Annotated in this window: 53 protein-coding genes, 2 tRNA genes and 1 riboswitch (2 of these 56 running past the window's edge); of the genes, 29 read left to right on the top strand and 26 right to left on the bottom strand. The window is 65.3% G+C overall.

Going from position 1 to position 55,564, the window contains the following annotated elements:
• The 3 genes from hflK to EDE12_RS13765 form a co-directional block, all read right to left on the bottom strand.
• Positions 1–720 carry the 5' portion of an FtsH protease activity modulator HflK gene (gene hflK / locus EDE12_RS13775; protein WP_024879638.1) on the bottom strand. 402 nt of this gene lie to the left of the window's left edge, so 720 of the gene's 1,122 nt are visible here — the first part of the coding sequence; it begins with the start codon at positions 718–720; its stop codon lies beyond the left edge, outside the window.
• Between the two features lie 144 nt (positions 721–864).
• On the bottom strand, positions 865–1,584 hold the full coding sequence (locus EDE12_RS13770) for a FecR family protein (protein WP_024879639.1): 720 nt from the start codon (positions 1,582–1,584) through the stop codon (positions 865–867).
• Between the two features lie 131 nt (positions 1,585–1,715).
• Positions 1,716–1,809 (bottom strand) — tRNA-Ser (locus EDE12_RS13765).
• A gap of 352 nt (positions 1,810–2,161) precedes the next feature.
• Between EDE12_RS13765 and EDE12_RS13760 the strand changes: the two genes are divergently transcribed.
• Complete coding sequence (locus EDE12_RS13760) at positions 2,162–3,013, top strand: outer membrane beta-barrel protein (RefSeq protein ID WP_026598435.1); 852 nt, start codon at positions 2,162–2,164, stop codon at positions 3,011–3,013.
• Between the two features lie 250 nt (positions 3,014–3,263).
• On the opposite strand, the gene EDE12_RS13755 is transcribed toward EDE12_RS13760, so the two are convergent.
• Both EDE12_RS13755 and EDE12_RS13750 read right to left on the bottom strand, forming a co-directional pair.
• Complete coding sequence (locus tag EDE12_RS13755; RefSeq protein ID WP_026598436.1) at positions 3,264–4,517, bottom strand: glycosyltransferase family 1 protein; 1,254 nt, start codon at positions 4,515–4,517, stop codon at positions 3,264–3,266.
• A gap of 24 nt (positions 4,518–4,541) precedes the next feature.
• Positions 4,542–6,443, bottom strand: a complete 1,902-nt coding sequence (locus EDE12_RS13750; RefSeq protein WP_026598437.1) for a glycosyltransferase family 2 protein — start codon at positions 6,441–6,443, stop codon at positions 4,542–4,544.
• A 209-nt stretch (positions 6,444–6,652) separates the two neighbouring features.
• On the opposite strand from EDE12_RS13750, the gene EDE12_RS13745 reads away from it, so the two are divergent.
• Positions 6,653–9,268, top strand: coding sequence for a plasma-membrane proton-efflux P-type ATPase (locus EDE12_RS13745; RefSeq protein WP_026598438.1), 2,616 nt, complete (start codon positions 6,653–6,655; stop codon positions 9,266–9,268).
• 13 nt (positions 9,269–9,281) lie between these two features.
• The gene (locus EDE12_RS13740; RefSeq protein WP_024879644.1) at positions 9,282–10,145 is read left to right on the top strand and encodes a polyphosphate kinase 2 family protein; all 864 of its coding nucleotides are present in this window, start codon (positions 9,282–9,284) and stop codon (positions 10,143–10,145) included.
• A gap of 18 nt (positions 10,146–10,163) precedes the next feature.
• On the opposite strand, the gene EDE12_RS13735 is transcribed toward EDE12_RS13740, so the two are convergent.
• The gene (locus tag EDE12_RS13735) at positions 10,164–10,442 is read right to left on the bottom strand and encodes a hypothetical protein (RefSeq protein ID WP_024879645.1); all 279 of its coding nucleotides are present in this window, start codon (positions 10,440–10,442) and stop codon (positions 10,164–10,166) included.
• Positions 10,443–10,557: 115 nt separating this feature from the next.
• Positions 10,558–11,238, bottom strand: coding sequence for a hypothetical protein (locus tag EDE12_RS13730; protein ID WP_026598439.1), 681 nt, complete (start codon positions 11,236–11,238; stop codon positions 10,558–10,560).
• 348 nt (positions 11,239–11,586) lie between these two features.
• On the opposite strand from EDE12_RS13730, the gene EDE12_RS13725 reads away from it, so the two are divergent.
• Complete coding sequence (locus EDE12_RS13725) at positions 11,587–11,826, top strand: hypothetical protein (protein WP_018265882.1); 240 nt, start codon at positions 11,587–11,589, stop codon at positions 11,824–11,826.
• Positions 11,827–11,871: 45 nt separating this feature from the next.
• Here EDE12_RS13725 and EDE12_RS13720 read toward each other — a convergent pair.
• Positions 11,872–11,947: transfer RNA gene (locus EDE12_RS13720), tRNA-Ala, on the bottom strand.
• Positions 11,948–12,184: 237 nt separating this feature from the next.
• On the opposite strand from EDE12_RS13720, the gene EDE12_RS13715 reads away from it, so the two are divergent.
• Genes EDE12_RS13715 through EDE12_RS13705 form a run of 3 tightly spaced genes read left to right on the top strand, consistent with a single transcriptional unit; the run spans position 12,185 to position 13,862 of the window.
• Positions 12,185–12,475 (top strand): YggT family protein, encoded by a 291-nt coding sequence (locus EDE12_RS13715; protein WP_024879659.1) that lies wholly within the window; start codon positions 12,185–12,187, stop codon positions 12,473–12,475.
• A gap of 1 nt (position 12,476) precedes the next feature.
• Positions 12,477–12,806: a DUF167 family protein gene (locus EDE12_RS13710; protein WP_026598440.1), complete on the top strand. Its 330-nt coding sequence runs from the start codon at positions 12,477–12,479 to the stop codon at positions 12,804–12,806.
• A gap of 3 nt (positions 12,807–12,809) precedes the next feature.
• A complete protein-coding gene (locus EDE12_RS13705) occupies positions 12,810–13,862 on the top strand; it encodes a MaoC family dehydratase (RefSeq protein ID WP_026598441.1) in 1,053 nt (350 codons plus the stop codon).
• A gap of 72 nt (positions 13,863–13,934) precedes the next feature.
• Here EDE12_RS13705 and EDE12_RS13700 read toward each other — a convergent pair whose 3' ends face one another.
• Positions 13,935–14,135 (bottom strand): CsbD family protein, encoded by a 201-nt coding sequence (locus EDE12_RS13700; protein WP_024879662.1) that lies wholly within the window; start codon positions 14,133–14,135, stop codon positions 13,935–13,937.
• Between the two features lie 147 nt (positions 14,136–14,282).
• Here EDE12_RS13700 and EDE12_RS13695 point away from each other — a divergent pair, with 147 nt between their 5' ends.
• The 9 genes from EDE12_RS13695 (at position 14,283) to EDE12_RS13655 (ending at position 24,447) form a co-directional block, all read left to right on the top strand.
• Positions 14,283–15,782 carry a peptidase S10 gene (locus EDE12_RS13695; protein WP_026598442.1) on the top strand — a complete coding sequence of 500 codons (1,500 nt, stop codon included), beginning with the start codon at positions 14,283–14,285 and terminating at the stop codon, positions 15,780–15,782.
• Positions 15,783–16,160: 378 nt separating this feature from the next.
• On the top strand, positions 16,161–18,665 hold the full coding sequence (locus tag EDE12_RS13690) for a TonB-dependent receptor (protein ID WP_134188124.1): 2,505 nt from the start codon (positions 16,161–16,163) through the stop codon (positions 18,663–18,665).
• Between the two features lie 94 nt (positions 18,666–18,759).
• A complete protein-coding gene (locus EDE12_RS13685) occupies positions 18,760–19,443 on the top strand; it encodes a Fe2+-dependent dioxygenase (RefSeq protein WP_026598443.1) in 684 nt (227 codons plus the stop codon).
• Positions 19,444–19,453: 10 nt separating this feature from the next.
• On the top strand, positions 19,454–20,137 hold the full coding sequence (locus EDE12_RS13680) for a Fe2+-dependent dioxygenase (RefSeq protein ID WP_026598444.1): 684 nt from the start codon (positions 19,454–19,456) through the stop codon (positions 20,135–20,137).
• Positions 20,134–20,928 carry a tonB-system energizer ExbB gene (gene exbB, locus EDE12_RS13675; RefSeq protein WP_084768628.1) on the top strand — a complete coding sequence of 265 codons (795 nt, stop codon included), beginning with the start codon at positions 20,134–20,136 and terminating at the stop codon, positions 20,926–20,928. Before EDE12_RS13680 ends, exbB begins: the two co-directional genes overlap by 4 nt.
• Before the next feature lie 5 nt (positions 20,929–20,933).
• Entirely contained in the window at positions 20,934–21,380 is a 447-nt protein-coding gene (exbD, locus tag EDE12_RS13670; RefSeq protein WP_051592437.1) for a TonB system transport protein ExbD, read from the top strand.
• Positions 21,377–22,168 (top strand): TonB family protein, encoded by a 792-nt coding sequence (locus EDE12_RS13665; RefSeq protein ID WP_026598446.1) that lies wholly within the window; start codon positions 21,377–21,379, stop codon positions 22,166–22,168. The genes exbD and EDE12_RS13665 overlap by 4 nt, the downstream gene beginning before the upstream one ends.
• Before the next feature lie 62 nt (positions 22,169–22,230).
• Positions 22,231–23,673 carry an amino acid permease gene (locus EDE12_RS13660; RefSeq protein ID WP_026598447.1) on the top strand — a complete coding sequence of 481 codons (1,443 nt, stop codon included), beginning with the start codon at positions 22,231–22,233 and terminating at the stop codon, positions 23,671–23,673.
• Between the two features lie 93 nt (positions 23,674–23,766).
• Positions 23,767–24,447 (top strand): sensor histidine kinase, encoded by a 681-nt coding sequence (locus tag EDE12_RS13655; protein WP_026598448.1) that lies wholly within the window; start codon positions 23,767–23,769, stop codon positions 24,445–24,447.
• 92 nt (positions 24,448–24,539) lie between these two features.
• Here the strand turns inward: EDE12_RS13655 and EDE12_RS13650 are convergent, their stop codons facing one another.
• Genes EDE12_RS13650 through EDE12_RS13630 form a run of 5 tightly spaced genes read right to left on the bottom strand, consistent with a single transcriptional unit; the run spans position 24,540 to position 30,277 of the window.
• A complete protein-coding gene (locus EDE12_RS13650; protein ID WP_026598449.1) occupies positions 24,540–26,990 on the bottom strand; it encodes a glycoside hydrolase family 2 protein in 2,451 nt (816 codons plus the stop codon).
• A 5-nt stretch (positions 26,991–26,995) separates the two neighbouring features.
• Positions 26,996–28,003, bottom strand: coding sequence for a DUF1839 family protein (locus EDE12_RS13645; protein WP_026598450.1), 1,008 nt, complete (start codon positions 28,001–28,003; stop codon positions 26,996–26,998).
• Positions 27,963–28,874 (bottom strand): amino acid--[acyl-carrier-protein] ligase, encoded by a 912-nt coding sequence (locus EDE12_RS13640; protein ID WP_024879674.1) that lies wholly within the window; start codon positions 28,872–28,874, stop codon positions 27,963–27,965. Before EDE12_RS13640 ends, EDE12_RS13645 begins: the two co-directional genes overlap by 41 nt.
• Positions 28,875–28,877: 3 nt before the next feature.
• Positions 28,878–30,035, bottom strand: coding sequence for an acyl-CoA dehydrogenase family protein (locus EDE12_RS13635; protein ID WP_026598451.1), 1,158 nt, complete (start codon positions 30,033–30,035; stop codon positions 28,878–28,880).
• Positions 30,035–30,277, bottom strand: a complete 243-nt coding sequence (locus EDE12_RS13630) for an acyl carrier protein (RefSeq protein ID WP_024879676.1) — start codon at positions 30,275–30,277, stop codon at positions 30,035–30,037. Before EDE12_RS13630 ends, EDE12_RS13635 begins: the two co-directional genes overlap by 1 nt.
• A 451-nt stretch (positions 30,278–30,728) precedes the next feature.
• On the opposite strand from EDE12_RS13630, the gene EDE12_RS13625 reads away from it, so the two are divergent.
• Positions 30,729–32,840 (top strand): GumC family protein, encoded by a 2,112-nt coding sequence (locus EDE12_RS13625; protein WP_026598452.1) that lies wholly within the window; start codon positions 30,729–30,731, stop codon positions 32,838–32,840.
• 118 nt (positions 32,841–32,958) lie between these two features.
• Here the strand turns inward: EDE12_RS13625 and EDE12_RS13620 are convergent, their stop codons facing one another.
• Entirely contained in the window at positions 32,959–34,089 is a 1,131-nt protein-coding gene (locus EDE12_RS13620; RefSeq protein ID WP_134188123.1) for a glycosyltransferase, read from the bottom strand.
• 78 nt (positions 34,090–34,167) lie between these two features.
• Positions 34,168–35,250 carry a polyamine ABC transporter substrate-binding protein gene (locus EDE12_RS13615; protein ID WP_051592440.1) on the bottom strand — a complete coding sequence of 361 codons (1,083 nt, stop codon included), beginning with the start codon at positions 35,248–35,250 and terminating at the stop codon, positions 34,168–34,170.
• Between the two features lie 111 nt (positions 35,251–35,361).
• Here EDE12_RS13615 and EDE12_RS13610 point away from each other — a divergent pair, with 111 nt between their 5' ends.
• Complete coding sequence (locus EDE12_RS13610; RefSeq protein ID WP_026598454.1) at positions 35,362–35,817, top strand: MmcB family DNA repair protein; 456 nt, start codon at positions 35,362–35,364, stop codon at positions 35,815–35,817.
• A 30-nt stretch (positions 35,818–35,847) separates the two neighbouring features.
• Here EDE12_RS13610 and EDE12_RS13605 read toward each other — a convergent pair whose 3' ends face one another.
• From EDE12_RS13605 to yajC, 7 genes are all read right to left on the bottom strand, one after another.
• Complete coding sequence (locus EDE12_RS13605) at positions 35,848–36,447, bottom strand: ActR/PrrA/RegA family redox response regulator transcription factor (RefSeq protein ID WP_026598455.1); 600 nt, start codon at positions 36,445–36,447, stop codon at positions 35,848–35,850.
• Positions 36,448–36,484: 37 nt separating this feature from the next.
• A complete protein-coding gene (locus EDE12_RS13600; protein WP_026598456.1) occupies positions 36,485–37,864 on the bottom strand; it encodes an ActS/PrrB/RegB family redox-sensitive histidine kinase in 1,380 nt (459 codons plus the stop codon).
• Between the two features lie 97 nt (positions 37,865–37,961).
• Positions 37,962–38,840, bottom strand: a complete 879-nt coding sequence (locus EDE12_RS13595) for a squalene/phytoene synthase family protein (RefSeq protein WP_026598457.1) — start codon at positions 38,838–38,840, stop codon at positions 37,962–37,964.
• 17 nt (positions 38,841–38,857) lie between these two features.
• Entirely contained in the window at positions 38,858–39,238 is a 381-nt protein-coding gene (locus EDE12_RS13590) for an MTH938/NDUFAF3 family protein (RefSeq protein WP_026598458.1), read from the bottom strand.
• Positions 39,238–40,212, bottom strand: coding sequence for a protein translocase subunit SecF (gene secF, locus EDE12_RS13585; protein WP_024879685.1), 975 nt, complete (start codon positions 40,210–40,212; stop codon positions 39,238–39,240). Before secF ends, EDE12_RS13590 begins: the two co-directional genes overlap by 1 nt.
• An 11-nt stretch (positions 40,213–40,223) precedes the next feature.
• The gene (gene secD / locus EDE12_RS13580; RefSeq protein ID WP_026598459.1) at positions 40,224–41,813 is read right to left on the bottom strand and encodes a protein translocase subunit SecD; all 1,590 of its coding nucleotides are present in this window, start codon (positions 41,811–41,813) and stop codon (positions 40,224–40,226) included.
• Between the two features lie 88 nt (positions 41,814–41,901).
• Complete coding sequence (gene yajC / locus EDE12_RS13575) at positions 41,902–42,192, bottom strand: preprotein translocase subunit YajC (RefSeq protein ID WP_036290817.1); 291 nt, start codon at positions 42,190–42,192, stop codon at positions 41,902–41,904.
• 434 nt (positions 42,193–42,626) lie between these two features.
• On the opposite strand from yajC, the gene EDE12_RS13570 reads away from it, so the two are divergent.
• On the top strand, positions 42,627–43,031 hold the full coding sequence (locus EDE12_RS13570; RefSeq protein WP_198022760.1) for a hypothetical protein: 405 nt from the start codon (positions 42,627–42,629) through the stop codon (positions 43,029–43,031).
• 27 nt (positions 43,032–43,058) lie between these two features.
• Here EDE12_RS13570 and argE read toward each other — a convergent pair whose 3' ends face one another.
• Together argE and apaG are read right to left on the bottom strand one after the other, a co-directional pair.
• Positions 43,059–44,231 carry an acetylornithine deacetylase gene (gene argE, locus EDE12_RS13565; protein ID WP_026598460.1) on the bottom strand — a complete coding sequence of 391 codons (1,173 nt, stop codon included), beginning with the start codon at positions 44,229–44,231 and terminating at the stop codon, positions 43,059–43,061.
• Between the two features lie 9 nt (positions 44,232–44,240).
• A complete protein-coding gene (gene apaG / locus EDE12_RS13560; protein ID WP_024879690.1) occupies positions 44,241–44,633 on the bottom strand; it encodes a Co2+/Mg2+ efflux protein ApaG in 393 nt (130 codons plus the stop codon).
• A 250-nt stretch (positions 44,634–44,883) separates the two neighbouring features.
• Between apaG and EDE12_RS13555 the strand changes: the two genes are divergently transcribed.
• From EDE12_RS13555 to EDE12_RS13540, 4 genes are all read left to right on the top strand, one after another.
• Complete coding sequence (locus EDE12_RS13555) at positions 44,884–45,222, top strand: hypothetical protein (RefSeq protein WP_024879691.1); 339 nt, start codon at positions 44,884–44,886, stop codon at positions 45,220–45,222.
• 189 nt (positions 45,223–45,411) lie between these two features.
• Positions 45,412–47,862, top strand: a complete 2,451-nt coding sequence (locus EDE12_RS13550; protein ID WP_051465511.1) for a TonB-dependent receptor — start codon at positions 45,412–45,414, stop codon at positions 47,860–47,862.
• 149 nt (positions 47,863–48,011) lie between these two features.
• On the top strand, positions 48,012–48,407 hold the full coding sequence (locus EDE12_RS13545; RefSeq protein WP_051592441.1) for a hypothetical protein: 396 nt from the start codon (positions 48,012–48,014) through the stop codon (positions 48,405–48,407).
• A 94-nt stretch (positions 48,408–48,501) separates the two neighbouring features.
• Positions 48,502–48,738, top strand: a complete 237-nt coding sequence (locus EDE12_RS13540; RefSeq protein WP_134188122.1) for a hypothetical protein — start codon at positions 48,502–48,504, stop codon at positions 48,736–48,738.
• 6 nt (positions 48,739–48,744) lie between these two features.
• Here EDE12_RS13540 and EDE12_RS13535 read toward each other — a convergent pair whose 3' ends face one another.
• Complete coding sequence (locus tag EDE12_RS13535) at positions 48,745–49,938, bottom strand: O-succinylhomoserine sulfhydrylase (protein WP_026598462.1); 1,194 nt, start codon at positions 49,936–49,938, stop codon at positions 48,745–48,747.
• A 53-nt stretch (positions 49,939–49,991) separates the two neighbouring features.
• Positions 49,992–50,070: riboswitch (SAM riboswitch) on the bottom strand.
• Between the two features lie 158 nt (positions 50,071–50,228).
• Between EDE12_RS13535 and EDE12_RS13530 the strand changes: the two genes are divergently transcribed.
• The 6 genes from EDE12_RS13530 to EDE12_RS13505 all read left to right on the top strand — a co-directional run.
• Positions 50,229–51,332, top strand: coding sequence for a 2'-deoxycytidine 5'-triphosphate deaminase (locus tag EDE12_RS13530; RefSeq protein WP_026598463.1), 1,104 nt, complete (start codon positions 50,229–50,231; stop codon positions 51,330–51,332).
• A gap of 161 nt (positions 51,333–51,493) precedes the next feature.
• The gene (locus tag EDE12_RS13525; RefSeq protein ID WP_026598464.1) at positions 51,494–52,630 is read left to right on the top strand and encodes a 4Fe-4S dicluster domain-containing protein; all 1,137 of its coding nucleotides are present in this window, start codon (positions 51,494–51,496) and stop codon (positions 52,628–52,630) included.
• On the top strand, positions 52,627–53,091 hold the full coding sequence (locus tag EDE12_RS13520) for a cyclic nucleotide-binding domain-containing protein (protein WP_198022761.1): 465 nt from the start codon (positions 52,627–52,629) through the stop codon (positions 53,089–53,091). The genes EDE12_RS13525 and EDE12_RS13520 overlap by 4 nt, the downstream gene beginning before the upstream one ends.
• Positions 53,075–53,926 carry an FAD/NAD(P)-binding protein gene (locus EDE12_RS13515; RefSeq protein ID WP_051592442.1) on the top strand — a complete coding sequence of 284 codons (852 nt, stop codon included), beginning with the start codon at positions 53,075–53,077 and terminating at the stop codon, positions 53,924–53,926. Before EDE12_RS13520 ends, EDE12_RS13515 begins: the two co-directional genes overlap by 17 nt.
• A 2-nt stretch (positions 53,927–53,928) precedes the next feature.
• The gene (locus EDE12_RS13510; protein WP_026598466.1) at positions 53,929–54,723 is read left to right on the top strand and encodes an oxidoreductase; all 795 of its coding nucleotides are present in this window, start codon (positions 53,929–53,931) and stop codon (positions 54,721–54,723) included.
• On the top strand, positions 54,713–55,564 hold the 5' portion of the coding sequence (locus tag EDE12_RS13505) for a Ni/Fe hydrogenase subunit alpha (protein ID WP_026598467.1). The gene runs 441 nt beyond the window's last position; only the first 852 of its 1,293 coding nucleotides appear in the window; the start codon lies at positions 54,713–54,715; its stop codon lies beyond the right edge, outside the window. Before EDE12_RS13510 ends, EDE12_RS13505 begins: the two co-directional genes overlap by 11 nt.

The following is a 55,564-nucleotide window of genomic DNA, read 5'->3' as shown; positions in this document are numbered from 1 at the left end:
CACCTGCAACACCAGAACGCCGCTGTGATAATCGTCCAGCACCTTCTGCATCAGCTGCTGGCTGGCCGGCTCGATGAGCTTGCGGTCGGCGGTCAGAATCTTCTGAATCTGCGACTGGCCGACGATCTCGCGCATCGCGCTCTCGGCGATCGCCTTCACCGTCGCCGGCGGATTGGCGACATTGAAGGCGAAATCCTCCGGATGGGCCGGGTCGATCTGCCAGAAGACGCGGAATTTGACGTCGGCGATATTCTCGTCGCCGGTGAGCATGAGGCTCTCTTCCGGCGCCTCGGGCGCCAGCGGGCCGCGGCGCGAGGCGGCCGGCTGCTCGCGAAAGCCGATGTCCACGGCGTTGCGGTCGGTGACGGCGAGCTTGATCACCGTCCCGATCGGCGAGGGGAGGTTGTAGTTGAGGCCGGCCTGCGTCTTGCCGCGATATTTGCCGAAGATCAGATTGAGCCCGACCTCATTCGGCCCGACCGTGTAGAAGCCGCTGGCGAGCCAGGCGAGCACAGTCAGCAGAGCGAGAATTGCGATTCCGCGTCCGCCGAGGCCGGACGGCAGCATCTGGCGCAGGCCGTCCTGGCCGCGGCGCAGCAGCTCCTCGAGATCGGGCGGAGAGCCGCCGCCGGGCGGACCGCCGCTCCCCCAGGGGCCTTGGCCCCAAGGGCCATTGTCGTTCGGCTTGCGAGGGCCGCCGCCTTGACTGCTCCAGGGCATATCGTCTCTTTTTGAAAAGGGTCGCGCGCCCGAGGGCGGAACGCCGCTGATTTATAGGCGTTGCCGGGCGCATCGGCAATGAGCCGCCCGCCGCCGCCCCACGAAAAAAGTCCGCATCCTTTAAAAGGCGCGGACGAGAAATGATCAGTTCGGGCTGACGAGAGGGTGTCCGACGCCCCCGCCGCCGCCCGAGGCGAGGCCGCCGGCCCCAGGATAGAAGACCGGCCCGGCGCGATAGGTCCGCGCGGCGCGCTGGCCGGCGCCGCCACAGCTGTCGTCGAAGCTCCAATCTTCGCGGCCGAGCGGCTGCGGCGGAGTGACGAAATCGCCGGTGACGGTGACGAAGGTGCAGGCGGAGGCGAGCGTCCGGCACAGACCGCCGAGAATCGAGCAGACCTCGACGGCGCCGTCGTAGAGAACCACATCGGTGCGGCCGAAGACGACGCGGACGCCGAAAGCGGTGCCGCGCACGCCGATCGTCGCATTGGGCGTGCGCACGACATAGTCCTTGTGCCCGGCCGGCGCGCTGACGAAGCGGAAAACGCCCTTGGCGGCGTTGAAGGTCACGCCATTCTCGCCGGAATAGACGAAATTATCGAGCTTGACGCGGGAGGAGGGGCCGAGCTGCAGATCGGTGCGGTCCTGGAAGACGAATTTTCCGCGACTCTCGGTTCCTGTCAGCAGAACCTCCTGCGCGAAAATCTCGTCGCCGACGGCGAGCTTGGCGGCGGCGCGCTCGGCGATCTCGCCGCGCACGTCCTTCTCGATGGTGGCGGCCGAGCCGATCGCCGGCTCCGCCATCGCGGGCGAGGCGGGGGACGCGAGCGCGGCCGAAACCGCGAGCGCCGCGGAAAGTCTACGCATGGGCGGTCCAACCTGTGATTCGAAAAGCAATGGCGCGCCTATGGGCCGCAATCGGGCCAATCTAGCCCCAGCGCGAAGCGGAGCGCAACCGTCGGCGGGATAGGATGCGGGGGACGAGGGCGCCGAGGCGCTGGCGGAGACGGAGGGATTCGAACCCTCGATAGGGCTTTACAACCCTATAACGGTTTAGCAAACCGCCGCCTTCAGCCTCTCGGCCACGTCTCCGCAGGCGCTCGATGCGCTGACGCCGAAGCTTCCGAATCTCGGCGCTCCGGCGAACGCGAGTTGAGATATGCCAAAGCGGCAAATTATTGGCAAGCGCGGTGTTGCTCGGGAATTATTTTTGTAAGACGGCCCGCACTGTTGCGCAATTGACACAGGCTTCGACAAAATCCCCGAATTGGACCTCCAACGGCTCCGCCTTTGTTGACGACTATCGTAATGATCCGTAGCTATTCACCACAGACGGCGCACCTCTGGTGGCCGGTTGTCGCGGTCGGCGATCGATCGTTGGGCGCCCTGGGGGGCTCCGGCGGCGGCGGATCGAAGACCCATAAATCTAACTGAGGGCCGTATGATGAAAAAGTCTTTGCTCGCCGCCACCGCGCTCGCGCTGGTCGTTTCCGCGGGCTCGGCGTTGGCTGCCGACCTGCCGTCGAAGAAGGCCGCGCCCTTGCTGCCGCCCCCCCCGCCGCCGGCGGCTCTGTGGACCGGCTTCTACGTCGGCTTGAACGCCGGCTACACCTGGGATGAGAGCAGCTCGGTGACGGTGGCTTCCGGCTCGCTGGCCCCCTTCAACCCGATCGTCGGCATCGCCGGCTCGGGCGTGCTCGGCACGAGCGTCGACGGCTTCATCGGTGGTGGCCAGATCGGCTACAACTATCAGTTCGCTAACGCCTTCGTCGCCGGCATCGAGGCCGACATCCAGGGCGTCGCCGGCAGCAACACCAGCGTGTCCTCGGTTGCGGCTTTCGGCCCGCTGACCTCGACGATCAGCGCTTCGAAGTCGATCGACTACCTCGGCACCGTCCGCGGCCGTCTCGGCTATCTGGTCACCCCCTCGCTGCTCATCTACGGCACGGGCGGTCTCGCCTATGGCCAGACCAATCTGAGCAGCAGCGTCTTCCAGGCGGTCGGCGGCCTCGTCGGCACCTCGTCGAGCGCCTTCTCCGACACCCGCGTGGGCTGGACGGCCGGCGGCGGCGTCGAGTGGCTGTTCCTGCCGAAGTGGAGCGCCAAGGTCGAATATCTCTATTACGATCTCGGCACTGTCTCGACCTCGGGCGTGATCGGCTTCACGGGCATCGCCGCTCCGGTCGCCACCACCGCCTCCTCGGCTCGCTTCAACGGCCATGTCGTTCGCGCCGGCGTGAACTACCACTTCAACCTGTTCAGCCCGGCCGCTGCTCCGGTCGTCGCCAAATACTGATTTGGCGGTCGCCCGATAAGGGCGAGCGAATAGAAACGAAAAGCCCGGCGCATGCGCCGGGCTTTTTGCATTTCTCGGCGTCTATCGCCGTCACGATGCGGGGCGGTCGAATTTCTCGCCGGATGGCATGGCGGCTCGGGCGCTAGAGTGTTTTCGAGCGAAGCGGGAACCGGTTTGCGTGAAGAAAACACGATAAAACAACGAGATGTAGAGCCTTCTCGGTTCAATCTGAACCGGGAAGGCTCTAAGATCAGAGCCTGTCGAGAAAAGTTTCGATACTTTCGAAATAGCGCGTCCAATTCGGCGCCTCGAATCGGCGTGCGGCGTCTATGGCGGCGAGACGGCGGGGCGAATCCGCCGTGGAGAAGTCCTCGATCGCGCGCTTCCAGCCGAGCCCGTCTATGGGCGACAGAAACAGCGCGCGCTCCTGCGCGATCTCGTGAAACACGGGAATGTCGGAGACGATGGCCGGCGTTCCGAGCGAGAGCGTCTCGACCACCGGCAGGCCATAGCCCTCCGCGAAGCTCGGCATCAGCAAGGCGTTGGCGTTGGAAAGCAGACGTCGCAGCTGCGCCGCGGGCAGGCCGGTCGCCCAGCGCACGCAGGGGCGGATCGCCTCGCAGCGATTCAGCATGCCGACGATCTGCTCATTCTCCCAGCCGCGTCCGCCGACGAGGACGAGCTTGGGGGCCGGCTGCGGGCCAGCGGCCAGCGCGCGCCAGACATTGAGCAGCATCAGGTGATTCTTGCGCGGCTCCAGCGTGGAGAGGAGCACGAAGTAGTCGCGCCGGGCGAGCTCTTCGTCGCGTGCGGATTCCGTTATGTCCTCGAGCGTCGATGGCGGCGGCTCGGAATGGATCGGAACGCGCGTGGCGCTGCGCGCCATTTCGCGCTCGAGGCGCTCGGCGACGATTTCTGTTGTCGTCAGCAGCGCGTGGGCGTGACGCAGAATCGTATCGATTCGCCTGCGAAACAGCGCCTCATAGCCGCGCCGAAAGAATTCGGGCCGGTCGAGCGGCAGGAGATCATGCACGAAGAAGACGGCGCGCATGTCCGGCCGCCGCTCCAACCATCGAAACAGCAGGGGAAACTCGCAGGCGTGCTGCGCTATGTTCAAATAGAGCGCGCCGGGCGGCAGTGCGCGCGGCCTGTCATTGGCCAGACGCAGCGGCGCGCGCCAGAGAAATTGGCCGAGAGCGCTGCGCGACGCAGGGGCCGAGGCGAATGGCGCGGCCTCCTCGCCGAGCAGCCAGCCGCGGAGCCGCGTCCATTCCGCCGAATCGTCTGGCGCGGAGGCGGCTCCGACATCGGCGACGATTCGGGAGAGGCGGGACGGCGCGAGCGCATGCGGGCCGCGCGCGCCGTAATGCGCGCCGCAGGCAAGGCGTGGATGCGCGGCGAAATGGCGCGCGAAAGCGAGGTCGAGGCGTCCGATGCCGGCCGCGCCCGACGCCGTTCCGAGCGAGACGAGATGTGTCGCGTCATAGACGATCGGGCGCGTCATCTTCACTTCTTCGCGGCGCGCCGCTTACCAGAGCGCCGGATGGCGCGCATAGAGCGACATAGCGGGGTGATAATAGGGGTCATCGCGAATGACCTCGCGCCAGCGGTCGCGGAAATAGTCGCGCTCCTTCGCATAGACGCTCATCGGACGAAACCGTGCCGAGCCGCGTGACGCCGATTCATAATGTAGCAGCCGCGCGGCCGGCTCATAGAGCGACGTCCAGCCGCGCTCTGCGAGGCGCAGGCAGAGATCGGTGTCGTTGAACTCGATCGGCAGATTGATCTCGTCGAAACCGCCGACCGCGTCGAACTTGCGGCGCTCCACCGCCATGCAGGCGGCGGTGACGGCGGAGCACTCATGCGGGAGGCCGGCGCGGCCGAGCCATGAGGGCGCCTCCGGCGCGACCAGCGCGCCGAAATGGCCGGCCTCCTGGCCGAGCCCGATGGTGACGCCCGCATGCTGTATGCGGCCGTCGGGATAGAGCAGCAGCGCGCCGACGGCGCCCGTCTGCGGCGCCATGGCCCGGCGAGCCAGCGTCTCCAGCCAATCCGGGCTGACGACGACCGTGTCATTGTTGAGGAAGAGGACGACCTCGCCGCGCGAGGCGCGGACGGCGTCATTGTTGAGGCGCGCGAAGTTGAATGGCTCCGGGCGCGACAGCACGCGCACGCGTGGGTCTTTCTTCGCCTTGTCGAAAATGGCGAAGGTCTCCGGCTTGCGGCTGCCATTGTCGACGATGACGAGCTCGAAGGACGGATGCGTCGAGAGGCGCTGGATGCTTTCGACGCAAGGGCCGAGGAGATCGGCGCGGTCGCGCGTCAGCAATATGATGGAGACGCTCGGCGCCGGCTCTGCGGGCGCCGGCGCCGCGACGACCGGCGGCTCCGATTCTTCGTCGCGCGTGAGCAGCCAGCGGCGCAGATGCGCGATCTCCTCGCGGGCGAGGCGGAAGGGCGCTGCGCGCATCGCCGCATCGATCGATTCTGCGGCGAGCGTCGCGGCTGCATAGAAGACGCAGCGGCCGAAATAGGGGCGCGCCGTCGCCAGCGTCGGGCTCCAATCGGGCGCAAAGCGCGGGCGCAACCCGTGCGCTGTGCGCAGCAGCTCGTCGGCATAGATCAGCTTCGTCTGCGGAGCGCGCGCGATCTGCGCGGCGAGCGCGGCGAAGGCGTGATCGGCCAATTCATCGCCCGCGCGCAATTGCGCGACGAAATCCGCCTCCGCGAGAAGGGGAAGGAGCTCGGCCTCGCTGCGCGCGAGGCGTGCGGGTGACGGATAGGATTGCCGTTCGATAGAGGCGAGCGTGCGCGCCCATTGCTCTGGCGTCGCCTCCGCGCCGGAGAGGAGAATGGCGAAGCGCGGCTCGCTGCCCGGCGCGCCGCGCGGCGCGTCCAGGCCCGCGGGCTCGAAGGGACGGGCGCGGCGCGCGCGCCAATTCTCGAATGCGTCGAGCGGCTCGAAATTGCTCGCCCAATCGATCGCGCTCTCCGCCTCCGCTCGATAGCCGAAGAGCGTCGGCAGGAAATAGGACCAGAGCTTCGCGGGCTTGCGGCGCCAAACGCGGACGAGCGCCTCGACGAGGCCGACCGGCCGCACGCTCTCGATCGCGAAGCCGAAAGCGCCGGGCCTGTTGGTGGGGCTGATGAGAATCTCGCGCGCGCCACGGGGCAGGGCGCCGATCCAGACGCCCGCGCCGGCCACCGGGCCGGGGAGAATGCGATCGATGACGCGATCTTTCGTCACGAAGCGCAGCACCGGACGCACGGGATCGTCGAGCAGGCTCGCGCGAAAGACGATCTCGACGAAAGGACGCGCGCCGAAGTCGCCCTCCACGCGCAGCCAGGGCTCCTTCGAGAGCGAGAAGAAGCGGCCGTTCTCGATGGCGACGTCCTTTTCGGGAAGGAGCGCGATTGCCTGCTTCGTCAAATGCGATCCATTTCTCGATCTGCGGCCCCCGCCGGCGATCGTCCTCTTGGGCGAGGGGCGCCGGCTTGTCAATGTCATGGTGAATGGAGCGCCTCGGCGCGATTCATCATGAAGGGGAGACTATTTCCTGGCGCGCACGGCTCTATGTCAGCAGAGCGCTCGTCGTCGCGGGCGCGCCCTCGAGAGGCAATCCGAACAAGAGACACGCCATGTCGCTGACGACCAGGACGCGCCCGACGCATGCCGCAGATGTTCCGCCGGCGGCCGCGGATTACGGGAAAATGCCGTTGGATGAGGTCCTCACGCGGCTCGGCGTCGATCCGAAGCGCGGGCTTTCTCCAGAGGAGGCGCGCCGACGGCTGAAAGCCTATGGTCCCAATGCGCTCCCCGAGAAGCGAATTCCCTTGTGGCGCAAGGTCGTCGGCTATTTCGCGGGACCCATGGCCTATATGATCGAGGCGGCGGCGATCGTCTCCGCGCTGATCGGCCATTGGAATGATTTCGCCATTATTCTGGCTCTGCTGCTGTTCAATGCCGGGCTCGAGTTCTGGCAGGACCGCAAAGCCTCCAACGCATTGGCGGCGCTGAAGAAAGGCCTCGCGCCGGAGGCCACGGTGCTGCGCGACGGCGACTGGAGCGCCAAGCCCGCGGCCGAGCTGGCGCCCGGCGACATTGTGAAGATAAGGCTCGGCGTGGTCGTTCCCGCCGATCTGCGGCTCGTCGCCGGCGATTACGCCTCGATCGACCAGGCGGCGCTGACGGGCGAATCTCTGCCGATCGGCAAGAAGATCGGCGATGTGGCCTATTCCGGCAGCATAGTGAAGCAGGGCGAGATGATCGGCGTCGTCACGGCGACGGGCGGCAACACGTTTTTCGGCCGCACGGCCAGCCTCGTCGCCGGCGCGGGCGCCGTGAGCCATGCGCAAAAGGCCATGTTCGAGATCGGCGATTTTCTCATCGTCGTCGCCGTCGCGCTCGCGGTGGTGCTGGTTGCGGTAAAGGTCTATCGCGATCTCGTCGTCGCCGATGACTGGAGCATGAAGGACGCGCTCTCCATTCTGCAATTCGTGCTGGTGCTGATGGTCGCCTCCATTCCGGTGGCTATGCCGGCGGTGTTCTCGGTGACAATGGCGCTCGGCGCGCTCGCGCTTTCCAAGGAGAAGGCGATCGTCTCCAAGCTCTCGGCGATAGAGGAGATGGCGGGCGTCGATATTCTGTGCTCCGACAAGACCGGCACGCTCACCAAGAATCAGCTGACATTGAGCGAGCCCATCCTCTTCGATTCCAAAGATCCGCAGGATTGCATTCTCGCCGCCGCGCTCGCCTCCAAGCTCGAGGATCGCGACGCCATAGACACCGCCTGCATCGACGCGCTGAAGGACAAGGACGCCCTCAAAGCCTATTCGATGACGAAATTCACGCCCTTCGATCCGGTGAGCAAGCGCACGCAGGCGATGGTCACGGACGCGCGCGGCAAATCGATCATCGTCTCCAAAGGCGCGCCGCAGGCGATCGTCGATCTCGTCCATCCCGACGCCAGCGTGGCGCAGCGCGTGAAGAGCATCGTCGCCGAGCTCGCCGAGAAGGGCTCGCGCTCGCTGGCCGTGGCGCGATCGGAGGACGATGGCGCCAGCTTCCAGCTGCTCGGCGTCCTGCCCATGTTCGATCCGCCGCGCGCCGATTCCAAGGCGACGATCGCCGCCGCGCGCGCCAAGGGCGTGGTGGTGAAGATGGTGACGGGCGACGATACGGCGATCGCCATAGAGACGGCGCGCCAGCTCGGTCTCGGCGATCACATCGTCGCGGCCGCCGATATCTTCCCGAAAGATCTCGATCCCAATCATCTCTCCGTCGATGTCGTCGACGCGATCGAGCGGGCGGACGGCTTCGCGCGCGTGTTTCCCGAGCATAAATATGCGATCGTGAAGGCCTTGCAGCAGCGCGGCCATCTCGTCGCTATGACTGGCGACGGCGTCAATGACGCGCCGGCGCTGAAGCAGGCCGATTGCGGCATCGCCGTCTCCGGCGCCACTGACGCCGCCCGCGGCGCCGCGGCGCTGATTCTCACCGCGCCGGGCCTGTCCGTCATCTCCAGCGCTATAGACGAGGCGCGGCGCATCTTCGGACGCATAGAGAGCTACACCACCTATCGTGTCGCTCTGACCATCGACATCATGTTCGTTGTCGTGCTGTCGAGCGTGTTCCTCGGCTTCACGCCGCTCACCGCGGCGATGATCGTCGTCATGTCGCTGCTCGACGACGCGCCGATCATGACCATCGCCTATGACAACACGCCAGTGGAGCCGCGGCCCATACGCTGGCGCATGCCGCGGCTGCTCGCCATAGCGACCATGCTCGGCCTCGTCTGCGTCATCGAATCATTCGGCTTGTTGCTCATCGGCGTTCGGGCTCTGGCGCATGAGCCGCTTAAAGAGGCCATGCAGCTGTTCACGCCGCAGCAATTGCAGACGATGATGTTCCTGCAGCTGGTCGTCGGCGGCCATCTGCTGCTGCTGGTCGCGCGCACGCGGCGCTGGTTCTTCATGCCGCCGTTTCCGGCGTGGAAGCTTCTCTTCGCGATCGTGGCGACGCAGATTCTCGCCGCGGCCATGTGCTATTTCGGCTGGCTCGTGCCTCCGATCTCGCTGCGGCTCATCGGCATCGTCTGGGCCTATTGCATCGCCTTCATGTTCGTCCTCGGCCTAGTGCGCAAGATCGTGGCGCGCGTCGTGGACCATCGCATGAAACGGCAGGAGAAGAGCATCGCCACCGTCGAGCGGCCGCTCGCCGGCGGGCTCGCGCTCGCGGCCCAAAAGTCCAATTGAGAGGAAAGAGCCGATGGATTGGCGTGAGAAATATGGGGTCGAGCCGGGCGGAAAGCTCCGCCTCTCCAATTACGACCCCTCGGACACGGGCAAGCACAAGTCCCATGAGGAGGCGCTGCCCAAGATCAAGGACCATGTCGAGCGCATGGCCAAGCTGCAATATCTGCTCTACGCCGACGGCTCGCAGGCGCTGCTCATCGTGCTGCAGGGTCTGGACGCCGCCGGCAAGGACGGCACCATCCGCCATTTGTTCTCCGGCATGAATCCGCAAGGCGTTTCCGTCGCCTGCTTCAAGCAGCCGACGCCGATCGAGCACGAGCATGATTTTCTCTGGCGCATCCACGCCCATGCGCCGTCCAAGGGCGGCGTCGTCATCTTCAACCGCTCGCATTACGAGGATGTTCTCGTCGTGCGCGTTCACAAGCTCGTCCCGCGGGACGTCTGGTCGAAACGCTATGACGAGATCAACGAATTCGAGCATCTGCTGACGCGCGACGGCAATGTGAAGATTTTGAAGTTCTATCTGCACATCAGCCCGGAGGAGCAGCTCGCGCGCTTCAAGCAGCGGCTCGACGATCCGGCGCGCAATTGGAAGATCAGCGAGAGCGACTACACGGAGCGCGAATATTGGCCGCAATATGTGGAGGCCTATGAGGAGGCGCTGTCGCGCACCAGCACGAAGCAGGCGCCCTGGTTCGTGGTTCCGTCGAATCACAAATGGTTTCGCGATCTCGTCATCTCGCGCATCGTCGTCGACACGCTGGACGAGATGGGGCTGAAGCTGCCGCCGACGCGCGTCGATCTGACGCAGATCAAGAAAAAATATCACGCGGCCGTGGCCGATGTGAAAAACGGAACCTTCGGGAAGGGGAAATAGGGCCGAGGCGGCCGCGCCTCAGTCGGCCTTGCGCTGCGAGGCGCCGTCGCTCTCGTCGCGGCGGCGGAAGCGCAGCACTGCGCCGGGCGCGCGATTGCGGGCGCTGATGCGGCTGCGGCCCGTGCCGGTAAGCACATAGCGGCCGCGACTATCGTCCCAACGCATGAGATCGGCCGCTATGGCGCGCTGGCGCAGCGCCATGGTCATAGGATCCTGCACATGCGGCGGCGCTATGTCGCCATGCGCATCGACCTTCTTCAAGGCCTCGATCAGCGTGGTTTCTTGAGCGTCCGTCATCGCTCTCCGTATATGACGCCGATCGGCCCGAGGAGCAAGGATTTTGAGCGAATGGCGCAGGCGAAGGTTAGCGCCGTCTTGCCGGCTATCGTGCCGAAAGACGGCGCTGAGGGAGTCAGCGGGCGGCCTCGGGAAGGCGCCGTTTCCAGCGTTCGCCGGCGCGCAGCTCCTTATTCAGGACCCAGCGCAGCTGAATGGGGCGGCGGATGCGTCGGCCGTTCGTCTCGCTCTCCGCGGCGACCGGGATGGCGGAGACTGGAATGGCGATCGGCGCCTGCGGCTGCGCGACAATGGCTGTCGGCGTGGGCGTGGGAGCGCGCCGCGGCTTGGGCGCCGGAGCCGCTTCCACCGCCTTGCGCGGACGGCCGGGGCGAGCCCGCGCCGGGGCCGGGGCCAGCGCTTCGATCTCGGCCTCGATCTTCGGTTCGACGGCTTTCTTCACGCCGCGCGGGCGGCCGGGACCGCGGCGGACCGGCTCTTCCGGCTCGGGCTGCGGCGCGACGATCTCTATGAGGCTGGGAAGCACGCGGCCGGTCGTCGTCGCGCCGGGCGCGGCTTCCGCCGTCACGGGCTCGGCCTTCTTGCCGAAGACGAGATCGGCCGCCTTCATCGCGGCTTCATAGCTGTCGTCATGCTGCGCCTCGCGCTCCACGACTCGCGGCGCGAAGGTCGCGAGATCGAGAAAAGCGGGTTTGGACTCGGGCGCGGCTTCGTCGAGCGGGCCGAGGCGACCCGCCGCCGCCTTGGCGGAGCGAGATTTGAATTCCTTGACGAAAGGGCGGACGATGCGGCGCATGGGTCTCCGGCGTCGATGGGGGCGAAACGACTTCCGTCGGACGATTGTTCGTCCGAATCGGTCAGCCGGCTCCGAGTTTTCCCAGGATGAACGGAAATTCCGAACACGGGTAGAGTGGGCGAATACTTAGCCGATGTCGAGCGAAAATGCCGCCGCGGTAACAAATTTGTTACTCTACCGCACGCGACGATAGACGCCGCGCCGCATATCTCTACTTTTTCGTGCGAATCACTTCGCGGGCGCGGCTCCGCCCAGACGTCCACGCCGCAGCGCAACCAAATGTGGGATTGAAGTCGTCCGCAGCGCCGCTAATTGCAGTGCGATATACGCAAAATCGGGAGCCGTATCATGGAGTCCTGCGAACAGCCGCTGGCGTCGATGACATTCTGCGAGGCGGTGAGCTGCGTATGGGCGAAGGGTGAAACCGCGCTCAACTCGGTGCTGCAGACGCCCGCCACCGCGAGCATAGGCGATTGGGCGCTGACGCTGCTCGTCGGGCTCGTCCTGCTCAATCTCGTCATAATGCTGTTCAGGGCGGCTTTCCCACGTCGCCGTTTCGACGAGCGCGTCCCGACCTCTCGGGCGTGACGATCGAGGTCGTGGGTAGAGGCGAGCGGGCGGCCGAATTCGGCCTGGTGGAGCTGCGGGGAATCGAACCCCGGACCTCTGCAGTGCGATTGCAGCGCTCTCCCATCTGAGCTACAGCCCCGTTCCGAGGCGCTGGATACTTCGGCGCCTATCCGGCTGTCAATCCGCTCCGCGTCGAAATCGTTCCCCATTCCGAAATGGTCTTCGTCCGATGGCCGAGCCGGAGCTTTCCGCGCGGGGCGGGCTCGGGGCCGCGAAGCCGAGCGCGTCACGGCCGCGCCGGAGGCGCTCGGGGATTGCGGCGGCGGAGCAGGAAGGATAGAGAATTCTCACGAATTCGACCGTTGGAAGCGCAACGATGCAATATGCCGTGGCCAATCTTATCTTCACGATCATCGATCTCTATTGGTGGGTCGTCATCGCAATGGCGGTCATGTCCTGGCTCATCGCCTTTGATGTGGTGAACACCAGATCGCGCGTCGTCTACTCGCTGTGGAATGCGCTGAACGCGCTGACCGAGCCGGTGCTGCGGCCGATTCGCAGCGTGCTGCCGAGCTTGGGCGGAATGGACATCTCGCCCATCATCCTGCTGCTCGCGCTGCAATTCCTGCGCAATCTCGTCGCCGGCCAGCTCGGCGGCATCGGCTGACATGGCGGAGGCTGCGGCCTGGAGCGCGGAGGGCGACGGTGTCGCTCTCTGGGTTCGGCTGACGCCCAAGGGCGGCCGCGACGCTGTGGAAGGCGTCGAGCGTCTCGCCGACGGCCGGGCGGTGCTCAAGGCCAGGGTGCGGGCGCCGCCGGAGGATGGGCGCGCCAATGACGCGCTGGTCGAACTCGTCGCCGAGACGATCGGCGCGCCGCGCAGAACCGTGTCGATCGTCTCCGGTCACACGGCGCGGCTGAAAAAGCTCTTCATCGCGGGCGATCCCGCACGGCTCCTCGCAGCGCTGGAGAAAACCGGCGCGACAAAAAATGGTTGAGGCATGAGCAAGTCGAAGGTCGGAAATTTTTTCGAGGATTTCTCGCTGGGTCAGGTGATCCGCCACGCCACGCCGCGCACGGTGACGGTGGGCGACGTCGCGCTCTACACGGCGCTCTATCTGCCGCGCTTCGCCGTCCAATCCTCGGCGGCCTTCGCCCAGGCGATCGGCTATAGAGAAGCGCCGATCGACGATATTCTCGTTTTCCATTTCGTGCTCGGCAAGACCGTGCCGGACGTCTCGCTCAACGCCATCGCCAATCTCGGCTATGCGGATTTCAAATTTCTCGCGCCCGTCTATCCGGGCGACACGCTGACGGCGAGCTCCGAGGTCATCGGCCTCAAGGAGAACTCCAATAAGGAGACCGGCGTCGTCTATGTGCGCTCCACCGGCAAGAATCAGCGCGGCGAGACGGTGCTCGACTACGCTCGCTGGGTGATGGTGAAGAAGCGCGACAAGGACGCCCCCGTGGGGCCGGAAGTCGTGCCGACGCTGCCGAAATCCGTCGCCCCCGCCGATCTCGGCAAAGCCGTGCCGGCGATAAACGTCGCCGCCTATGACAAGGATTTGGCCGGCTCGCCCTATTTCTGGGGCGATTATGAAGTGGGCGAGAAGATCGACCATATCGACGGAATGACCGTGGAGGAGGCCGAGCATCAGATCGCGACGCGCCTCTACCAGAACAATTCCAAGGTCCATTTCAACCAATATTACGAGGCGCAGGGACGTTTCGGAAAGCGCATCATCTATGGCGGGCATGTGATCTCGCTCGCCCGCGCGCTCTCTTTCAACGGTCTTGAGAACGCCTTCCACATCGCCGCGGTGAATGGCGGGCGCCATGTCAATCCGCTGTTCGCCGGCGGCACCGTCTTCGCCTGGTCGGAAGTGCTGGACAAGGCCGAGATTCCCGGCCGCTCGGACATTGGCGCGCTGCGCCTGCGGCTCGTCGCCGCCAAGGACCACCCGCCGGCGGATTTCCCACTGACGACGGCCGAGGGCAAGCCGCATCCAGACGTACTACTCGACCTCGACTATTGGGCGGTTCTGCCGCGCTGACCAAAGCCGCGGCGGCCGGAGCACCGGCCGCCGCTTTGTCTCTCCCCTGGGAGCGCAGTGGAGAGGCGTCGCTCAGTGGAGCGTCTTCAGCCATTCATCCACGTCTTTTTGAACAGCTTCCTTGCTTTTCCCGTAGCGTTTCTGCAATTCGCCTTCGAATTGGTCGCGCTTGCCCTGGATTCTGGTCAGGTCGTCATCGGTCAAGTCGCCCCATTTCTCTTTGATCTTGCCCGTAGCCTGCTTCCAATTGCCTTGGATCTGGTTCCATTCCATCTTTCTTCTCCTCTGCTGGGGCGCGTCTATTTTGGAGCGCCGCAGGATCGGATGACAATTCTTGCCGATGGAGATGGTTCCATCGCCCTTCGCCGCGCTCGAGCGCGGCGCTATCTGTTCTCACATCGTGGAATGAAAGGTCGTGACATGATTTCCAAAGCCTGGATTGCGCTCGCGCTGGCTCTTTGTCTCGCCGGCTCCTCGAGCCTCGCCGCGCCGCCCGCGGCGCAGAAAAAGGAGAGCGAAGAGGCGGCGGATCCATCGCAAGGCCTTCCGACCGAGGTCACGACCACGCATTCCATGTCGATTCGCGGCGAGAAGCTGGCCTTCCTCTCCCGCGCCGGCGCGGTGCGACTGCGCGACGCCCAGAGCGGCGCGCCGCGCGTCGATGTGGCTTTCGTCTCCTATGAACGCTCCGACGTCGATGCGCTGGCTCGGCCCATCGCCTTCGTCTTCAATGGCGGGCCGGGCGCGGCTTCCGCCTGGCTCGGCCTCGGCGGCATCTCGCCCTGGCGCCTGTCGCTGGGGGCGGGGCCGCTGTCGCCCTCCGCGCCGCCCGTCGTCGTGGACAACGCCGAGAGCTGGCTACCCTTCGTCGATCTCGTCTTCATCGATCCGCCGGGCACGGGCTACAGCAAATTCCTCACCGATAATGAGGAGACGCGAAAGCATTTCCTCTCGGCGCAGGGCGACGCCGAGGCGCTCGCGGTCGTGGTGCGCAAATGGTTGGCGACGCATCGGCGCATCGCCTCGCCGAAGTTTCTGGTCGGCGAGAGCTATGGCGGCTTTCGCGCTGTCGAGCTCGCCCATGCGCTGCGCGAGCGCGAGAGCATCGGCGTCGAAGGGCTGGTGCTGATCTCGCCGGCGCTGGATTTCGCCTGGCTGGACAGCCCGCGCAATCTCCTGTCGCTGGCGGGCCGCCTGCCATCCTATGCGGCGGTGGCGCGCGACGCCAAGCAGCGCGCCGAGCTCGCCGATGTCGAGGCTTACGCCTCCGGCGAATTTCTCGTCGATCTGCTCAAAGGCCCGCGCGACAAGGAGGCGCTGGAGCGGCTCGACGCCAATGTCACGCGCTTCACCGGGCTCGAATCGCGGATCGTGACGGAGGAGGGCGGCCGCGTCGCGCTGAAGACCTTTCTGCGCGATCGTCTGCGCGCCTCGCATCTCGTCTCCAGCGCCTATGACGGCGCGGTGACGGGCTTCGATCCGCGGCCTTTCTCGCGCGAGAGCGATTGGTCCGATCCGGTGCTCGACGCGCTCGCCGCGCCGCTCGGCGCCGCTATGACGCGGGTGACGATCGAGAAGCTGCAATGGCCGATCGGCGACGCGCGCTATGAGATTCTCAATCACAAGGTCGCGCGCGATTGGGACTTCGGCCGCGGCGGCCGCGCCAATGCGGAGGCGGTCTCGACGCTGCGCGACGAGCTCGCGCTCGATGCGCGCTTGAAGGTGCTCGTGGCCCATGGGCTCGCCGATCTGGTGACGCCCTATTATGCGAGCAAGCTGCTCATTGATCAGCTGCCCGCCTTCGGCGAGCCGACGCGCGTGCGGCTCGTGACCGTGCCCGGCGGGCACATGTCCTATATCCGCGACGATTCCCGCCGTCTGCTGCGCGACGAGGCGCGCAAGACGATCGAAGGAAAATAAGCGCTTCCCGAGTTGGACAGGCGGCGCCGTGGCGCGCCGCCCAGAGCCTTTGTTCCACCGTGTTTTCTTCACGCGAACCGGTTCCCACGTCGCTCGAAAACACTCGAAGAGCGCGACAATAGGCTCGCTGCGCGCGAGAGCGGCGTGAGACGAGCGAGATAAACCCATCCAATTCCAAAATGGAAATATTCCAATCAGCGCCTTTCGAACAATGTTCGAAAGGCGACAGAGGATTTTGTCTCGAGCATTCCAAGAATAGCGTTCTTGCAAGATTTCCAAGCTACGCATCCTTCGATTGACCCTGCTCCTAGCTAAAAATACTCATAGTGGAAGACCTTACCGGCTTTGCCGGATATGATTCCACGGGGGCAGGACAGAATGAACAACATCAAAGCGCCGTTTTCACTGCGCAGCCTTCGGCGCGGCTCATCCGCATCGGTCGCGCGCATCGACGGCCCGTCCGTGAAAGTATTGGGGGCGGCGGCGCTGCTTGCGGCCGGCGTCGGAGTCGCGGCAGCGCAGGAGGCCACGCAGCCTCTGCCGGCGGTCCGTGTCGATGCTCCGAAGGAGAAGCCCAAGCCGGTCGTCCATGCGGCGCCCGCCGCGCATCACGCCGCCAAGCCGCGCCGCGCCGCGCATGCGCCGTCGCAGCAGCCCGCCGCCCCGCAGCCGGGCGCGCAAGGAGCCCAGAGCGCGCAGGCCGGGGCAGGGGGCGGCGCCGCGCCGGCCGACGCCAATCCCTACGCCGATCCCAAGGCCCCCTATAAGGCCGATCGCCTGTCCTCCAACAAATTCACGCAGCCGCTGCTCAACACGCCGCGCACCGTCACCGTCCTCACCAAGGAAGTGCTCGAGGACAAGAATGCGACCACGCTGAAGGAGATCGCGCGCAGCACGGCCGGCGTCACGCTGGGCTCGGGCGAGGGCGGCAACGCCTTCGGCGATCGCTTCTTCATTCGCGGCTTCGACGCCCGCAACGATATTTTCGTCGATGGCGTGCGTGATCCGGGCGTCAGCCTGCGCGAGAATTTCTATACCGAGCAGGTCGAGATATTGCGCGGTCCGGGCTCCAGCTTCGCCGGCCGCGGCACCGCTGGCGGCGCGCTCAACATCGTCACCAAGACGGCCAAGGAGCAGGACTTCTACGATATGAAGTTCACCGGCGGCCCGTCGGACAATTCCAAGCGCGTGCAGATCGACGTGAACAAGGCGATCAGCCCCATTCTCGCCGTGCGCCTCAACGGCCTGTTCCAGGACGCCAATGTCGCCGGGCGCAATTACGTCACCGACGACCGCAATGGCGTCTCGGGCTCCGTCGTCTTCAAGCCGATCGACAACTTCACGCTCACGGCGAATTACACCCATTCCTATCAGAACGGCCTGCCGGACTTCGGCATTCCCTATAATCGCATCACAAACAGGCCTTATGCGGAAGGCGTCACCTCGCGCAACACCTGGTATGGCCTGCTCAATCGCGACTTCCAGAAATATCGGCAGGATTTCGGCACCTTCACCGGCGAGTATCGCGTCAACGACGATCTGAAGATCACCAGCCGGCTGCGGCAGGAGCGATCCGTCATCGATTACATCGGCACGCTGACGCAGAGCGCCAGCTGGGCTGCTGGAACAGTGAACATTGGCGCGCAGAGCCGCTATCAAGTGACCAATGTCCTCGCGAACCAGACGGACATCAATTACAAATTCGCCACCGGCCCGGTGAAGCACGAGGTGGTGCTCGGCGCGGAATACAGCCGCGAAGGCGTGACGAGAACCAATTACACCAATCTCTCGTCGGAGCTGAACGGAGGCGCCGTCGGCGGCGCGCTGGTCTGCAATCTCTATCTGCCGTGCAACTCTCTGCCGTTTCTCAACACGCCGACGCGCAATCAGAATGTGACGCGCGTCGCCGTGGACACCAAGGCGGGCTATCTGATCGAGACGGCCAATTTCGATGACATCGTCATCGCCAACGCCGGCGTGCGCTTCGACGATTACACGATCACCAACCGCAACGAGGCCTATACGACCTTCGCGGCCAATCACACCAGCCTCGTCAATTACAATTTCGGCCTGGTGCTGAAGCCGCTGCCGGAAGTCAGCCTCTACGCCGCTTATGCGACCTCCGCCAATCCTGTCGGCGCGGAGCTCGACGGCGGCGCGGCCAATTACGGCGGTCTCACCACGGCCGTGCAGATCTTCCCGCCGCAGCGCAATTACGCCAAGGAAATCGGCTTGAAGTGGGAGCTGTTCGATCGCCATCTCCTCGCGACCGCGGCGCTGTTCCGCACCGATGTGAATGGCGCGCGCGAGGTGAACGGCTCGGTGACGACGGGCAACGCCGCCTATTACGTCCAGGGCGCGGATCTCGAGGTGGCCGGCAATATCACCGACAAATGGAGCGTGACCGGCGGCATCGTCATCATGGAGTCGAAGGTCACGCAATCGCAGATCGTCACCAATGTCGGCCTGCCGCTCGCCAATATCGCGCATGAATCCTTCAGCTTGCTGAGCAAATACGAGTTCGGCGACTTCTTCGGCCTCGAGGCGGATCGGCTCGAATTCGGCGGCCAGGCGGTTTATCGCTCGAAGATCTACGGCGGCAACAATATCATCGCCAATGGCGCGACGGCGGTGAATGGCACGACGGGGTGGCCCGCGCCGACGGCGGCCAATCCCTTCGTGAATGTGCCGACCGTGCTGCCCTCTTATTGGCGCTTCGACGCCTTCCTCGAGGGCAAGGTCACGGAGAATATCACGCTCAAGGTCTCGGTCATGAACCTCTTCGACCGCACCTATTATGACGCCTTCTATCAGACGGCGACGCCCTTCACCCAGGTGGCGCCGGGCCGCACCGTGCTGTTCGAGGCGCGCGCCAAGTTCTGAAGACAAATCGTCGCAGGCGCCGGCTCCCTTGGAAAAGTTTCAAACAAGGAGCCGGCGCCTTTTCATTGCGCCGCAAAAAATGGAATGTGCGGAAATGCTGATCTGCGTGCCGGACGTTCTGAGCAAGGAGACGGTCGCTCAATTCCGCAGCGTCATGGACGCGGCGGAATGGGAGGACGGCGCTTCCACCGCCGGCGCGCAGCCGCCCTCGGTGAAGAGCAATGAGCAGCTGCCGCCCAATGGCGAATTGTCGCGGCGCCTCGGCGAGCGCCTTCTGCAGGCGATCGTCTCGCATCCGGGCTTTGTCGCCGCGGCGATTCCGCTGCGCATCTATCCGCCCATGTTCAATCGCTATCGTGTCGGACATCGCTTCGGCGTGCATGTCGACAATGCCGTGCGCGGCGATGCTCTGACCGGCGTGCGCATTCGCGCCGATCTCGCGGTCACTGTCTTTCTCTCGGAGCCGGAGGAATATGACGGCGGCGAGCTGGTCGTCGACGACGCCTATGATTCTCATCAGGTCAAGCTTCCGGCGGGTGCGCTCGCCGTCTATCCGGCGAGCGATCTGCACATGATTTCGCCGGTCACGCGCGGAGCGCGCGTCGCCTCCTTCTTTTGGGTGCAGAGCATGATCCGCCAGGAGAGCGTGCGCGATGTGATCTATGATCTCGACGCGGCGATTCAGCAGCTCGCGCCGCGCCTCGGCGGAGATGACGAGGATGTGATGAAGCTCGGCGGCGTCTATCACAATCTCATACGCCATTGGAGCGAGGTATGAGGGTCGCGTCATGCTGATCTGCATACCCGATGTGCTCGATGCGCGGCAGGTCGCCTATTTTCGCGACGTGATGTCGCAGACCGTGTGGGAAGACGGCCGCACGACCGCCGGCTCGCAATCGAGCCTGGTGAAGAATAATTTGCAGCTGCCGCAAGACGGCGCCGCCGCCCGCGAATTGGGCGATCTCGTGCTCGATGCGCTCGCAGCCTGTCCGACTTTCGTCTCCGCCGCTCTGCCGCTGCGGATTTTCCCGCCGCTGTTCAATCGCTATGGCGCGGGCCATGATTTCGGGCTGCATGTCGACAACGCCATTCGCGGCGTGCCGCGCACTTCGGTGCGCATTCGCACCGATCTCTCCGTCACGCTTTTTCTCGCCGATCCCGACGAATACGACGGCGGCGAATTGGTCATCGAGGACCATTATGGCGCGCAGGAAGTGAAGCTGCCCGCTGGTCATCTGGTGCTCTATCCATCGACCAGCCTGCATCTCGTGCGAGAAGTGACGCGCGGCGAGCGCGTCGCATCCTTCTTCTGGCTTCAAAGCATGATTCGCGACAACGTGGTACGTTCGTTGCTTTTTGATTTGGACCAGACGATTCAAGGTCTCACGGAGCGGCTCGGCGCGGGCGATCCGGCCTGCGTCAAGCTGACAGGCGTCTATCACAATCTCATTCGCATATGGGCGGAAGCATGAAACGATCATATCAGACGCTAGCGATCGCGGCCTCGTCTCTCCTCCTCTCGACGTCTCTCTGTCTGGCCGAAGGGCGCGCGGACATCATCAATCGTCCGCATGATCTTTCTGTGTCGAGCATGTTCCTCAACGCCGACATCGTCGTGAAGATCGTCATGCTGGGCCTCGTCAGCGCCTCCATCGGCACATGGACGGTGCTCATCGCCAAGACGATCGAATTGCGGCGCGCGCGCGCGCGCATTCGCAGCTCGATCGAGCGTCTGCAGGAGGCGCGCGGTCTCGCGGAAGCGCGTCTCGCGCTCGGCTCCGCCGATCCTCTGGCGAGCGCGCTGATCGCCGAGGCGCTGCGCGAGTTCCGCCTCTCTTCCGATCTTTCCTCCGCCGGCGGATTGAAGGAGCGCGTCGCTTCGAGCTTCGCCGAGATCGAGCGCGCCGAGAGCCTTTCCATTCGTCGCGGCACGGGGCTGCTCGCTTCGGTCGGCTCCACCGGCCCCTTCATCGGCCTGTTCGGCACGGTGTGGGGCATTATGAACAGCTTCATCGGCATATCGAAAGCACAGACGACCAATCTCGCCGTCGTCGCGCCCGGCATCGCCGAGGCGTTGCTCGCCACCGCCATCGGCCTCATCGCCGCCATTCCGGCGGTGCTGATCTACAATCATCTCGCGCGGCAGACGAGCGCCTATCTCGAGCTCGTCTCCAATCTCTCCGGCGAGCTCCTGCGCATCGTCTCGCGTGATCTCGATCGCGGCGTCCAGCAGGCGCCCGCCGCTCTGCGCGCGGCGGAGTAACGCTCATGGCCGGCAATATCGGAGGATCGTCGCGCGGCGCGCTCGAAGAGACTCACGAGATCAATGTCACGCCCTTCATCGACGTGATGCTCGTGCTGCTGATCATCTTCATGGTGGCGGCGCCGCTCGCCACTGTCGATCTTCCCGTCGATCTGCCGGCCGCGAGCGCGGCGACGCATACGAAGCCCGACAAGCCGATCTATCTCACCATTCAGGCCGATCTCGCTTTGGCTCTGGGCGAGACGCCGGTGAAGCGCAATGATCTCATCGCCTCGCTGGATTCGCTCGCCGGCGGCGACAAGGACAAGCGCGTCTTCCTGCGCGCCGACACGGCGGTGCCCTATGGCGAGATGATGGCCATTCTCGAGCGCTTGCGCTCCGGCGGCTACGCCAAGATCTCGCTCGTCGCACTCGACGGGGGCGGGGCGGCGACGGGCGGAGTCACGAAATGAGCATCGCCGCCGATCTCGACACGGGCCGGAACAATCGCATCTGGACCGGCGCGGCGCTGGCCGCGCTGGCCGCGCATCTTCTGGCGCTCGCCGCTATTTTCGTCGTCTTCGAGATCGAGACGGACGACGACGCCAGCGGCGCCCCGGCGATCGAGATCGGCCTCGCGCCGGCAGCGCCTCATGTCGAGGATTCGCCCGACGCTCCCCCCGGCCCGCAGGCCGATGAAGCCGCCGCCGCCGCGCCGGCCGTCGCCGCCTCGCAGACCAAGGAAAACGACGATCCCAAAATCTCGCGCGTCGAGGCCGAGGACGCGGATTACACCACCGCCGAAAAGCATGAGAAGCCGGTCGAGGATCCAACCAAACGTCAGGCGACGCCGGTGATCTCGGCCGAGTCCGCGGCTTCCGAGGCGGCCGCGCCGCCCAAGACCGACGCGCTCGCCGAGGCGCCGCGCGCCGTCGCTCCCGTCCAAGGCGCCGATAAGGTCGCGCGTGCGGCCAAGCTCACCTGGCTGAAGGCGCTGATGGCGCATCTCAACCGCGCCAAGCGCTATCCGAGCGGGGCGGGGCGGCGCGCCGGCGAGGTCGCCGTCGCCTTCACGCTCGATCGGCTCGGCCATGTGGTGAGCGCCAGCGTCAGGCGCTCCGCTGGCGACAGCGTTTTCGACGACGCCGCTCTCGCCATGATGAAACGCGCCGATCCCGTGCCGCCGCCGCCTCCCGCAGTGGCGGATGAGGGCCTCACCTTCGAGGTGCCGGTTCAGTTTCGCGCGGCGGATAAGCACTGACGGCGTCCGCCGCTTCGGCGGACATGCTAGACTTCGGGAGAGACCCCAACCGAAGGGACGGCATGACCGAGAGACGCTTTTCCCTGCATGACCTCTTACGCGTGAAGCCGCTGGAGACGCTCGCGGCGGAGTCCGGCAGGCCGAGCGAGCTGCGCCGCGTGCTGGGCCTTTGGCAGCTCACCAGCATCGGTCTCGGCGGCCTGATCGGCGTCGGCATTTTCGTCCTGACCGGCGTGGTGGCGGCGACGCAGGCCGGGCCTGCGGTCTCGCTCTCCTTCCTCATCGCCGGCGTCGCCAGCGCGGCGGCGGCGCTCTGCTACGCCGAATTCGCCGGAATGATTCCGGCGGCGGGCAGCGCCTATACTTACGCCTATGCCGTGCTCGGCGAGCTCGCGGCCTGGATCATCGGCTGGGACCTGCTGCTCGAATATGCGCTCGTCGTCGCCGTGGTCTCCATTGGCTGGTCCGGCTATCTGCAGGCGCTGCTCGGCCAGCTCGGCCTCGCTCTGCCGGTCTGGGCTTCGGGCGCGGCCGGAACGGGCGAGGGCAGGGTCGTCGATCTCGCGGCCGTATTGGGCGCGCTGTTCGTGGCCGGCGTGCTGGTGCTGCGCATCGAATGGGGCGCGCGCTTCAACGCCGTCATGGTGGTGGTCAAGACCGCTGCGGTTCTGCTCGTGGTGGCGGCGGGCCTTCCTTATGTGCGTCTCGAAAATTGGACGCCCTTCATGCCCTATGGCTTCGGCGGCGTCGTCGAGGGCGCGGCGGTCGTGTTCTTCGCCGTCTTCGGCTATGACACGCTGACCACAGCGGCCGAAGAGGCGAAAGACCCGCAGCGCCAATTGCCCCGCGCTGTGCTGCTTTCGCTGGCCGTCGCGCTGACGCTCTATGTGGCGGTGTCGCTCGTGCTCACCGGAATGGTCCGCTACGACACTCTGAACAATCCGGCGCCGGTGGCAGCGGCCTTCACCGCCGTCGGCTTGCCATGGGCGACCTTCGTCGTCTCCGTCGCCGCGGTCGCCGGCATCATCAGCGTCATGCTGGCGTTTCTGCTCGGCTGCGCGCGCATCTGCTTCGCCATGAGCCGCGACGGTCTGCTCCCCGCCTGGTTCTCCCATGCGCATCCGTGCTTCCATACGCCGCATCGGCCGACGCTCGTCATCGGCGCGCTGACGGCCATCGTCGCCGGGCTCTATCCGATCCGCGAGGTCGCCGAGCTCGTCAATATCGGAACCCTGTCCGCCTTCGTCGTCATCTGCCTTTCCATCATCGTCATGCGACGCACGCGGCCGGATGCGCCGCGCAGCTTTCGCACGCCGCTCGTGCCTTATGTTCCGCTCGTCGGCGTCGGCTTCTCCCTTTGGCTTCTCTCCAAGCTGCCCGCCGCGGCCTGGGAGCGCTTCGCCATTTGGATGGCTCTGGGGCTGATTTTCTATTTCTCCTATGGCCGTAAGCGCAGCAAGCTCGCACGCGCGGGCGCCGCCGGCGCGCAATCGGCCGAAGTGTAGCTTGAAAATTCGGGACGAGCGCTTCACATAATTGAAAAACAGGTCCGTGCGACCGGCTGTCGTCTCCGGCGTCGCTCGGAGGGATCGGGCTGAATGAGCGAAGTTGCTGGCGTATCCTCGGTTGTCGGGGGCAAGAACAAAATCGCCGAGCTCGAGGCCGAGCTCGCGAGCGTTCATGCCGAGCTGCGCACCGAGAAGGAGCGCTATCGCGAGCTTCGTCATCGCGTCCGCAATGATCTGCAAGCTTTGGCGACATTGATCTCGGCGCAGTCGCGGCGGCTCGAGAAGCCCGAGGGCTGCAGCAATTGCGCCATGCGGCTGCGCAGCGCCGTCGAGCTGCATAATGCGCTGGACGAGGACGATGACGCCGAGATCTGCATGTCCTCCTATCTCTGGGCGCTTTCCGAGGCCCGCCGCAAAGCTTTCGACGATCGCATCGTCGGAGAGACGCTCGCGGATGAGGATATTTTTCTCGATTATCGCCGCGCGCAATGCGTCGGCCTCGTCTATGTCGAGGCCGTCACCAATGCGATGAAGCACGCTTTTCCCGGCGGCGCGCGTGGCGAAGTGCATGCGCGCCTGCGCCGCGTCGGCGACAGGCTCGAGCTGACCATCGCCGACAATGGCTGCGGCTTCGATCTGGCGAATGTCGTGCGTGGCGACGGGCTACAGCTGATGCGGGGCCTGGCGCGCCAGCTCAAGGGCGAGGCGTTCTTCGAGCGCCTGCCGCAAGGCACGTTGGTGCGGCTCGAATTCCCCGAGCATGTGGGCTAGAGTGATTGCGGTTCGGCTCGAACCGCAATCACTCTCTTTGTTCGATCGTGTTTTCTTAACGCGAACCGGTTCCCACTTCGCTCGAAAACACTCTAGCCGTAGGCGATCGTTTCTCCGTTCAGCGCTCGCGCGATTCCCTTGGGGCGTCCGGCGTCGGCCGATCGCGGAACAAGGCGAATGCGCCGCGTCGCGCCGGGCGCGAGATGCAGCCAGCTTTCGCCGGGAAGAAAGCGCTCATCCTCGATCGAAACGGATTGCGCGGCGATCGTCGTCGAAAGAGCGAGAGTGAATCCGCTGTCGTCTTCCTCTATTTCCGCCGTCAATCCGAGCTGCGATTTCACTGCGCTGCGGCCGAGCGGAAAATGGAAGGCCTCGCGCTCGACGCCATTCGCGCCGACGAAGCGCGCGACGGTCAAATCATGCGACGGCGGCCCGAAATTATAGGCGAGCGCCGTGTCGAAAAATCCGCCCCAGAATTCCGCGTCGCGCAATGTCGCGACGCCATGCGGCTCGACGGCGATGTTGCGGCTCGCTCTCATCACGGGCACATGGCCATCGCGATAGCAGGCCAGCGAAATCTCGCCTTCTATGTGCTGCGGTCCGTCATTGCGCAAATGCGCGAAAAGCCCGTTGACGCCTTCGTCGGTGAGCATGAGCGACAGCGGACGAAAAGCGCGCGCCAAAGCGTGATGGGCGGATTTCGGCTCGCCATGCGCATCGAGAACGCCCCAGCCGGCGCCGGGCCACAGATCCTTCAGGAACCAGACGATGGCGCCATGAGTCGTGGAGCCGCCGCGTCGCCATTCGCCGATCGTCGCCTCCATCGTCTCGGCCACTGCGGCGCGCGCTATGTCGAGATAGAGCTGCGGATCGCTCTCGCGCAACGTCGCCGGATCGCAGCCATAGAGCAGGCGCATGTAATGTTCGGTGACGTCGCCGAAAGTCTGCGTCGCGCCCATGTCGCGCGCGATGCGTTCGGCGAAGAGCTTCGAGCCGAGCGGGTCGTCGCCGAAGTCGCGGCGCAGCGCGGCGTCATCCGCAATATTGGCGAAGCCGAGACATTCGGAAGCGAAACGCACATTGGCGCGGCGCGCATCGTCCAGGCCGCGGCGATAGGCGCCGACGCCATAGTAATGCGAGACGCCGACATCGGCATGGAAGGGCAGGGGACCGCCGGAGGGCGAGTTCTCGACATAAATGGCGTCGGAACGCTGCGCTTCGATGAGCTTCGGCAGAGTCTCGTCGAAGAAAGGCGAGCGCCATTTGGCCTCGGCGAGGCCCAGCATCGACGCTTGCTGATAGACCTCGCTGCCGCCGCAGAGCACGGCGAGCGAAGGCGAAGATCGCGTGCGCGCCAGAAATTCCGCCGCCTCGCGCTCGACGCTGGCGCGGAAGGCCGCATCCTGAAACGGATAATCGAAATTGGCGAAGGCGAAATCCTGCCAGACCAAGAGGCCCAGTTCGTCGCAGAGCGCGTAGAAATCATCGCTCTCATAGAGAGTGACGCCGGGGACGCGAACCATATTCATGCCGGCGTCGCGCATCGCGCGCAGCAGCGGCGCGCAATCCTCTCTGCCGCCGGCGAGCGATACGGCGTTCGCCGTCGTCCAGCAGGCGCCGCGGCAGAACAGCGGAATATCGTTCACCTGTAGCGCGAAGCCGACGCCATCCGCGCCGCGATCGACGCGAATATCACGAAAGCCGGTGCGGCCGAGATCGATGCGATGCGCGCCGATTGTCGCCGAGACATCATAGAGATGCGGCTCGCCATGCGTATGTGGCGTCCACAGCCGCGCGTCGGGCGGCGACAGCTCGGCGATGATGCGTTCGTCACCGAGGCGGGTGAAGGGCGCTTCCGCTCCGCCGCAAAAGAGCTGCGCGGGCGAATCCGTTAGGCCGGAAATTTCGAGCGCGACGCGCAGGCTGGCGCGACCATCGCGGACGGTGGCGCGCATATCCACATTGCGCAGACGCAGCGCGCCATGCTCGATCAGCTCGATCTCGCGCCACGGACCGACGGGCGGCGTCGGCGGCGCGAAGCCGGGAAGGCGGCCGAGCGCCGTCGTGCGTATGTGGCGCAGGCCCGCTGGCGTTATCATGCGCGGCCGCCAGCGCGCGCGGCCGCTCTTCGTCGCGATCTCGCGCTCGACAGAGCGAAAGCGAATATGAAGCTCATGCGCGCCTTGTGTCGCGACCTCTATTGCATGCGCGTGGAACATATTGTCCGAGCGCAGCGCGAGCTTTCCGTCGAGATAGACGTCCGCGAGCGTGGCGAGGCCGTGCAAGCGCAATTCCGCCGGCGCCGAACTGACGAATGAGGTTTTGTACCAGACGTCGATGGCGTCGAGCGGCGGCAGCTCGTCGAAGCGCGCGCCTTCATCGATCAGCGCCTGCGCCAGCGTGCCGGGTACGCGCGCGGCGCGCCAAGACGCGGCGCCGGGAATGGCGGAGGGCTCCGTCCATTCGCCGGCCTCGTCGATCGCAAAAGTCCAACCGGCGGCGAGGCGCTGGCGCTTTTCTCCTTCGACGCGCGCACGCATCATCGGCCTCAGCGCAGCTTCGCCGAGAGACCTCCGAACAAGCCGTCATAGACGCCGGCGAGCTCGTCGAGCGTCTCGCGCGGATCATAGACGCGCTTGCGCGCGGAGGCGCGCGCCGCCTGGAACTGCATCGCCTTGGCGCTGGCGGAAATGCGTCGGCAGGCGTCCGCCTCGGCGGTGAGATCGCCATCTGGCCGCAGCCAATCGAGATGGCTGCCGAGCAGCTCGAAATTGGCGCCGAGCTGGCGAAACGTGTTGAAGGCGAGGCTGTGGAAGAAGCACGGCGGACGCGCTTCCAGCACATTCCACAGCGCGGGGAAACGAGCGGCGAAGGCGCGGATCGGATTGTCGCTGGGGCGGCGCGCGAAATGCTCGCTCGCCAGCTCTTCCGCCGCCCCGCGCAAATCCGCATGCGTGCGCTCGCGGTCGAAGCGCACGAATTCGGCGTAAGGAAACAGAGCGGCGAGATCGCGCGCTTCGCCGGCGCGGCCGAAGATCGCGTCGAAGTCCTCGCCGTCGAGCGCGAAATAGCCGTCATTGTGGAAATAGTCGATCCGCCGCGCGGAAAGATCGATTTCCGTGACGCCGATCGTCGTCTTGGAGTGATCGATGCGATAGGTGACGCCGCGCGTGTCCGGCAGATGATAGCCGTCCACCTCCACCATCACCACGCGGCCGCGCGTGGTCTGGCGCGCGATATGATCGTCCAGCCGATCATAGAGCGCCAGCTCCTCGACGCGCAGGCCGTAGAGACGCTCGAGATCGGCGAGGCGGGGCTTGAAGAAGGTGAACTGATCTTCTTCGTAATCCTGCGCCAGCGTGAAGCCGAGCATGGCCTCCGGCTCGAAGCCGCGCATGGCGACGAGCTCGATCATGAGATCGACATAGCAATTGGTCTGCGGCCAATCACGCTCTGCATGATGCAGCGCGTGACGGAAATGCGGCTTCGCCGGCTTCGGCGGCGAAAGCTCTGCGTCAGAGAGAGAGAGCAGCGCGGACTGAGGTCGGCCAGCCATTGGTGTCGATCCCGTGATGTTTGAACAAGGCGAGGGCGAGGCGCTCCATGCCGAAGCCGACGCATGCGGTATGCGCCGTCTCGCCGGAAGCGGTCTTGATGCCCCAGAGCTCGCCGAAGTGGTCCTGATGATAGTTGAAGCTCTGGCACGCGGTCGGATTTTCCGTGCTCTCGATCGGCACCAAAAGCTCGAATTTCAGCGCTTGCTCGCGCTGGCTCGAGGCCATCATGCGTCCGGCGCGGCCAAAGAATGGATCATTCGCCACATCGATATGATGCGGCAGCTCGAGCGTCTCGGCGAAGCCGCGGGCGCGCTCCAGCCAGGATTCGCGGAAGCTCGCGGCCTGCTCCGGCAAGCCGATGCGAACGAACTCGCGCATGCGGAACATTTGCATGCGCGCCGGATCCTTCGACGGCTCGTGACGGAAGCAATAGGATTGAATGTCGAAGAGGCCGCCCTCGGGAGCGAGCTGGCCGCGGCGCGCGACGATCGGATAGAGCGGATAGCAGGCGGCGGGCGTGAGCACGATGTCGGTCGCGCCCTGGCCGCCGGTCCAGTCGCCGCCGTTGTGAATATTGTCGAGAAGGGCGAGATGGTCCTTCTCGCTTCCGGCGAAGCTGTGCACCGTGCCGGCGAGCTGCGGGAAATTCTTCATATAGCCGCTCTTCTCGAAGAGCGCGCGATTCATGCCGGGCGGAAAGCGGATGACCTCGGCGTGATCGCCTTCGGCGAGGCGCGTGATCAGCCGATCCATTCCCTCTATGACCGCCTCGAAGGCCTGCCCACGGCCATAGAGTCCGTCGACGCCGGTCTCATGCAGAACGCCCTTGGCGAAGAGGCGATCGAGGAAGCTGTCGCAGGCCTGGCACATGGGTCAGTCTCCCAGCCGCTGGTCGATGCGCTGCGCGAGCAGCATGGTGGACAGATTGGTGAAGATGCGATCATTGGAGATCATCACCTGCGCCGAGAGCGCGTCGCGCATATGGCGGCCGACGCTGAACGGCGTGTCGTTCTTGTAGCCGGCGATGCCGGCGATCAGCAGCGCATGATTGATGATCTCGATCGAGAGCTGCGACGAGCCGATCTTGATGTTGTTCATCGCCACGGCGAAGCTCATCGAATTGAGATCATCCTCGTTCTTTTGCGCCTTGGCGAAGCGCTTCAGCCCTTCGACGATATTGGAGCGCATGAGTTGTAGCTTGGCCGTCGCCTCGGCGAGGCGCAGCGCGCCGGGAGCCGGGCCATTGGGATGACGACGCGCGTCCTTGCGCACGAAGGATTGCGCGCGCGAGAGCGCGTCAGAGGCGACGCCGTACCAAACCGCGCTCCACAGGAGATGCGCGGTCGCGAGCATGGACTCGGAGGCGATCTCGGCGAAGTCATGGGTGAATATTTGCTCGACGGGGGCCTCGCCGCTGAAGGTGAAGCCTTCGCTGCAAGTGCCGCGCATGCCGAGCGCATCCCAGCCGCCGGTACGATCGAGTCGATATTGGCTTTTCTCGAGCACGGCCATCAGCTGATCGGACGGCGGAGCGTCTGTCGAGCGGCGCGCGGTGACGAGGATCGCGTCCGAATAGGCGCCGTAGGAAATCAGCGCGCCTTCCTTGGCGATGCGGAATGTCGCGCCGTCGCGCTCGAAGGCGCAAATGCTGTTGCGCATATTGCCGCCGACGCCGCCTTCCGTCGTCGCGGAGCCGAGCAGCAGCTGCTCATCGGCGACGCGGCGCATGAAGCTCTCGTGCCAGGCGCTGCCGCGGCCATGCGCGATGAGGCTCGACACTTTGATCTGATGCATGGCGAAGACCATCGCGGTCGAGGCGCAATGCTGGCCGAGCGACGTGCAGAGCTCCGCGACATCCGCGAGCGAGGCTCCGCCGCCGCCGAATTCGATCGGGATCTGCAGCGAGAGCAGGCGTGCGTCCTTGAGGGCCTGAAACGCTTCGATCGGGAAGCGGCCTTTGCGATCGACATCGTCGGCGTGGCGGGCGGCCGTCGCAACGACATTCGCTCCGCGATCGAGTGGCGCATTCATCAGGCGGCTTCCTTGAGCTCGTGCAGGCAGCCGGCGATCGAGGCGATCGAGGAGAAGCTGCGACGGTTGAGCATGCGGTCGGGGAATTCGACGTCGAAGGTCTCTTCGAGCGCCAGCATCAGCTGGACCGCGGCGAAAGATGTGAGGCCCGTGGCGTAGAGATCGGCGTTGTCGCCGATCGCTTCGGCGGCCACGGCCAAGCGACCTTGTTCGTCGACGAGTCGTCTAATCGTATCGAGCATCATTATCTCCATCGACCAAGCTCGAGGTTCATCGTCACCATACGCGCTCGCGCAGCATTTTCAGCTAAATTGCCGCTCGTTGGTGAACAGTTTGCGGATTTGATCATTGCCAAATTCGTTCCATAAAATTTGACCCGTTCAGGCAAGAAATACGCGGCCATTTGCGTGAAAATGATACGCGGCTATGATGCTCTGGACATGGCTGAGACACTCGAGGCGTCTCGAATTCTGTCATGACCGTGAAACGTGGCGAATCGTCTCCGCGGACCCTATTTTCGACATGAAGAGGATGAATGAGAGAGAGGAGTTTAAGAAACGTTAACCATGAAATGGAACATTCGCCTTCAACGCGAATGCGGGACTGTGCTCGCTTGTTCGACGTCGGAACGGAACTCGCGTGATGTTGGATTATGAATCCGGGTCGAAAAGTCTCGCAGAAAGCCAGCGGCCCATGGCCGCGGAGCCTCCGCGCGCGCGCTCCTCGCTGACGCCGGGACGCTTGATCTCGCTCGCGCTTCGCAACAAGCTTTTCATCCTGTCCGTCGCGCTCGCCTGCGCGGTCGGCGGCTATGCGCTCACCAAGCTGCTGACGCCGCGCTATGTCGCGGCCGCGCAGATCTATCTCGATCCGCGCGGGCTTCCCGGTCTCGAGGGCGACGCCAATCAGGGCCAGGATTCGACCGGCTTCATCAATTTCGTCGAGACGCAGACGCGCATCTTGACCTCGCAGGTCGTGCTCGAGCGCGTCGTGGAGGCGGAGAAGCTCACCGACGATCCCGAGTTCGGCGCATCGACGTCCTTGTTCGGCAAGCTGTTCGGCCGCTTCGGCCGCGCGCCGACGAAGGAGGAGATCGTCGACGGCGCCGTGCGCGCTCTCGGCACGAAAGTCATGGTGCGCCGTCCCGAGCGCACCTTCATCATCGACATCGCCGCCTCGAGCGACAATGCGCAGAAATCGGCGCGCATCGCCAATGCTGTGGCGCAGGCCTATATCGATGTGCGCTCGACGATGCATAAGGACGCCGCGCAGCAGGCGGCGACCTCCTTCACCGGGCGTCTCGACGGGCTGCGCGAGCGTCTGCTCGCCGCGGAAAAATCCGTCGAGGCCTATAAGGCGGAGAACGGCTTCGTCGGCACGCGCGATTCCTACATAGACGAGCAGCGGCTGAAAGAGCTCAATCAGCAGCTCACCTTCGCCCGCACCCGGCTCGAGGACACGCGCTCGCGCTTCGAGCAGGTGCAGCGCGCGGCGCATTCGGACACGGAGCTCGCGGCCATCGCCGCCAATATGAATTTGATGACGTTGAACGCGCTGCGCGGGCAGCAGGCGGAGGCGGCGCAAAAGCTCGCCGATCTCTCCGCCGAGCTCGGGCCGCAGCATCCGGTCGTCAAGAATGCGACGGCGCGGCTCGCCGAGACCAAGCGCCTCGTCAATACCGAGCTGGCGCGCGTCGCCGTTTCGTTGCGCAAGGATTATGAGCGCGCGCGCAGCACCGAGGAGGCGCTGAACCGCGAGATGCAGAAGCTCGAGGGCAAGGCCGTCGTCTCGGCGCAAGCTTCGGTCAAGCTTCGCGATCTCGAGCGCGAGGTCGAGGTCAGCCGCACGATCTACGAATCCTTCCTCACGCGCTCGCGTCAGACCGGCGAGGCGCGGCAGCTCGACGCCGCCAGCACGCATATCATCACAATGGCGACGCCGCCGATCGCGCGCAGCTTTCCGCCCGGCGCCGGGCTGATGACGGGCGCGGGCTTCGTCGCCGGCCTCACTCTGGGTCTCGGCCTCGCTTTTCTGCGTGAGCGCGGATTTGGCGGCGCGCCCGAGTCCGGTCCGCGTCGCGATGTCGAGACCGAGCCTGTGCGCGTCGCTGTGACCGATGCGACGAAATTCACCGTGCGCGGGCCGACGGCGGGGCCGGAGCGGCTCGAGCTGACGCGGCTCGGCATTCCTTTCGTGCGGCCTTTCGCCGATCGCCGCGAGCTCGAGGCGGTGGTGTCGCGCTTCGGCGCGCTGGTCGCCGAGAGCGCGCATCGGCCGCTCGTCATCGGGCTGGTCGGCGACGCGCCGGGCTCCATTCGCACAGTGATGGCCGTCAATATCGCTCTGGCGCTGCGGCTGCAGCATCTCGAGGTGGCGCTCGTCGATGCGGACCGCGATCATGCGGCGCTCACCGTTCTCATCGAGGACGGGCTCGAGGCGTTCGGCGACGCCGACGATCCTTTTGTGCGCACCGACGACAGCGTGCTGTTGGCGCTGCCGGCGATCGATCGACGCTCGCGCGCGGCCGGCGCCGTGGAGCGCATCGTCGATGGTTTCCGCGAGGGCAATCCGGCGGAGGTCGACATTGTGCTCTGCGATGGCGTCGGCTCGGACGAGAGCATGTTCGAGCGGCTCGACTTTGTGGCGCCGGTGCTCGGCCGCGATCAGGATGAAGAGACAGCGATCGCCGAGCTTCCCGCGGCGCTGCGCGCCAAGATCGCGGTGATTTTGCGAGTCGATCATAGCGATCCCTGGCTGCCGCGCCGCGATGCGCGCCGTCGCGCGGAGACGCGCAAGACCGCCTAGAGTCATTCCGGTTCAGATTGAACCGGAATGACTCTAGATCTCCTTGTTCGGTCGTGTTTTTTTCATGCGAACCGGTTCCCACTTCGCTCGAAAACACTCTAGCGGCCGGCCTTTCTCTTCACTCGGCCGGAAACGGCGCGGCGCTCATGGGCTCGACGTCGAGCGTGGCGGCGATCGCGGCGGCCGCGTCGCGCCAGCACTGATCGTAGAGCGGCGAGAGCGAGCGTGACGGCAGGCTTTCCGTGCGCGCGAGGCAGTCCGCATAAGCGCGCGCATCGGCGTCATTGGCGAGCAGCTTCAGCGAGCCGTCGGCGATGGCGCGGCGATAGGCGCGATGATGGTCGAATTCGCCCGCCTCGCGCGGCGCATTGACGATCACCGGCTTGCCGGATTGCAGGCAGGCGAGCACGCTGCCGCGGCGCGAGGTGAGCCCTTCGGGAAAGCGATAGAGGAAGCAGTCGACCTCGGCAAAGAGCGCATGCAGATCGCGCGGGCCGTCGACATAGCCGGTCACGAGGCAATCCTCGGCGAGGCCGAGCGCCTGCGTCTTGGCGCGGAAATCCTCCTCGATGCGATCGACGCCTTTGACGAAGCCGCCGATGAAGAGGCAGAGGACCGGCCGGCCGGAGTCGCGCAGCTTCGCTGCGACATCGAGCACGAAGTCGGATTGCTTCTTGGGATAGATCGAGCCGAAATGGCCGATGACGATGCGCCCCTCGGCGCGCGCGGCCTCTATGCGCGCGGCGAGCGGGGAGGGGCCGTCCGGCGCGGTCGGCGGAATATTGGAGGGGATGGGCGCGATGGCGCTGCGGGCGGCCAGAAAGCGCGTGACGGCGCCTTTGGCGAAGCCCTCGCGCACGAAGGGCGAGGAGAAGACGAAACGCTGCGCGAAGAGGGCGTAGACGGAGACGATGAGTCGGCGGCGCCAGTCGAGATCGGCCCATTCATGCAGGACGAGGACACGGCCGCGCCCGCGTAGCAGCGCGAGGATGAGCGCGACGAGCGGCGTCAGCACGACCTTTTTCCAGGCCACGACCGGCAGATTGATCGCAATGGCGTCGACCTCGCCGAGCGCGTGCCAGATCGCCGCCCAATCGCCGAGCTTGCCGGAGACGGCGAGCCGTTGCGCCTCGAGGCCGAGCTCGCCCCAGCGCGCCGCCACATGGCGCGCGAAGGATTCGACGCCGCAAGGCTGCGTGGCCGTCGAGACCAGGAACAGCGTCTTCTTGCGTTCGGTCGCGCGGATCATCGATGGCTCCGTCCTGTTTCAGAATGAGACGGCGGCGGCGCCGCCATCCCACTCGGAGCAAGAGGCGAACCGTTTTTCTCAGCGGCCGGTCTTCACCCGCGTCCATTCGCGGGTGACGATCTTCTGGATCGGCTGATCCGGCGCCGTGACGGTGAAGAGGCGCTTCATCGTCGCCGCATCGGGATAGATGGCCGGATTGTCGGCGATCTCCTTGTCCACCAGCGGCCGCGAGGCGCCGACGCCATTGGCGAAATTGGTGATCTTGGTGTTGCGGGCGGCGACCTCCGGCCGCAGCAGATAATCGATGAAGAGATGCGCCTCGTCCGGGTGCGGCGCGTCCTTGGGGATGGCGAGGCTGTCGAGCGACATCAACGTCCCTTCCTGCGGGATCACATAAGCGATCTCGACGCCATTGGCGGCCTCGCGCGCGCGATTGCGCGCCTGGAAGCTGTCGCCGGCCCAGCCGATGGCGAGGCAAATGTCGCCATTGGCGAGCGCGTTGATATATTCCGAGGAGTGGAATTTCTTTATGTGCCGCCGCAGGCCGGAGAGCAGATCGGCGGCGCGCCGAATGTCGCCCGGATCCTTGGAATTGGGATCGAGCTTCAGATAATTGAGCGTGATCGAGAAGAGATCTTCGGGACTATCGAGCACATAGACGCCGCAATCGGCGAATTTGCGCAGATTTTCCGGCTTCAGCACCTGGTCCCAGGAGGTGATCGGCTTGTCGCCGATGCGCTCTTTGATCTTTGCGACATTATAAGCGACGCCGGTGGTGAACCACATATAGCTCACGGCATGGGCGTTGCCCGGATCATAGCGCGAGAGACGCTGCGCGATCTCCGGCCAGACATTGTCGATATTCTTCAGCCGGCTCTTGTCGAGCGGGCGATAGACGCCGGCCTTGATCTGCCTTTGCAGAAAGGTCGCCGAGGGAACGACGACATCATAGCCGGCGGCGCCGGCGAGCAGGCGCGTCTCCAATATCTCGTTGGAATCATAGGTGTCGTAGACGACCTTGACGCCCGTCTCGCGGGTGAAATCCTCGAGCACGCGCGGGTCGATATAATCGCTCCAATTGAAGATGTTGACGACCCGCTCGGCGCCCTGCGCGCCCATGGCGCCCCCGAGCGCGAACAGACATGCGGCGAGGATTCTCATTCGACCTGCTCTCCCTCAACGCCCGGCGATTTGCTTCGCCGCTTGCGCGGCGCGTCGCCTCATGGGCACAATGGCCGACCTCTCGCTCTCCCGCCATTCCGAGATTATGCGATGGAGTCCGCCTCTCCGCTGGAAAGTCTGCGCGAGCAAAACGCCCGTCTCGTGACGCGCGGCGCGCGCCGCTATTTGCGCGCGGCGGGTTTTTCCGTCCTCGCGGAGCTGCCGCTGCCGGGCGGGCGGCGGGCCGATCTCGTCGCTCTCGCGCCGGATGGCGCATTGCGCATCATCGAGGTGAAGAGCTCGCTCGCCGATTTCCGCGCCGATCGCAAATGGATGGATTATCGCCTCCATTGTGATCGCTTTTATTTCGCCATTCCCTGCGATCTTTCCGAGGAGGCCTTTCCCGCGGACGCCGGCCTCATCGTCGCCGACGCGCATGGCGCCATGCTGACGCGCGAGGCGCCGGTCCATAAGCTCGCTCCGGCCAGCCGCAAGGCCATGCTGCTGCGTTTCGCCGGCGCGGCGGCGGAGCGGCTTCACTACGCCCTGCATCGCGACGAATTCTGACCCGCGCCGCCGTGCGTCATCGCGGCGCGCTCATCTCGGCGCACGCTTGGCCAATATGCGCTGCAGGGTGCGGCGATGCATGTTGAGGCGGCGCGCCGTCTCCGACACATTGCGGTCGCAGCTCTCATAGACGCGCTGAATATGCTCCCAGCGCACGCGATCCGCCGACATGGGATTGTCGACCGCGTCGGGCTTGTCGATCTTCGTCGCCATCAGCGCATGATAGATTTCGTCGGCGTCGGCGGGCTTGGCCAGATAGTCGAAGGCGCCGAGCTTCACCGCCGTCACCGCCGTGGCGATATTGCCATAGCCGGTGAGGATGATGCCGCGCGCGTCCGGCCGCTTCACCTTGAGCGAGGAGATGACGTCGAGGCCATTGCCGTCGCCGAGCCGCATGTCGATGATGGCGAAGGCGGGCGGGGCGGCTTCGACGGCTGCCAGTCCGTCGGCGACGCTCTCGACCGCGGTGACGAGAAATCCGCGCGCCTCCATCGCGCGCGTGAGTCGGCTGAGGAAGGGCTTGTCGTCCTCCACGATCAGCAGCGAGCGCTCCTGCGGGAGCTCCCCGAGCGCGGCCTCCACGGCCGCATCGAAATCGGTGTGTTCGGCTGCGCCAGCGTCGTCGATCATGCGTCGTCGTCCTGGTTTGGGATTATTCAATATAGCATCACGCCGCGTCGGACGAAGGCGTTTGTTGGTCTAAGCCACGCTCGCGCCCGCCTCCCTCGGCGGCGCCGACGGAGCGCTCCAGCGCCGTGCGGGGCCAGGAGATCGTCACCTTGGCGCCTGTCTGCGGGGATTGCACATTGGCCGTCGTCACGGTCGCGCCGGAGCGTTCGAGCAGCGTCTTGGCGATGAAGAGGCCGAGGCCGAGGCTGGAGCCGGGCTCGTTCTTGGTGCGCCGATCGGTCGGACGTCCGCTGACATAAGGATCGCCGAGGCGATTGAGAATCGCCTGCGAGAAGCCGGGGCCGTCATCCTCTATGACGATGACGACGAGCTCCTTGGACCACAAGGCCTCTATGCGGACGCGCGAGTGGGCGAAGTCGACGGCGTTCTCGACGAGATTGCCGAGGCCGTAGACGATGCCGGGATTGCGCGAGAAGCTCGGCTCGGCGGGTGGGCCGCGCCGCGTCAGCTCTATGTCCACGCCGAAGGCGCGATGCGGCTCGATCACTTCTTCGAGCATGGTCTCGAGCGTCTGCATGTCGAGCAGGCCGCCCGTATCTGCTTGGCCGAGCGAGACGAGCTTGCGCAGAATGTCTCGGCAGCGCCGCGCCTCCTGCGCGAGCAGAGCGAGATCGTCGGCGAGCGCCGGCGCCGTCGCGGGCGCGGATTTCTGCAGCTCCTTCGTCACCACGGCGATGGTCGCGAGCGGCGTGCCCAGCTCATGCGCGGCGGCGGCCGCGAGGCCGTCCAGCTGCGAGAGATGCTGCTCGCGCTCCAGCACCAGCTCGGTCGCCGCCAGCGCCGTCGACAATTGCCGCGCCTCGTCCGAAACGCGCGCGGCGTAGAGGCCGACGAAGGCCGCGCTCAGCACCAGCGCGGTCCAGACGCCGGTGCGATAGAGCAGCGGGAAATGCAGCTCGACGCCCTCGTACCACGGCAAAGGCTGAAACTCGACGGTCAGTATCGTCGCCGAGGCGATCATCAGCACGCCGAGCAGAATGGTCAGCTTGCGCGGCAGCGACACGGCCGAGATCATCACCGGCGCCAGAAACAGCATGGCGAAAGGATTGGCGACGCCGCCGGTGAGATAGAGCAGGGCCGAGAGCTGCAATATGTCATAGGACAAGAGCAGCGCCGCCTCGCCGTCGTCGAGGCGGAAGGTGCGCGTCGTCGCCAGACGCAGCGCGGCGTTGAGGCAGGCCGAGGTCGCAATGGCGATGAAGCTCAGCCCGATCGGAAAATCGAACTGAAAATAGAAGAAGGTGACGAGCGTCGCGAAGGTCTGGCCGGCGATCGCCAGCCAGCGCAGGATGATGAGCGTGTCGACGCGAAGCTGGCGGGCCTGATGGCCGAAATCGGCGTCGGCGGAGTTTGTCATGAGGCGTCGTCGTCTCGAAAATTGCAGCAGCGCGAGACGCGCGGCTCTGCGATTTGTAGCGCGTTTCGCCCGTGCTCCGCAGCGATTTTCCGCAGGACTATATGCCGCGCCCCCTTGCCGCGCGCCATAGCCGCCATTGCCGCCGCCATTGCGCCGGCTCGGCGATCATATGGAGCGGATCGAAGCCTTTGCGCTCCATCGCGCCGAGATAGAGCGGAATCAATGCTGCGGGCAGCAGCGCCGCGCGCGCCGCGCCATCGCCGCGCACGGCTTTGCGCGCCTTTTCGAAATTATTGCGCGCCTTGCCGCGCAGCTCCGCCAGAGCGGCGGCGAGCGCGGACGTGAGCTTCGCCTCGACGAAATCGCTCTCGGCGCGATGGCGCGCGAGAAGATCGAGCGGCAAGAATCGCTGACCCTGCGCCAAATGGCGGGGGAGAGCGCGCAGAATCGCCGTGAGGCCATAGGCGCGCCCGGCGAAGCGCAGCGCCTCGTCCTGCCGTGCGGCGTCCTCGGCGTCGATGACGCGGGCGCGCCAGCGCAGAGGCGCGCCGAAAACGCGGTCGCTATACGTCTCCAGCGCCGCGAGGCTCTCCATCTGCTCGTCATAGAGATCGAAGCTATGAGCCTCGAGCAGCTCGACGACCTCCTCGCGGGGGATGGCGCAGCGGTTGAGCGTATCGAAAAGAGCGTCGGCGATCGGATGGGCGCGGGCGCCCTCGCTATCGGCCGGCGCCTCCAGCGAATCGTACCACCAGCGCAGCCGCATCTCGCCGAGAATCGGCTGCGAGACGCGCGCCCGCACGCTGGAAATCTCCGCGCAGAAAGCGCCGATCGCATGGAGATGCGGCCGCGCCTGCGCCGGCGCGAACAGGCAGGCGAGCCAGAGGTCGAGATCCTGCTCGCGCAGCGCGGCCTCGCAATGGCGGTAATGGTCGGCGAGCTCCGTCTCGCGCTCGGTCGTCGCGGCCTCGTCCATGGGCGAAAAACCTCGGCTCACACCACGATCAGCACGGCGGCGACGCGGCGGTCCTCGTCGAGCAGCATATTATAGGTGCGAACGGCTGCGCCGGTGGCCATGGCCTCGACCATGATTCCCGCCTGCTTCAGCCGCGCGCGCAAGGCGGCGGAGGGCGGTCGCAAATTCTCGCCTGAGCCGAAGATCAGCAGCTCGACCGCGCCGGCGCTCTCGTCGAAGAGCGGCGCGAGCGTGGCCTCGTCGATCTCCGCCGCGGCGACGGCCTCCAGCGCATGAATCCCCGAGGGCAGGGCGAGCAGCGATCCGCGATGCGACATTTCCGCGAAGCGAAAGCCGCCGCCGCCATAGGTCTCGATCCTGTAGCGGCCCGGAACGAAGCCTCGACCATGCTCGGCCATCAGGCCGCTTTGGGCTTGGCGCGCGTCGTCGCCTTGGCGGAGCCCTTGCTCGGCGCCGCCTCCGGCGCCTTGTCGGCATCCTCATTGCGCAGGCCGAGATAGATCAGCATGGGCGAGCAGATGAAGACCGAGGAATAGGTGGCGACGAAAATGCCCCAGATCATCGCGAGCGAGAAGGAGCGGATCACATGGCCGCCGAAGATCGCCAGCGAGAAAAGCGCCAGAAACACGGTCGTCGCCGTCATGATCGTGCGCGGCAGCACGGCGTTGATCGAGAGATCGATCATTTGATCTGTCGGCATCTTCTTGTATTTGCGCATCATCTCGCGGATACGGTCGAGCACGACGACAGTCTCGTTCAGCGAATAGCCGACGATGGTCAGGATCGCCGCGATCGACGTCGTATTGAATTCGAGATGCGTGAGCGAGAAGAAGCCGACTGTGAGCAGGAGATCGTGCATCGTCGCGATCACGGCGCCGATGGCGAACTGCCACTCGAAGCGGAACCACAAATAGGTCAGCACGGCGATGATCGACAGCACGACGCCGAGCGTTCCCGATTGCACCAGCTCGCCGGAGACGCGCGGGCCGACCACCTCGACGCGGCGCAGCTCATAATCCGAGCCGACCGAGCTGCGGACCTTTTCGACCGCCGCCTGCTGGGCGGAATCGCCGCCCTTCTGCGGTCCGAAGCGGACGGTCGCATCGGATTGATTGCCGAAGGATTGCACCTCGACGTCGCCGAGCTCGAGCTTCTCGATCGTTTGGCGCAGGGTCGCGATCTCGGCCTGGCCGGCTTTGGCGCGCAATTCGATGACCGTGCCGCCTGCGAAGTCGATGCCGAAATTCATGCCGCTAAAGATGAACAGCAGAATCGAGCATATCGAGAGCACGGCCGAGAAGGGGTAGCTCACGCGGCGGAACCGCATGAAGGGGAACTTGGTGTTCTCCGGGGCGAGACGCAGCAGCTTCATCTGTTTCACCCTCAGATCGGCAGGCGCGTCGGGCGCGCGTAATGATACCAGACCGCGATCATCATCCGCGTCATGGTGACGGCGGTGACGATGGTCGTCAGAATGCCGAGCGCGAGCGACACGGCGAAGCCGCGCACCGGGCCGGAGCCCAGGAAGTAGAGGATCGCTGCGGCGACGAACATTGTGACATTGGAGTCGACGATGGTCGCGAAGGCGCGGTTGAAGCCCGCGTCCAGCGCGGCGAGGATCGAGCGGCCGGCATGCTGCTCCTCGCGAATACGCTCATAGATCAGCACATTGGAGTCGACCGCCATGCCGATCGTCAGCACGATGCCGGCGATGCCCGGCAGCGTCAGCGTCGAGCCGAGCAGCACCAGACCGGCGAAGATGAAGGCGATATGGACGAACAGCGCCAGATTGGCGAAGATTCCGAACACGCCATAGGTGATGAGCATATAGACGACGACGAGGCCGGCGCCGACATAGGCGGCGCGCTTGCCGGCGTCGATCGAATCCTGGCCGAGGCCGGGGCCGACGGTGCGCTCCTCAATGATGTCGAGCTTGGCGGGCAGGGCGCCGGCGCGCAGCAAGATCGACAGGTTGTTGGCCTGCTCGACGGTGAAATGGCCGGAAATCTGGCCGGAGCCGCCGGTGATCGGCTGCAGGATGCGCGGCGCCGATATCACCTTATTGTCGAGCACGATGGCGAAGAGCCGGCCGACATTCTTGGAGGTGACCTCACCGAATTTCTGTGCGCCGCGAATGTTGAAGCGGAAATTGACCACCGGCTCGCCGCCGCGCTGCTGGTCGAAGCCGGGCTGGGCGTCGGTCAAATCCTCGCCCTGCACCATGATCTGCTTCTCGATGGCGATCTTGCCCGGCTGGTCGACCTGGTCGAGCTCCTCGAGCTCGGACTGGCTCTGGCCCGGCTCGGCGACGAGGCGGAACTCCAGCTTGGCGGTCTGTCCGAGAATGGTCTTGAGCTGTTCCGGGTCCTGCAGGCCGGGCACTTGGACGATGATGCGATCGTCGCCCTCGCGCTGAATGCTGGCCTCGCGCGTGCCGAGCGCGTCGACTCGGCGGCGGATGACCTCGATCGACTGATCGACCGCGTGGCGGACCTTGTCGGTCACGCCGGAATCGGTGACGACGATTTGCACTAGGCCGTCGCCCGAATCGCGCACCTCCAGCGGCGGCGCGCCGCCGATTTTCGCGCCGAAGCCCTGCGCCAGATTGCGGAACTTCGGCAGCACTTTGGCGCGCTCGGCGGCGTCGGGGATGCGCAGCTGCACGCCGCGCGTCTGCGCGCCTATGCCGCCGGTGATGGCGATCTTCTCCTCGCGCAGGATGCGGCGCACGTCGTCGCGCAGATTGGTCACCTGCGTGTGCAGCACCGAGGCTTTGTCTACCTCCAGCATCACATAGGAGCCCCCTTGCAGATCGAGGCCGAGCACGATGGTGCGCGGCTGCGCCCAGGAGGGCAGGGCGTTTTCGAGCGCCTTGACGCTCGCCGGCGCGAACATGCTGGGGAGGACGACGAGAACGGCGGCGAGCGTCAGCGCCAGAATGGCGATGATCTTCCAGGTGGCGAAGCGCAGCATGGATCGTCGGTCCTGTGAGGCGGTCCTAAAAGAAAGGTCCCGGCGCCGGGAGGCGGCCGGGATGGATGCGTCGCGTTCTGAAAGAAGGCTAGCGCGAGGCCGCCTGATCCTTCACCGGCTCGCCCTTGGCGCGCACCTCGGTGACGGCCGAGCGCAGCACGCGCACGCGGATGTTCTGGGCGATCTCGACCTCGACCTCGGCGTCGTCGATGGTCTTGGTGACCTTGCCGATCAGCCCGCCGCTGGTGACGACCGTATCGCCACGGCGCACATTCTTCAGCGATTCCTTCTGCTCCTTCGTACGGCGCGCCTGCGGACGCAGCACGATGAAATAGACGATCATGGTGACGAGCAGCAGCGGAACGAGCTGCGTGATCATGTCGGGAGCCGGAGCCGCCGGGGGAGCGCCCACATCCGGCGCCGTCTGCACTGTCGTGCTGGGCGGGACGGGCGGCGCCGAGGGAGCCGCCGGAACGGGGGGAGCAGCCGGGGCGGGCGGAGCGGGAGGCGCCGCAGGAGCGTCGGTCTGAGCTTGGGCGGTCTGGATCAATTTCATGTTCGATCTCTTAGAAGCGGCGCGCGCGCCTTCGTGCCGGCAGGAAGCCGCCTTGCAACGGGCGCGGACTATAGCCGGCCCTATCCCGAAATCAATGGCGGCCGGCGCCGCGCTGCGGCGCCTTCGGCAATAGGAATTCGGCGAGGTCTGTGCGACAACTCACAGTCGGCGGCCTCGGCGGGGGATTATGTCGCCTCTCGGAAGCATCGGGGTGGAGGGGCTCCGCGCGCTTCGAAGCGAAGTGAGGAGAAATTCCGATGTTCAAGAAATTATCGCTCGTCGCCGCGCTGGGCGCCGCGCTCGCGCTGCCGTCGGAAGCGTTTGCTCAGCATTACGGCGGCGGTGGCGGCGGTCATGGTGGTGGCCATGGCGGTGGCGGCTGGCACGGTGGCGGTCACGGCGGCGGCGGCGGTTGGCACGGTGGCGGTCACGGCGGCGGCGGTGGCGGCGGGTGGCACGGTGGCGGTCACGGCGGTGGCGGCTGGCACGGTGGCGGCCATGGCGGCGGCTACGGCGGCGGCTGGCATGGCGGCCCCGGCTGGCGCGGAGGACCCGCCTATGGCCACGGCGGACGAGGCCGCTATTGGCATGGGCGCTGGTATAATTATGGCGTCGGGCCGTGCTGGCGTTGGGCCGGCTATTGGGTCTGGGCCTGCTACTAAAGGCTCACGCCCGAGAGCTCGGCGCTCTCAGGCGCCGAGCTCTCGGGCGAGGCCGCGCATGAAGTCGACGCAGGCTGCGAGCTCGCCCACTTCTATATATTCGTCCGGCTGATGCGCCTCGTCTATGCGGCCGGGGCCGCAGATCACGCTCGGAATGCCGGTCTGCTGGAAGTGTCCGGCCTCGGAGGCGTAGGGTACGGCGATAGTGCGATTGGCGCGGGCGAGACGTAGCGCCAGAGTCTCCGCCGGCGAGCCCGGCTGCGGTGCGAGGCCCGGAACCGCCACCTCCATTCGCGTCTCGATGCCGGTTCCGGGGAAGGGCGCGAAGTAACGCTGCATAAGCTCCGCCGAATAGGCGGAAAGCCTCTCCTCGACGATTCGGGCCGCGTCGGTTCCCGGCACGCCGCGGACCTCCCAATGGAAGACGCAGTCCTTGGCGACGATATTGCGCGCCGTGCCGCCCTCTATCACGCCGATATGCAGAGTGGAGTAGGGCGGGTCGAACCGCTCGGTCGGATCGCCCGCCGCGGCCAGCTCCTCGCCGATTCGCAGCAGCTCCGCGCCGAGCAGCAGAGCGACATGCACGGCGCTGACGCCGCGATGCAGATTCGCGGAATGAATCTCATAGCCGCGGACCCGCGTGACGAAGGTCGTCACGCTCTTATGCGCGTCGGCGACTTGCATGGAAGTCGGCTCGCCGATCACAGCGGCGGCCGGCCGCGGCAGATCGTAGCCGAGGCGCCCCAGGAGATCGAGCGGGCCGAGGCAGGTCGTCTCCTCGTCATAGCTGAGGAAGATGTGGATCGGCCGCGTGAGCCCCGCCGCCTTGAACTCGGGAATCATGGCGAGGCAGACGGCGCAGAAGCCCTTCATGTCGACGGCGCCGCGGCCCAGCAGCCGGTCGCCTTCGCGACGCAGGGTGAAGGGATCGGCGGTCCAGCTCTGGCCCGTGACCGGCACCACATCCGTATGGCCGGAAAGCACGACGCCCCCCGCGATCGGCGGGCCGATCGTCGCGAAGATCGCCGCCTTGCCGCCCGTCGCGTTGGGCGCGCGAATGCAGGGCACATCCTGCGCGCGCAAATAGGATTCGACGAAATCGATGAGCGCCAGATTAGACTTGGAGCTCTCCGTGTCGAAAGCGACGAGCCGTCCGGTCAGCTCGATCGCGCGCTCGATCGTCGAAATGTCGCCTGACATGCGCCTGGCTCAGTTCAGCGTCGGCTTGGAGAGCGGGCTGTCCAGCGAAAAGGCCGGCACCTCTATGTCGAAGGTCTCGCCGTGGGGGGTGATCATCGTATAGCTTCCCTTCATCAGTCCGGAGGGCGTCGTGAGCGGACAGCCCGAGGCGTAGCGGAACGTCTCGCCGGGCTCGAGCACCGGCTGCTCGCCGACGACTCCCGGTCCCTTCACCTCTTCCTTGCGCCCATAAGCGTCGATGATGATCCAGTGACGTGACAGGAGTTGGACGCGCTCCTTGCCGAGATTGGCGATCTCGATCGTGTAGGACCAGACGAAGCGATCGTTGGCGGGGTCCGACTGCTCGTGGAGAAAGTCCGGCAGAGCAGTGACCTGAATGTCTCTTGTGATGGATATATACATGGGACCTACTCTAGGACGCATCGCGCCGAAGGGAAATGTGGAATGCGTCGCCGCCCACTGTGAAAGCCGGCGCCGAGCCATCTCCGCGTAGCAAAATCTGTGACATAATTGACACGGGTCAAGGAAAAGCTCCTCGGCGGCGTATCGGCTCGATTGCCCACGCCTTCGGCTGCGCGTAGCTTCGGCCGCAGGAAATAATCTTTCCCGACGGCGACAGGTGGCGATGCGTCGATTTTCTCTCCGCGGCTTATTGGCGGCTGTCGCTCTGGCGCTTCAGGCGCTGAGCGTGGTCTATGCGCTCGGCGCTCCGCCGGCGGCCGCGCATGGCCGCGGGGACGCCTATTGCGCCGCGATCGACGGAACCGCCGATCGCCGCGCGCCGATCGGCGGCCACAGGGACGCCGGCGCCTGCATCGCCTGCCAGAGCTGCCTCGCCGGCTTCTCGCCTTTCCTTCTCTTTTCCGTCGCGGGCCATGCGCTCGACCGGCGCAGCGTCGCCGAGGCGGATTGGACATTCGGCGCGAGCATCGGGCTCGGCTTCGGTCTCCCCCAGGCGCAGCGCGCCCGCGCGCCCCCCGGCATCTCCTGAAGCGATAACGCTGCGGCCGCTCGGCCGGCGGCGTGAGCCCGTGAGACGTTTCGCTAAAGCGCATGGCGCTTTGCTGGAACGCGCGCCATCAGCATTCCCGTCATCGTCGAGACTGCGCGCGCCGGCCCTCGAGAGGCCGCGGCCGCGACAGGTCCGAAAGCGCCCGTCCGAAGGCGCAGGAGGAAAAAAATGAACCATCGTCATCTGCTGCGCGGCGTCTCCGCCTGCGCGCTGGCTTTCTCGCTCGCCGCTGCGGCGCAGGCGCAGGAGGCGCTTCCCGGCATCGATATCGCCGGCGCCCAGAATGGCTCCGAGGGACAAGCGCCGGCTCCGGCGGCGGTCCCGGTCCGCCGCGCCATACCCGAGAACATCCCCGCCGTGGTGGAGAGCGTCACCCGCGCCGACATCGACCGCACGGTCAATGTAATGACTACGGCCGAGACGATGAAATATCTGCCGAGCGTGCTGGTGCGCGAGCGCTTCATCGGCGATCGCAACGGCATTTTGCAGACGCGCGTGAACTCGCCCATCGCCGGCGCGCAGAACCTCGTCTACGCCGACAATATTCTGCTTTCCAATCTGCTCGGCAATTCCTTTAACACGGCGCCGCGCTGGGGCATGGTGTCGCCGGGCGAGATCGACCGCATCGACCTCGTCTACGGGCCTTTCTCGGCCCTCTATCCGGGCAATTCCATGGGCGGCGTGATGGCGATCACGACGCGTATGCCGGAGAATTTCGAGTTTCACTTCTCCGGCAACGCCGGCCTGCAGCCCTATTCGCTCTATGGCTCCAAGGAGACCAATCTCGCCGGCGACATGAATATTCTCGTCGGCGACAAGATCAATGATTTCTCTTTCTGGGCCAGCTATGACCGGCTCGACGCGCAGGGGCAGTCGCAGACCTTCCCGGGCGGCAATGTCAAATCCGGCTCCGGCGCGCGCATTCTCGGCGGCTACGCGGACATCGACCAGGCGGGCAATCCGCGATTCGTGGGCGGCGCCAATCAGGCCGACCATTCAGAGCAGCACATGGGCAAGATCAAGCTCGACTATGAGCTCGCGCCCAAGATCCACGCCGCCTACCAGCTCGGCTTCTGGTCGCTCGTCGACAATACCCGCCCGACGACCTACATCCGCGACGCGAATGGCGTTCCGATCTACAACACCCAGAACGGCAATGTGCAGGTCGGCAGCGCCGTCTTCCCGTTCACCGTTAATCCCAGCCATGGCAACGCCTCGCATCTGATGCAGGCGCTCTCGTTCAAGTCGGACACCAGAGGCGTCTTCGACTTCGACTTCTCGGGAACGTCCTATAATTTCCTGCGCGACTACAACAACACCGCCAAGGCCTATGGTCTCCTGCCCAATGCGGCCGGAACCGCCTATTCGATCGATCCTCGGGGCTCCAACACCAATCAGACCGGCACCTTCTGGCGCACCTTCGACGCGCGCGGAATCTGGCGCCCGGAATGGACCGATCTCGGCAAGCACGAGGTTTCGATCGGCGCGCATTGGGACCTCTACTCGCTCTCGCAGACGCTGACCAACACCAATGTCTTCACCGATAATTACTACTACTCCATCCAGGCGATAAACTACGGAAAAACGGAGACGAAAGCCGTCTATCTGCAAGACGTCTGGGAGTTCGCGCCGAAATGGAAGCTGACCTTCGGCGGTCGCGAGGAGTTCTGGAGCGCCTTTGGCGGCGTCAACAACACGCTCGGCCAAAAATACACGCCCGGTTTCGCCGGCTGGCCGCCGTCGCTGGTCACGCCGCCCTATCTGCCGTCTGTCGCCAAGCCGACCTTCTCGCCCAAGGCGGCGATCGAATATCAAGTCTTTCCAGACCTCAATCTGCGCGGCTCGTTGGGGCGCTACTATCGCTTCCCGACGGTGCTGGAGCTGTTCCAGAATATCGCTGGTCCCAATTCCATCTCGATCAGCAACCCGGACTTGCAGCCGGAAAGCGGCACCTCCTATGACCTGACTGGCGAATATGTCACGACCAATGTGTTCGACGGCCTCATCGGCGAGGCGCGGCCGCGCGTCTCGCTGTTCATGGACCATCGTTGGAACGCAATCGTCTCGCAGACGGATTTCTCCACCGGCGTCGGCGTGACGCAGAACTCCAATGTCGGAAAGGCGATCTTCCGCGGCGTCGAAGGCGCCGTCGTGCTGAAGGACGTTGTTTGGAAGGGCCTCGACTTCAATGGCAGCGTGACCTTTACCGACGCCAAGGTCGTGTCCGACTATCAGCAGCCCTGGGTGCAGGGGATGCAATATCCGCGCATTCCGCGCATCCGCATCCGCGCCGTCGCCTCCTATGCGCCGACCGACGAGTTCTCCATCTCGGCGGGCATGCGCTATGCGACGGGCGCCTTCGTCAGCCTCAACAACTCAGACTTCAACCATAATAACTATGGCAGCGTGGACAGCGAATATCTCGTCTTCGACGCCAAGGCGACCTATAAGATCACCAGGGAATGGACGCTGAACGCCGGAATCGACAACATCGGCCGGTGGAAATACTACGTCAATCCGAACCCCTATCCGCAGCGGACCTATTTCCTCGGTCTGAAATACGACTTCGGCGGTCCGGCTTCGGGCATGTTCTCTGATGTGAAGCTCGGCGCGAAGTAAGGGCCTTCCGCTCGAACGGAATTTCGAGCGGCGCCAAAAACGGAGGCGGGGAGGGGATGCTGCGGCGCATCACATTCCCCGTCGCTCGCTCTCTTGCCCCGCGGGGTGATTTGCGACAGACTCTGTCCCCGTCGCAGGCAGGAGCTTTCATGCGTCGGAATTTGGCTGGCATATTGCTGTTTTCGTTGGCGCTGGCCGTTCAGGCCCTCGCGTCCGCGACGGCAGGGCTCGCCCATTCCGCGCTCGGCCAGGGGCAGATTTGCGCGACTCTCGCCGACCAAACCTCTCTCACTGAAGCCTCCCTCACCCAAGCCTCTGACGCGACCTCGGCCGCTCCAATCGGCCACGCCGATATCGGCCCCGGACTTTGCGACCTCTGCGCTCTATGTTGTGGCGGCGCGGGGCCGTTTGCGGCGCGGCCGGAAGTCTCCGGCGTCGTCTCGTCCGACTGGGCCGCGGCGCAATGGCCGGCGCCGGTCGCGCGCGCCGTGGTCTTTGCGGCGGATCATGCGCGGCGCGCACGGGCGCCGCCTCTCTCCATCTGACTTTCCAACCGAATTCGACCGTCCGCGTAAGCGGGCGCCGATCATCGCTTCGAAAAGACGATGCGTCGCCAAAGCGGCGCGGGGAGGGGAAACAGTGTTTCGACTTTCAATGAGCAATCGCGCCGGAGTCGGCGCATTCTTTCGTGAGTTTCTGCGCACGCTCGCCGGCGAGCGCCGCGCCTTCGGCGTGTTCGAGACGCGCGGGGCGATCGTCGTCCCGGTCGCGATCCCGCAAGCCGAGCAGGAGCCCGAGCCATCGCCCGTGATCGCTGCGCGGCGCAGCGGCCGCCTCATCGACCTCGAGCGCCGCGCGAAATTCGGTCAGTTCTGACCGCGCTCAGCCGCGCGCGGCGGCGAGGCCGCGCGCCAGATCGTCGAGGAGATCATCCGTATCCTCGAGCCCGACCGAGAGACGCAGCAGCCCATCGCCGACGCCGATGAGCGCGCGCGCCTCCGGCGTCAGCCGCTGATGCGTCGTCGTCGCCGGATGGGTGACGAGGCTCTTGGCGTCGCCGAGATTATTGGAAATCTTGACGATTTTCAGCGCGTTGGCGAGGCGGAAGGCCGCCGGCTTGCCGCCCGCCACGTCGAAGGTCACCAGCGTGCCGCCGCCCGTCATCTGCCGCCGCGCCAGCTCCGCCTGCGGGTGATCGGCGCGGAAAGGATAGAGAACGCGGGCGATCTCCTTCTGCTCGGCGAGGAAATCGGCGATCCGCGCCGCGCTCGCCGTCTGCTGCGCGATGCGCAGCGGCAGAGTCTCCAGCGCCTTCAGCATGGTCCAGGCGTTGAAGGGCGACAGAGCCGGCCCGGTCTGGCGCAGGAAATTATGGATGTTCTCCTCGATCAGCGCCTGCGACGCCAAAATGACGCCGCCGAGGCAGCGGCCCTGGCCGTCTATGTGCTTGGTCGCCGAATAGACGACGACATCGGCGCCCAATTCGAAGGGCTTTTGCAGCAGAGGCGTGGCGAAGACATTGTCGACCACGAGCCGCGCGCCCGCCTCATGGGCGATGTCGGCGATGGCGCGAATGTCATAGACCTCGAGGCCGGGATTGGTCGGGCTCTCGAGGAAGAAGAGCTTGGTCTCCTTGCGGACGGCGGCCTTCCATTGCGAAAGATCGGCCCCATCGACCAAGGTCGAGGCGACGCCGAATCGCGGCAGCAGATCCTCCACCACATAGAGACAGGAGCCGAACAGCGCCCGCGCCGCGACGATATGATCGCCGGCCCGAAGCTGCGCCAGCAGCGCGGCGGTGACGGCGGCCATTCCGCTCGCCGTGGCGCGCGCCGCCTCGGCGCCCTCGAGCAGGCACATGCGCTGCTCGAACATCGCGACGGTCGGATTGGAGAAGCGCGAATAGATGAAGCCCGGGTCCTCGCCCTTGAAGCGCGCCTCGGCGGCCTCCATCGTCGGATAGGCGAAGCTCTGCGTGAGGAACATCGCCTCGGACAGCTCGCCGAATTGCGAGCGCAGCCCCCCGCCATGCACGAGCTGTGTCGCGGGGCGCAGTTTCTTCTCGTCGTCGCTCAACTTTGGTCTCCCCTGCGGCGCGCGGGGCGCGCCACGGCGACAAAAAGCGGATTTCACGAGGAAACCCGGCCTTTTAGCGCCTTGTTTTACGTGGCGGCAAGCCGGCCGGCTCAAAGAACCACGCGTTCTTTTAACAGAATGAACCGAAGGACGCGGCCAAGTCAACACTCTGCCGCATGCTTGCGGCTCACCGATTTTATCGCCACTAGAACACGGTGGCGTCGGGCGTGTAAGGTCCCATGACGACTGAACCGTTGTAAGACGACCGAACCGTTGTAATAGGAGTTTCGATGGCGTCCGCCGTCCATGGCGTGCTCTCCTGCGAGCAGATCCGAGAATTGGCCGCCGCCGGCGTGATCGCCGCGACGCAGCCGATCGAGGACGGCCAGCATCAGCCGGCGAGCCTCGATCTGCGCCTCGGCCCGACGGCCTATCGCGTGCGCGCCAGCTTTCTGCCCGGCAAGCGCCGCAGCGTCGAGGCGCTGCTCGCCGAGCTGACCTATGACGAGATCGATCTGCGCGGCGCCGGCGCGGTGCTCGAGCGCGGCTGCGTCTATGTGATTCCGCTGCTCGAGAGCCTGCATCTGCCGGAGGATGTTTCCGGCGTCGCCAATCCCAAGAGCTCGACCGGGCGGCTCGATATATTCACCCGCCTCATCACCGACGACACCGAGATTTTCGATCATGTCGCGGCCGGCTATCGCGGGCGGCTCTATGCCGAGGTCTCGCCGCGCAGCTTCAGCGTGCGGGCGCGGCTGGGCTCGCGGCTCGATCAGCTGCGCCTGCGCCGGCGCGGCGCGGCCGGAGAGACGACGCTCTCCGACGCTGCGCTCGCGGCCGAGCATGCGCGCGCGCCGCTCGCCGATGGCGAATTGACGCTGCGCGACGGCGTGATCCTCCGCGTCGCTCTGGACGGCCTCGGCGACGTCGTCGGCTATCGCGCGCAAAAGCACACGGATGTGATCGACGTCGATCGCGTCGACCATTACGCAATAGAGGATTATTGGGAGCGGCTGACGCCGCGGCGCGGCAATAAGCTCATTCTCGACCCCAATGAATTCTACATTCTCGCCTCGCGCGAGCGCATCCGCATTCCCTCGCATCTCTCGGCGGAGATGATGGCGATCGACCCCGCAATGGGTGAGTTCCGCGTGCATTACGCCGGCTTTTTCGATCCCGGCTTCGGCTATGGCGCACAGGGCCTTCCGGGCAGCCGCGCTGTGCTCGAGGTGCGCAGCCATGACGTGCCTTTCATATTGGAGGATGGGCAGGTCATCGGCCGTCTCGTCTATGAGCCGATGGCCGCCGAGCCGAAAATTCTCTACGGCCAAGGCGGCGTCTCGAATTATCAAGGACAGGAGCTGAAGCTCTCCAAGCATTTCAAGGCGCCGTGAGCGCGACAGCGCGCCGCCTCGCTTTTTGTCGGGAAACTGCAATAATTCGATGAGATCAACGAGCGCTCCGCCACGTCGGCGGAGCGTCATTACCAGCCGAGACGCCGCTCGGCTTCGTTCGCGATAACGACGCACGCCTTTCGAACGCTAGATGTCGTGACATGGACAAAGGCATGACCGAGGTCCGTTCCATCGTCGACGCCGCCGGCCTCGAGGCTCTGCTCGAGGCTCTGTGCGCACAGGGCTACCAACTCATCGGCCCGACCGTGCGCGACGAGGCGATCGTCTATGACGAGATCGCCACGCTGGACGATCTGCCGCGCGGAGTCGGCGACGAGCAGGACGGCGGCCATTATCGGCTGACGCGCCGCAATGACGAAGCCTTGTTCGGCTATGTCGTCGGCCCGCAATCCTGGAAAAAGCTGCTGCACCCGCCCGTGCTGCGCCTGTGGCGCGCGCGGCGCGAGGGCGACGAGCTGCGCGTCGAGGCCGAGCCGGCTCGCGCCGAGAAATTCGCCTTCATCGGCGCGCGCTCCTGCGAGCTGCACGCCATCGCCATTCAGGACCGCGTCTTTCTCGGCGGAAGTTACGCCGATCCGCATTATCGCGCGCGGCGCGAGGACGTCTTCATCGTCGCGGTGAATTGCGGCGTCGCCGGCGGCGCCTGCTTCTGCGTCTCGATGGATACGGGGCCGAAGGCGACCATGGGCTTCGACATAGCGCTCACCGAAATCGTCGCCGGAAGCTCCTTTCTCGTCGAGATCGGCACAGAGGCGGGGAGGGCGCTTCTCGACTCTCTGCCGCGTCGCGCGGCGAGCGCGAGCGAGACAGAGGAGGCGGAGGCTATTCTCGCGCATACGGCCGAGAATATGGGCCGCAGTCTCGAGGCCGGCGATGTGCGGGACTTGCTCGCGCGCAATCTCGAGCATCCGCGCTGGGATGATGTCGCCGCGCGCTGCCTCGCCTGCACCAATTGCACAATGGTCTGCCCCACCTGCTTTTGCACCAGCGTCGAGGATGCGAGCGATCTCGCGGGCATCGAGAGCGAGCGCTCGCGGCGCTGGGATTCCTGCTTCACGCTGGATTTTTCCTATATCCATGGCGGCAGCGTCCGGCAGAGCGTCAAATCGCGCTATCGCCAATGGATGACGCATAAGCTCTCCACTTGGCATGACCAATTCGGAAGCTCCGGCTGCGTCGGCTGCGGACGCTGCATTGTCTGGTGTCCCGTCGGCATAGATTTGACCGAGGAAGCGCGGGCCATTCGCGAGAGCGAAGCGCAGAAAGGCGCGACATGATCGAGAGCATCGAGCATATCGTCAAAGAGCATCGCTTTTTTGCCGGCATGGATGAAGGATTCGTTGCGCTCGTCTCCGGCTGCGCCAAGAATATGCGCTTCGATCCGGGCCAATATCTTTTTCATGAAGGCGACAGCGCCGATTGGTTCTTTCTGCTGCGCAATGGAAGCGTCGCCATAGAGCTGCGCGATCCGGCGCGCGGCGCCGTCACCGTGCAGACGCTGCATGAGGGCGATCTCTGCGGCCTTTCTTGGCTCGTGCCGCCCTATCGCTGGACCTATGATGCGCGCGCGATCGATCTCGTCCGCGCCATCGCCGTCGACGCCGCCTGCCTGCGCCGCAAGAGCGAGGCCGATCCACGGCTCGGCTATGACATGATGAAGCGCTTCATGCCGCCGCTGGTCGAGCGATTGCAGGCCGCGCGAATGCAGATGATCGACATTTATGGCGCCCATGACTGATGCATTTTCCGCGGCGAGCGTCGCCGATCCCATGATTCCGCGTGTCGCGCGCGTCGTGAGGCGAAAGCGCGAAATCGCGGATGTCGTGACTCTCGAGATAGATGGCGGCGCTTTCGATTTCGCGCCGGGGCAATTCAACATGCTCACCGCTTTCGGCGTCGGCGAGGCGGCGATCAGCGTCAGCGGCGATCCGGACAATAGCGCGCGGCTCGTTCATACGATCCGCGCCGTCGGCGCCGTCTCGCGCGCGCTCACAGAGCTGCATGTGGGCGAGCCGATCGGCCTGCGCGGCCCCTTCGGACGCGGCTGGCCGATGGTGGAGGCGGAGGGTCGCGATGTGATCGTCGTCGCCGGCGGGCTCGGTCTCGCGCCGCTGCGGCCGGCGCTCTATCGGCTCTTCGCCGAGCGCGAGAAATACGGCCGTATTCTTCTTTTGTTCGGCGCGCGCAGCCCGGCGGATATCCTCTTTCGCGATGAGCTGGAAGCCTGGCGCGGGCGGCTCGACATAGAGGTGGAGGCGACGGTCGATCATGCGCGCGGCGATTGGCGCGGCAATGTCGGCGTGGTGACGACGCTGCTGTCGCGCGCGCAATTCAGCGCCGCCAGTGCGCTCGCCATGCTCTGCGGACCGGAGATCATGATGCGCTTCGTCGCCAATGCGCTGCTCGAGCGAGGCGTCGCGCAAGAGCGCGTTTATCTCTCAATGGAACGCAATATGAAATGCGCGATCGGCTGGTGCGGCCATTGCCAATTCGGGCCGGTCTTCATCTGCCGCGACGGGCCGGTGTTTCCCTATTCGCAATTGCGCGGCCTCATCGCGAAGAAGGAAATCTGAGCATGAGCGCGACGCATCATCGGACGTCATCCGTGCCGCGGCTCGCCGTATGGAAATTCGCTTCCTGCGATGGCTGTCAGCTCAGCCTGCTCGATTGCGAGGACGAGCTGCTCGCCGTCGCCCAGGCGCTCGATATCGCCTATTTTCCAGAGGCGACGCGCGCGCCGATCCGCGGCACTTACGATCTCTCGCTCGTCGAGGGCTCGATCACCACGCCGCATGACGCCGAGCGCATACAGGATGTGCGGCGCCGCTCGCGCGCGCTGATCACCATCGGCGCTTGCGCGACGTCCGGCGGCATACAGGCGCTGCGCAATTTCGCCGATGTGCGTGAATATGCGTCGATCGTCTATGCGCGGCCGGATTATATCCATGCGCTCGCGACATCGACGCCGATCAGCGATCATGTGAAGGTCGATTTCGAGCTGCGCGGCTGTCCGATCGACAAGGGCCAGCTGATCGAGGTGATCTCGAGCTTTCTCGCCGGCCGCAAGCCGGCGACGCCGTCGCATAGCGTCTGTCTGCAATGCAAGCTGAAGGGAAATGTCTGCGTGATGGTGGCGCAGGGGACGCCTTGTCTCGGCCCCGTCACTCATGCCGGCTGCGGCGCGTTGTGTCCCTCTTATGATCGGGGCTGCTACGGCTGCTTCGGTCCCGCCGAGACGCCCAATGCGCCATCGCTGAGCGCGCAGCTCGCGGCGCTCGGCATGGATGAGGAAGCGTTGCAGCGTGTCTATCGCACATTCAACGCGCAGGCGGAGGCCTTCCGCGAGGAGAGCGAGCGCCATGACGAGTAGAACCATCTCGGTCGGCGCGCTGGCGCGTGTGGAAGGCGAGGGCGGGCTCGAGATCGTGCTGCGCGACGGCGAGGTGAAGAGCGCGGCGCTGAATATTTTCGAGCCGCCGCGTTTCTTCGAAGCGCTGATGCGCGGGCGCGCCTTCACCGAGGCGCCGGACATTGCCGCGCGCATTTGCGGCATTTGTCCCGTCGCCTATCAGATGAGCGCCGTGCATGCGATGGAGGATGCGCTCGGCGTCGCCGTCACGGGTCCGCTGCGCGATCTGCGGCGCCTGCTCTATTGCGGCGAATGGATCGAGAGCCACATGCTGCATGTGCATATGCTGCATATGCCGGATTTTCTCGGTTACGCCGGCGGCGTCGATATGGCGCGCGACCATGGCGATATCGTGCGGCGCGGCCTCGCGATCAAGAAGGTCGGCAATGAGATCATGACGCTGGTCGGCGGGCGCGAGATTCATCCGATCAATGTGCGCGTCGGCGGCTTTTATCGCGCGCCGCGCAAGCGTGAGCTGCGCACATTGGCGGAGCGGGTGGAGCGCGCGCTGGAACAGGCGCTTCAGGTCGCACGCTTCGTCGCCGGATTCGACTTTCCCGATTGCGCGCGCGATTACGTCTTCGTGTCGCTGCGGCATCCGGATGAATATCCGTTCAACGAAGGCCGCATCGTGTCGAGCCGCGGGCTCGACATCGCCGCGCGCGATTTCGAGACGCATTTCGAGGAGTTTCACGTCCAGCGCTCGACCGCGCTGCATGCGCGTATGCGCCTTTGCGACGAGCCCTATCTCGTCGGCCCGCTCGCCCGCTATGCGCTCAACGCGGATGTGCTGTCGCCGCTG

Origin of the sequence: Methylosinus sp. sav-2 (assembly GCF_004366495.1) — a bacterium.
GTDB lineage: Bacteria > Pseudomonadota > Alphaproteobacteria > Rhizobiales > Beijerinckiaceae > Methylosinus.
This window is presented reverse-complemented; position numbering and strand designations above follow the sequence as displayed.

Bases quoted from the DNA above. Each gene is read 5' to 3' on its own strand.
- EDE12_RS13550 (WP_051465511.1), top strand. From the start codon at position 45,412: ATGAACCATCGTCATCTGCTGCGCGGCGTCTCCGCCTGCGCGCTGGCT.
- EDE12_RS13770 (WP_024879639.1), bottom strand. From the start codon at position 1,584: ATGCGTAGACTTTCCGCGGCGCTCGCGGTTTCGGCCGCGCTCGCGTCC.
- apaG (WP_024879690.1), bottom strand. From the start codon at position 44,633: ATGTATATATCCATCACAAGAGACATTCAGGTCACTGCTCTGCCGGAC.
- EDE12_RS13715 (WP_024879659.1), top strand. From the start codon at position 12,185: ATGCAATATGCCGTGGCCAATCTTATCTTCACGATCATCGATCTCTAT.
- EDE12_RS13705 (WP_026598441.1), top strand. From the start codon at position 12,810: ATGAGCAAGTCGAAGGTCGGAAATTTTTTCGAGGATTTCTCGCTGGGT.
- EDE12_RS13600 (WP_026598456.1), bottom strand. From the start codon at position 37,864: ATGACAAACTCCGCCGACGCCGATTTCGGCCATCAGGCCCGCCAGCTT.
- EDE12_RS13685 (WP_026598443.1), top strand. From the start codon at position 18,760: ATGCTGATCTGCGTGCCGGACGTTCTGAGCAAGGAGACGGTCGCTCAA.
- EDE12_RS13680 (WP_026598444.1), top strand. From the start codon at position 19,454: ATGCTGATCTGCATACCCGATGTGCTCGATGCGCGGCAGGTCGCCTAT.
- EDE12_RS13700 (WP_024879662.1), bottom strand. From the start codon at position 14,135: ATGGAATGGAACCAGATCCAAGGCAATTGGAAGCAGGCTACGGGCAAG.
- EDE12_RS13635 (WP_026598451.1), bottom strand. From the start codon at position 30,035: ATGAATGCGCCACTCGATCGCGGAGCGAATGTCGTTGCGACGGCCGCC.
- exbB (WP_084768628.1), top strand. From the start codon at position 20,134: ATGAAACGATCATATCAGACGCTAGCGATCGCGGCCTCGTCTCTCCTC.
- EDE12_RS13735 (WP_024879645.1), bottom strand. From the start codon at position 10,442: ATGACGGACGCTCAAGAAACCACGCTGATCGAGGCCTTGAAGAAGGTC.
- EDE12_RS13625 (WP_026598452.1), top strand. From the start codon at position 30,729: ATGGCCGCGGAGCCTCCGCGCGCGCGCTCCTCGCTGACGCCGGGACGC.
- EDE12_RS13525 (WP_026598464.1), top strand. From the start codon at position 51,494: ATGGACAAAGGCATGACCGAGGTCCGTTCCATCGTCGACGCCGCCGGC.
- EDE12_RS13615 (WP_051592440.1), bottom strand. From the start codon at position 35,250: ATGAGAATCCTCGCCGCATGTCTGTTCGCGCTCGGGGGCGCCATGGGC.
- EDE12_RS13530 (WP_026598463.1), top strand. From the start codon at position 50,229: ATGGCGTCCGCCGTCCATGGCGTGCTCTCCTGCGAGCAGATCCGAGAA.
- secF (WP_024879685.1), bottom strand. From the start codon at position 40,212: ATGAAGCTGCTGCGTCTCGCCCCGGAGAACACCAAGTTCCCCTTCATG.
- EDE12_RS13740 (WP_024879644.1), top strand. From the start codon at position 9,282: ATGGATTGGCGTGAGAAATATGGGGTCGAGCCGGGCGGAAAGCTCCGC.
- EDE12_RS13650 (WP_026598449.1), bottom strand. From the start codon at position 26,990: ATGATGCGTGCGCGCGTCGAAGGAGAAAAGCGCCAGCGCCTCGCCGCC.
- EDE12_RS13660 (WP_026598447.1), top strand. From the start codon at position 22,231: ATGACCGAGAGACGCTTTTCCCTGCATGACCTCTTACGCGTGAAGCCG.
- EDE12_RS13655 (WP_026598448.1), top strand. From the start codon at position 23,767: ATGAGCGAAGTTGCTGGCGTATCCTCGGTTGTCGGGGGCAAGAACAAA.
- EDE12_RS13755 (WP_026598436.1), bottom strand. From the start codon at position 4,517: ATGACGCGCCCGATCGTCTATGACGCGACACATCTCGTCTCGCTCGGA.
- EDE12_RS13730 (WP_026598439.1), bottom strand. From the start codon at position 11,238: ATGCGCCGCATCGTCCGCCCTTTCGTCAAGGAATTCAAATCTCGCTCC.
- EDE12_RS13745 (WP_026598438.1), top strand. From the start codon at position 6,653: ATGTCGCTGACGACCAGGACGCGCCCGACGCATGCCGCAGATGTTCCG.
- EDE12_RS13570 (WP_198022760.1), top strand. From the start codon at position 42,627: ATGTTCAAGAAATTATCGCTCGTCGCCGCGCTGGGCGCCGCGCTCGCG.
- EDE12_RS13595 (WP_026598457.1), bottom strand. From the start codon at position 38,840: ATGGACGAGGCCGCGACGACCGAGCGCGAGACGGAGCTCGCCGACCAT.
- EDE12_RS13520 (WP_198022761.1), top strand. From the start codon at position 52,627: ATGATCGAGAGCATCGAGCATATCGTCAAAGAGCATCGCTTTTTTGCC.
- EDE12_RS13665 (WP_026598446.1), top strand. From the start codon at position 21,377: ATGAGCATCGCCGCCGATCTCGACACGGGCCGGAACAATCGCATCTGG.
- EDE12_RS13690 (WP_134188124.1), top strand. From the start codon at position 16,161: ATGAACAACATCAAAGCGCCGTTTTCACTGCGCAGCCTTCGGCGCGGC.
- EDE12_RS13695 (WP_026598442.1), top strand. From the start codon at position 14,283: ATGATTTCCAAAGCCTGGATTGCGCTCGCGCTGGCTCTTTGTCTCGCC.
- EDE12_RS13645 (WP_026598450.1), bottom strand. From the start codon at position 28,003: ATGGCTGGCCGACCTCAGTCCGCGCTGCTCTCTCTCTCTGACGCAGAG.
- EDE12_RS13710 (WP_026598440.1), top strand. From the start codon at position 12,477: ATGGCGGAGGCTGCGGCCTGGAGCGCGGAGGGCGACGGTGTCGCTCTC.
- EDE12_RS13590 (WP_026598458.1), bottom strand. From the start codon at position 39,238: ATGGCCGAGCATGGTCGAGGCTTCGTTCCGGGCCGCTACAGGATCGAG.
- exbD (WP_051592437.1), top strand. From the start codon at position 20,934: ATGGCCGGCAATATCGGAGGATCGTCGCGCGGCGCGCTCGAAGAGACT.
- EDE12_RS13725 (WP_018265882.1), top strand. From the start codon at position 11,587: ATGGAGTCCTGCGAACAGCCGCTGGCGTCGATGACATTCTGCGAGGCG.
- EDE12_RS13545 (WP_051592441.1), top strand. From the start codon at position 48,012: ATGCGTCGGAATTTGGCTGGCATATTGCTGTTTTCGTTGGCGCTGGCC.
- EDE12_RS13515 (WP_051592442.1), top strand. From the start codon at position 53,075: ATGGCGCCCATGACTGATGCATTTTCCGCGGCGAGCGTCGCCGATCCC.
- EDE12_RS13630 (WP_024879676.1), bottom strand. From the start codon at position 30,277: ATGCTCGATACGATTAGACGACTCGTCGACGAACAAGGTCGCTTGGCC.
- argE (WP_026598460.1), bottom strand. From the start codon at position 44,231: ATGTCAGGCGACATTTCGACGATCGAGCGCGCGATCGAGCTGACCGGA.
- EDE12_RS13640 (WP_024879674.1), bottom strand. From the start codon at position 28,874: ATGTGCCAGGCCTGCGACAGCTTCCTCGATCGCCTCTTCGCCAAGGGC.
- EDE12_RS13760 (WP_026598435.1), top strand. From the start codon at position 2,162: ATGAAAAAGTCTTTGCTCGCCGCCACCGCGCTCGCGCTGGTCGTTTCC.
- EDE12_RS13610 (WP_026598454.1), top strand. From the start codon at position 35,362: ATGGAGTCCGCCTCTCCGCTGGAAAGTCTGCGCGAGCAAAACGCCCGT.
- EDE12_RS13605 (WP_026598455.1), bottom strand. From the start codon at position 36,447: ATGATCGACGACGCTGGCGCAGCCGAACACACCGATTTCGATGCGGCC.
- EDE12_RS13510 (WP_026598466.1), top strand. From the start codon at position 53,929: ATGAGCGCGACGCATCATCGGACGTCATCCGTGCCGCGGCTCGCCGTA.
- EDE12_RS13620 (WP_134188123.1), bottom strand. From the start codon at position 34,089: ATGATCCGCGCGACCGAACGCAAGAAGACGCTGTTCCTGGTCTCGACG.
- yajC (WP_036290817.1), bottom strand. From the start codon at position 42,192: ATGATCACGCAGCTCGTTCCGCTGCTGCTCGTCACCATGATCGTCTAT.
- secD (WP_026598459.1), bottom strand. From the start codon at position 41,813: ATGCTGCGCTTCGCCACCTGGAAGATCATCGCCATTCTGGCGCTGACG.